At 60.8% G+C, this 57,671-nt stretch carries 47 protein-coding genes and 2 pseudogenes (1 of these 49 running past the window's edge); 21 read left to right on the forward strand and 28 right to left on the reverse strand.

Annotated elements, in window-relative coordinates; genetic code table 11:
- From Q7S58_RS15005 to Q7S58_RS15020, 4 genes are all read left to right on the forward strand, one after another.
- Positions 1-341 (forward strand): amidohydrolase family protein (locus Q7S58_RS15005; protein WP_304827370.1); only part of this gene is annotated, 341 nt, incomplete at its 5' end.
- Positions 342-415: 74 nt separating this feature from the next.
- Entirely contained in the window at positions 416-973 is a 558-nt protein-coding gene (locus Q7S58_RS15010; protein WP_304827373.1) for an amidohydrolase family protein, read from the forward strand.
- 7 nt (positions 974-980) lie between these two features.
- Positions 981-2,114 (forward strand): amidohydrolase family protein, encoded by a 1,134-nt coding sequence (locus Q7S58_RS15015; RefSeq protein WP_304827376.1) that lies wholly within the window; start codon positions 981-983, stop codon positions 2,112-2,114.
- 301 nt (positions 2,115-2,415) lie between these two features.
- Entirely contained in the window at positions 2,416-3,348 is a 933-nt protein-coding gene (locus Q7S58_RS15020; RefSeq protein WP_304827381.1) for an amidohydrolase family protein, read from the forward strand.
- 432 nt (positions 3,349-3,780) lie between these two features.
- On the opposite strand, the gene Q7S58_RS15025 is transcribed toward Q7S58_RS15020, so the two are convergent.
- From Q7S58_RS15025 to Q7S58_RS15065, 9 genes are all read right to left on the reverse strand, one after another.
- Entirely contained in the window at positions 3,781-3,990 is a 210-nt protein-coding gene (locus tag Q7S58_RS15025; RefSeq protein ID WP_304827385.1) for a hypothetical protein, read from the reverse strand.
- Between the two features lie 46 nt (positions 3,991-4,036).
- Positions 4,037-4,345 (reverse strand): hypothetical protein, encoded by a 309-nt coding sequence (locus Q7S58_RS15030; RefSeq protein WP_304827388.1) that lies wholly within the window; start codon positions 4,343-4,345, stop codon positions 4,037-4,039.
- Between the two features lie 214 nt (positions 4,346-4,559).
- On the reverse strand, positions 4,560-5,048 hold the full coding sequence (locus tag Q7S58_RS15035) for a hypothetical protein (protein WP_304827391.1): 489 nt from the start codon (positions 5,046-5,048) through the stop codon (positions 4,560-4,562).
- A 926-nt stretch (positions 5,049-5,974) separates the two neighbouring features.
- Positions 5,975-8,665 (reverse strand): cation-translocating P-type ATPase, encoded by a 2,691-nt coding sequence (locus Q7S58_RS15040; RefSeq protein WP_304827394.1) that lies wholly within the window; start codon positions 8,663-8,665, stop codon positions 5,975-5,977.
- 4 nt (positions 8,666-8,669) lie between these two features.
- Positions 8,670-11,876: an efflux RND transporter permease subunit gene (locus Q7S58_RS15045; protein ID WP_304827397.1), complete on the reverse strand. Its 3,207-nt coding sequence runs from the start codon at positions 11,874-11,876 to the stop codon at positions 8,670-8,672.
- Positions 11,877-11,878: 2 nt separating this feature from the next.
- Positions 11,879-13,036 (reverse strand): efflux RND transporter periplasmic adaptor subunit, encoded by a 1,158-nt coding sequence (locus tag Q7S58_RS15050; RefSeq protein ID WP_304827400.1) that lies wholly within the window; start codon positions 13,034-13,036, stop codon positions 11,879-11,881.
- On the reverse strand, positions 13,033-14,460 hold the full coding sequence (locus Q7S58_RS15055; protein WP_304827404.1) for a TolC family protein: 1,428 nt from the start codon (positions 14,458-14,460) through the stop codon (positions 13,033-13,035). The genes Q7S58_RS15050 and Q7S58_RS15055 overlap by 4 nt, the downstream gene beginning before the upstream one ends.
- 182 nt (positions 14,461-14,642) lie before the next feature.
- A complete protein-coding gene (locus Q7S58_RS15060) occupies positions 14,643-15,341 on the reverse strand; it encodes a recombinase family protein (protein WP_304827407.1) in 699 nt (232 codons plus the stop codon).
- The gene (locus tag Q7S58_RS15065) at positions 15,313-15,525 is read right to left on the reverse strand and encodes a recombinase family protein (protein WP_370655526.1); all 213 of its coding nucleotides are present in this window, start codon (positions 15,523-15,525) and stop codon (positions 15,313-15,315) included. Before Q7S58_RS15065 ends, Q7S58_RS15060 begins: the two co-directional genes overlap by 29 nt.
- A 312-nt stretch (positions 15,526-15,837) precedes the next feature.
- On the opposite strand from Q7S58_RS15065, the gene Q7S58_RS15070 reads away from it, so the two are divergent.
- A complete protein-coding gene (locus Q7S58_RS15070) occupies positions 15,838-24,657 on the forward strand; it encodes a GH36-type glycosyl hydrolase domain-containing protein (RefSeq protein ID WP_370655528.1) in 8,820 nt (2,939 codons plus the stop codon).
- Between the two features lie 247 nt (positions 24,658-24,904).
- Here Q7S58_RS15070 and Q7S58_RS15075 read toward each other — a convergent pair whose 3' ends face one another.
- Both Q7S58_RS15075 and Q7S58_RS15080 read right to left on the reverse strand, forming a co-directional pair.
- Positions 24,905-26,119: a DUF1329 domain-containing protein gene (locus Q7S58_RS15075; RefSeq protein WP_304827416.1), complete on the reverse strand. Its 1,215-nt coding sequence runs from the start codon at positions 26,117-26,119 to the stop codon at positions 24,905-24,907.
- A gap of 464 nt (positions 26,120-26,583) precedes the next feature.
- Positions 26,584-27,570: an alanine racemase gene (locus Q7S58_RS15080; protein WP_304827418.1), complete on the reverse strand. Its 987-nt coding sequence runs from the start codon at positions 27,568-27,570 to the stop codon at positions 26,584-26,586.
- A 595-nt stretch (positions 27,571-28,165) separates the two neighbouring features.
- Between Q7S58_RS15080 and Q7S58_RS15085 the strand changes: the two genes are divergently transcribed.
- The 3 genes from Q7S58_RS15085 to Q7S58_RS15095 are packed head-to-tail and all read left to right on the forward strand — an operon-like array spanning position 28,166 to position 30,813.
- Positions 28,166-29,389, forward strand: a complete 1,224-nt coding sequence (locus Q7S58_RS15085) for a CaiB/BaiF CoA-transferase family protein (protein WP_304827421.1) — start codon at positions 28,166-28,168, stop codon at positions 29,387-29,389.
- Positions 29,386-30,573, forward strand: a complete 1,188-nt coding sequence (locus Q7S58_RS15090) for an amidohydrolase family protein (protein ID WP_304827424.1) — start codon at positions 29,386-29,388, stop codon at positions 30,571-30,573. Before Q7S58_RS15085 ends, Q7S58_RS15090 begins: the two co-directional genes overlap by 4 nt.
- 60 nt (positions 30,574-30,633) lie before the next feature.
- Positions 30,634-30,813: a hypothetical protein gene (locus tag Q7S58_RS15095; RefSeq protein ID WP_304827427.1), complete on the forward strand. Its 180-nt coding sequence runs from the start codon at positions 30,634-30,636 to the stop codon at positions 30,811-30,813.
- A gap of 127 nt (positions 30,814-30,940) precedes the next feature.
- Here the strand turns inward: Q7S58_RS15095 and Q7S58_RS15100 are convergent, their stop codons facing one another.
- On the reverse strand, positions 30,941-31,261 hold the full coding sequence (locus tag Q7S58_RS15100) for a hypothetical protein (protein ID WP_304827749.1): 321 nt from the start codon (positions 31,259-31,261) through the stop codon (positions 30,941-30,943).
- Between Q7S58_RS15100 and Q7S58_RS15105 the strand changes: the two genes are divergently transcribed.
- From Q7S58_RS15105 to Q7S58_RS15130, 6 genes are all read left to right on the forward strand, one after another.
- Positions 31,145-32,263: an AAA family ATPase gene (locus tag Q7S58_RS15105; protein WP_370655529.1), complete on the forward strand. Its 1,119-nt coding sequence runs from the start codon at positions 31,145-31,147 to the stop codon at positions 32,261-32,263. The two genes, Q7S58_RS15100 and Q7S58_RS15105, sit on opposite strands and share 117 nt — an antisense overlap.
- Before the next feature lie 3 nt (positions 32,264-32,266).
- Positions 32,267-32,881 (forward strand): hypothetical protein, encoded by a 615-nt coding sequence (locus Q7S58_RS15110; protein WP_304827428.1) that lies wholly within the window; start codon positions 32,267-32,269, stop codon positions 32,879-32,881.
- Entirely contained in the window at positions 32,881-33,252 is a 372-nt protein-coding gene (locus tag Q7S58_RS15115) for a hypothetical protein (protein ID WP_304827432.1), read from the forward strand. Before Q7S58_RS15110 ends, Q7S58_RS15115 begins: the two co-directional genes overlap by 1 nt.
- Positions 33,253-33,759 (forward strand): cytochrome P450, encoded by a 507-nt coding sequence (locus Q7S58_RS15120; RefSeq protein WP_304827435.1) that lies wholly within the window; start codon positions 33,253-33,255, stop codon positions 33,757-33,759.
- A 240-nt stretch (positions 33,760-33,999) separates the two neighbouring features.
- On the forward strand, positions 34,000-35,676 hold the full coding sequence (locus tag Q7S58_RS15125) for an amidohydrolase family protein (RefSeq protein ID WP_304827438.1): 1,677 nt from the start codon (positions 34,000-34,002) through the stop codon (positions 35,674-35,676).
- 95 nt (positions 35,677-35,771) lie between these two features.
- A complete protein-coding gene (locus Q7S58_RS15130; RefSeq protein WP_304827441.1) occupies positions 35,772-36,773 on the forward strand; it encodes a D-2-hydroxyacid dehydrogenase family protein in 1,002 nt (333 codons plus the stop codon).
- 60 nt (positions 36,774-36,833) lie between these two features.
- On the opposite strand, the gene Q7S58_RS15135 is transcribed toward Q7S58_RS15130, so the two are convergent.
- The 11 genes and pseudogenes from Q7S58_RS15135 to Q7S58_RS15185 all read right to left on the reverse strand — a co-directional run bounded on the left by Q7S58_RS15135 (position 36,834) and on the right by Q7S58_RS15185 (position 47,729).
- On the reverse strand, positions 36,834-38,078 hold the full coding sequence (locus Q7S58_RS15135; protein ID WP_304827444.1) for an acyl-CoA dehydrogenase family protein: 1,245 nt from the start codon (positions 38,076-38,078) through the stop codon (positions 36,834-36,836).
- 3 nt (positions 38,079-38,081) lie between these two features.
- A complete protein-coding gene (locus Q7S58_RS15140) occupies positions 38,082-39,254 on the reverse strand; it encodes an acyl-CoA dehydrogenase family protein (RefSeq protein ID WP_304827447.1) in 1,173 nt (390 codons plus the stop codon).
- A gap of 114 nt (positions 39,255-39,368) precedes the next feature.
- On the reverse strand, positions 39,369-39,764 hold the full coding sequence (locus Q7S58_RS15145) for a VOC family protein (protein ID WP_304827450.1): 396 nt from the start codon (positions 39,762-39,764) through the stop codon (positions 39,369-39,371).
- Between the two features lie 62 nt (positions 39,765-39,826).
- Entirely contained in the window at positions 39,827-40,699 is an 873-nt protein-coding gene (locus Q7S58_RS15150) for an SDR family NAD(P)-dependent oxidoreductase (protein ID WP_304827452.1), read from the reverse strand.
- A gap of 91 nt (positions 40,700-40,790) precedes the next feature.
- Positions 40,791-41,348 (reverse strand): carboxymuconolactone decarboxylase family protein, encoded by a 558-nt coding sequence (locus tag Q7S58_RS15155; protein ID WP_304827455.1) that lies wholly within the window; start codon positions 41,346-41,348, stop codon positions 40,791-40,793.
- Positions 41,349-41,467: 119 nt separating this feature from the next.
- Positions 41,468-42,634 (reverse strand): phytanoyl-CoA dioxygenase family protein, encoded by a 1,167-nt coding sequence (locus Q7S58_RS15160; protein WP_304827458.1) that lies wholly within the window; start codon positions 42,632-42,634, stop codon positions 41,468-41,470.
- An 81-nt stretch (positions 42,635-42,715) separates the two neighbouring features.
- Entirely contained in the window at positions 42,716-43,615 is a 900-nt protein-coding gene (locus Q7S58_RS15165; RefSeq protein WP_370655527.1) for an amidohydrolase family protein, read from the reverse strand.
- 282 nt (positions 43,616-43,897) lie between these two features.
- Positions 43,898-44,068 (reverse strand): annotated as a pseudogene (locus Q7S58_RS15170) (SDR family oxidoreductase); the annotation flags it as partial.
- A gap of 304 nt (positions 44,069-44,372) precedes the next feature.
- Positions 44,373-45,977, reverse strand: a complete 1,605-nt coding sequence (locus tag Q7S58_RS15175) for a hypothetical protein (protein ID WP_304827462.1) — start codon at positions 45,975-45,977, stop codon at positions 44,373-44,375.
- 111 nt (positions 45,978-46,088) lie between these two features.
- Positions 46,089-46,487, reverse strand: a complete 399-nt coding sequence (locus Q7S58_RS15180; protein ID WP_304827465.1) for an LLM class flavin-dependent oxidoreductase — start codon at positions 46,485-46,487, stop codon at positions 46,089-46,091.
- A gap of 57 nt (positions 46,488-46,544) precedes the next feature.
- Positions 46,545-47,729 carry a redoxin domain-containing protein gene (locus Q7S58_RS15185; RefSeq protein WP_304827468.1) on the reverse strand — a complete coding sequence of 395 codons (1,185 nt, stop codon included), beginning with the start codon at positions 47,727-47,729 and terminating at the stop codon, positions 46,545-46,547.
- Between the two features lie 241 nt (positions 47,730-47,970).
- Between Q7S58_RS15185 and Q7S58_RS15190 the strand changes: the two genes are divergently transcribed.
- Positions 47,971-48,417 carry a VOC family protein gene (locus tag Q7S58_RS15190; protein WP_304827471.1) on the forward strand — a complete coding sequence of 149 codons (447 nt, stop codon included), beginning with the start codon at positions 47,971-47,973 and terminating at the stop codon, positions 48,415-48,417.
- A gap of 87 nt (positions 48,418-48,504) precedes the next feature.
- Positions 48,505-49,584, forward strand: a complete 1,080-nt coding sequence (locus tag Q7S58_RS15195; RefSeq protein WP_304827474.1) for a PHB depolymerase family esterase — start codon at positions 48,505-48,507, stop codon at positions 49,582-49,584.
- On the opposite strand, the gene Q7S58_RS15200 is transcribed toward Q7S58_RS15195, so the two are convergent.
- Together Q7S58_RS15200 and Q7S58_RS15205 are read right to left on the reverse strand one after the other, a co-directional pair.
- Positions 49,577-50,119, reverse strand: a complete 543-nt coding sequence (locus Q7S58_RS15200) for a LysR family transcriptional regulator (RefSeq protein ID WP_304827477.1) — start codon at positions 50,117-50,119, stop codon at positions 49,577-49,579. The genes Q7S58_RS15195 and Q7S58_RS15200 overlap by 8 nt on opposite strands.
- Before the next feature lie 121 nt (positions 50,120-50,240).
- Complete coding sequence (locus tag Q7S58_RS15205) at positions 50,241-50,609, reverse strand: DOPA 4,5-dioxygenase family protein (RefSeq protein WP_304827480.1); 369 nt, start codon at positions 50,607-50,609, stop codon at positions 50,241-50,243.
- A 93-nt stretch (positions 50,610-50,702) separates the two neighbouring features.
- Here Q7S58_RS15205 and Q7S58_RS15210 point away from each other — a divergent pair, with 93 nt between their 5' ends.
- The 3 genes from Q7S58_RS15210 (at position 50,703) to ilvD (ending at position 53,066) form a co-directional block, all read left to right on the forward strand.
- Complete coding sequence (locus Q7S58_RS15210; protein ID WP_304827483.1) at positions 50,703-50,951, forward strand: type II toxin-antitoxin system RelE/ParE family toxin; 249 nt, start codon at positions 50,703-50,705, stop codon at positions 50,949-50,951.
- Between the two features lie 21 nt (positions 50,952-50,972).
- Positions 50,973-51,293: a HigA family addiction module antitoxin gene (locus Q7S58_RS15215; RefSeq protein WP_304827487.1), complete on the forward strand. Its 321-nt coding sequence runs from the start codon at positions 50,973-50,975 to the stop codon at positions 51,291-51,293.
- A gap of 99 nt (positions 51,294-51,392) precedes the next feature.
- On the forward strand, positions 51,393-53,066 hold the full coding sequence (gene ilvD / locus Q7S58_RS15220; protein WP_304827492.1) for a dihydroxy-acid dehydratase: 1,674 nt from the start codon (positions 51,393-51,395) through the stop codon (positions 53,064-53,066).
- Between the two features lie 336 nt (positions 53,067-53,402).
- Here ilvD and Q7S58_RS15225 read toward each other — a convergent pair whose 3' ends face one another.
- Both Q7S58_RS15225 and Q7S58_RS15230 read right to left on the reverse strand, forming a co-directional pair.
- Entirely contained in the window at positions 53,403-54,098 is a 696-nt protein-coding gene (locus Q7S58_RS15225) for a hypothetical protein (protein WP_304827495.1), read from the reverse strand.
- 56 nt (positions 54,099-54,154) lie between these two features.
- Entirely contained in the window at positions 54,155-55,102 is a 948-nt protein-coding gene (locus Q7S58_RS15230) for a hypothetical protein (protein WP_304827498.1), read from the reverse strand.
- A gap of 387 nt (positions 55,103-55,489) precedes the next feature.
- On the opposite strand from Q7S58_RS15230, the gene Q7S58_RS15235 reads away from it, so the two are divergent.
- Entirely contained in the window at positions 55,490-56,239 is a 750-nt protein-coding gene (locus Q7S58_RS15235; protein ID WP_304827501.1) for a bifunctional 2-polyprenyl-6-hydroxyphenol methylase/3-demethylubiquinol 3-O-methyltransferase UbiG, read from the forward strand.
- Positions 56,240-56,462: 223 nt separating this feature from the next.
- Here the strand turns inward: Q7S58_RS15235 and Q7S58_RS15240 are convergent, their stop codons facing one another.
- Positions 56,463-57,407 (reverse strand): sulfotransferase domain-containing protein, encoded by a 945-nt coding sequence (locus Q7S58_RS15240; protein ID WP_304827504.1) that lies wholly within the window; start codon positions 57,405-57,407, stop codon positions 56,463-56,465.
- Positions 57,408-57,585: 178 nt separating this feature from the next.
- Between Q7S58_RS15240 and Q7S58_RS22245 the strand changes: the two are divergent.
- Positions 57,586-57,671, forward strand: a pseudogene (locus Q7S58_RS22245) (cupin domain-containing protein); its annotated part runs 208 nt beyond the window's last position; the annotation flags it as partial.

Consider the following 57,671-nt stretch of genomic DNA (forward strand, 5'->3'; position numbering starts at 1 on the left):
TATGCGTCGAGGCCGACGCCGGCTGGGTTCCGCATTACATGTACCGCATGGATCACGCCTACGACCGCCATCGCTACTGGCTGCCGGCGGGCACGCTCACCAAAAGGCCGAGCGAATATTTTCGCGAAAATGTGTACACGACTTTTCAGGACGACTACGTCGCTTTCCAGGTCAAGGATCTGTGCAACATCCATCGCCTGATGTGGGCCAATGACTTCCCGCACAGCGACTCGACCTGGCCGTGGTCGCAGGAGGTGCTGAAGAAGCAGACCGCCGGCCTGACCCAGGACGAGAAGAACCTGATACTGCACGACAACGTCGCGGAGCTCTACGGACTGTAAAGAGGCTGGTAAGTTCGCTGCAAGTGCAGTAGCGATTTGAACCTAACAGCCAAAAGCCGAATGGAGGTAACCCGATGGCCGACTACGATGTAGTGGTGAGAAACGGAATGGTGATCGATGGGACCAGGATGCCGCGGTACCGCGCCGATGTCGCGATCAAAGGCGGCCGCGTCGCAGCCATCGGGCGATTCCCCACGGACGCCGGCGCGAAGAACATCGACGCCAGCGGCATGATCGTCGCCCCCGGCTTCGTCGATCTTCACACCCACTATGACGCCCAGTTGTTCTGGGATCCGTACTGCTCGATTTCGAGTTGGCACGGCGTGACCTCGATTGTCATCGGCAACTGCGGCTTCGGCTTCGCTCCGGTGCGTCCCGCCGAACGCGAGCGCGCGATGCAGACCATGACCCGGGTCGAAGCGATTCCCTACGGCGCGATGAAAGCCGGGATGCCGTGGGACTGGACCACGTTCCCCGAATTCCTCGACAGCATCGACCGCAAGCCGAAGTCGATCAACATCCTGCCCTACATGGCAATCTCGCCGCTGCTGACGTGGGTGATGGGCCTGGAAGCGGCCAAAACGCGGCCGCCGACCGGAGCAGGAAGAGCGCGAAATCTGCCGCCTGCTTGACGAGGCGATGGACGCGGGCGCCTGTGGATGGTCGGCCCAGCGCCTGCCTCCCAGCGGTCCCGCCTGTGTGCAGCGCGACTTCGACGGCACGCCGATGGTCTCCGACCTGATGTCGGACGACACCTGTTACGCGCTGGCGCGCGTGCTCGGCCGGCGCAACGAAGGCTTCATCCAGATGACCCTTGCGACCGAAGACCAGAGCAAGGACATGGCGCACTACGAGAAGCTCGCCGAACTGAGCGGCCGTCCGGTGCTGTTCAATGTCGTACAGGCGCGCGACGGCCATCCGGAGGTCCATCGCGGCAGTATCGCGTGGCTCGACCGTTGCCGCCAGCGCGGACTGCGGGTGTACGGGCAAGCAATTACCACCGACACCAACGTGACGTTCTCGTTCGTCGATTGGAACTTGTTCGACGAGGTGCAGGAGTGGTGCGACGCGACCACCGGCACGACCGAGGAGCGGCTCGCGAAGCTCAGCGATCCGAAGCGGCGCGAGGCGCTCAAGAACGCCCGGACCCCGATGGTCATTACCGAGGAGTTCGACCAAATCATCGTGACCCAGGTCGATAGCGAAGCGCTCAAGAAGTTCGAGAACCTGACGCTGCGCGAGATTAGCAAGCAGACCGGCAAGCATCCGATCGACGTGATGCTCGACATCGCGTGCGCCGATAATCTGCGCGCCGAGTTCTACGCGCCGGGCCCCAACCAGAACATGAAATACATGAAAGAGATCATCGACGAGCCGTACCTGATTCCGGGCGTTTCCGATGGCGGCGCGCATACCAAGTTCTTGACCGCCGGCCGTTACCCGACCGACTTCATCACCAAACTGGTCCGCGAGCACAACATGTTGAGCCTCGAGGAAGCGCACTGGCGCTTGAGCGCATTGCCTGCAATGTGCGCGGGCTTCCGCGACCGCGGCACACTTCGTCCGGGAGCGCCGGCCGACGTCGTGGTTTATGACTACGAGGGTCTGGCGATGCGTCCGATGGAAATCGCCCACGACTTCCCGGGCGGCGAATGGCGGCGGGTGCAGAAGGCCGACGGCTACAAGGCGGTGCTGGTCAATGGCCAGGTGACGCTCGAGGACGGCGAGCCGACCGGCGCCTCGTCGGGCAGGCTGCTGCGTCATGGTGCCTGAGTTAACTATTTGATGGCGCGGATTTCCGAGCCCATCCGGTCCTTGTGAAGGTAGCTATCGCGGCCGCCGTCGGCTGATTTGGCGGCGGCCGCGGACCCTAACGAAATCAGCGAGGGCAAGCCCGATGGAAGAATCTTTTTTTTCCGCCGACGGCCATGTGATCGAACCTCCGGATCTGTGGACCAGCAGGATCGACCCGCAGTTTCGCGAACGCGCGCCGCGCCTCGAAACGCTGCCGGACGGCGACTACTACTTCCTCAACGGCCGCAAATCCACGCCGCTCATGGGCCTCGAAGGCTCCATGATGAACGAAAAAATTGAAGGGCACATCGATGCCCTCAGGCCTCATCGCTTTGAAGAAGCGCGGCGTGGCGCCTGGGAACCCTCGGCGCGGCTGGCCGATCAGGATCTCGACAACTTGCGCGCCGAGGTTATCTACCCCGGCGTCGGGCTCGGGTTTTTTGCGCTCAACGATGCGGCTTTCCAGCGTGCGGTGTTCCGCGCCTACAACGATTGGCTGATTGACTTTTGCCGCTTCTCACCTAATCGCCTGTTAGGCGCCGGTCTGCTCACGGTTAAAGGACCGATTGAATGGGCTATCGAAGAAGCCCGGCGCGTGGCCAAGTCCGGCCTCCGCTCCGTATCGATCCAGGCCACCGTGCCGGAGCGTCCGTATGGCAGGTCCGAGACTTACGAGCCGTTGTGGGCGGCGCTCCAGGATCTTGGCCTGCCGGTGGCCATCCACACCGGAACCGGAGTCGATTTGGGCAAGAGCATGGCCGAACTGGGTCCCGGCATGTTTGTTCTGGAAAACAAGATCATCGTGATGATGCGCGCGGTGGGCGAACTTATCTGGTCGGGTATTCCGCAACGCTATCCGAAGTTGCGCTTTGTGCTGGTCGAAGGCGGCATCGGATGGATCGCTTCGCTGCTTCGCTTCATGGACCACTGGTGGGAAGACCATCACCGATGGATGGAGCCTAAGCTCGATGAACCGCCGAGCGCATATTTCCACCGTCAATTCTGGGCCACGTTCGAGGATGACCGGCCCGGCCTTCTCACTCGCGAACTGCTCAATGTCGATCATCTGATGTGGGGCGCGGACTATCCGCACACCGAAGGAACCTTCCCGAACTCGCGAGCGCAAGTGGCGAAGGATTTCAAAGGCATTCCCGTTGCCGAAGTCTTAAAGATGGTGTCGGTCAACGGAGCAAAATTGTATGGCGTCGCGTAAAGCATGCCGATCGCACCACGCCGCAGGTCACCTCTAAACATGGAACATGATTAAGCATTGAACGGACGCTTCAGATCGAGTTCGGCCGGGAGATGCTCTCCGCGCTGCAAGCGCATCGCACTTCGTTGGCCGAAAGCATCTACCGAAACCCGGTCGGCGATTATGTTTCTGCCGACCAGGCCGCCCTTCAGCGACAGCTTTTTTCTGTGACAAACCGCTGATGATGGCGCAGACGGGCGACCTGCCCGAGCCCGGTGATCGCATCACCAATGCTCACTTCCAATTACTCAATCGATGAGTGTCCCTACTGAAAATCGCGATGAATCGTTGACATTCCTGCGCTGATGCAGGCGATCGTTTACTTGCTAGTGCGCCGGTTCCGAGGCGGGACCGAGGGTTCGGTACAGGCGGATCGGTGCAGCGGGCTCCTGATTATTCGAACGTAGTCTTCAGTCGCGCCGCCGCGTTTATGAAGTACTGAAAGCTTTGGTTGTACAAGTAGAACTTGTCCATGCCATTCGCGTCGCGATAGCGAAGCTTCAATCGTCCAGGATACACCAATGTATTGAGCGTGTGCTGCGCATCAGCAAACCCATTGGCGCCGACGTTCTCGATCAGCTCCTTCCAATCGCGCTTCGGCATTTCCAGGATGATATCCGACGCTTCCTCCGCCTGAGCCGGGCTGAGCTCACGTACATCGCGGTCTCGCGTAGCTCCCCAGACCGATCGATTCGAGGCGGGTAACATAGTCCCGCACCATCTTCCTCTTTACGCCCGCGACCATTTCGAGGCCCTGATCGTATCGCGCGATGCCGCCGCCCATCAGTATCGCAAGCGCTTCCCAAGTCTGCTGGCCAAAATACTCGTCGAGGATGAATCGCTCGCCGCCGAGCAAGTAGTTGGTCAGTTCATCGACGCGTTCCGGTTTCTGCGCCAGCATAAACTTGACGTGCCCTGCGCCATAGGCAAGGTGACGCGTGAGGAGCGCGAACGTCAAACCGCAAAGCCGTTTGTGCAAATGGATGCCGCTCATTGCCGCTCGGACATCAGCCGCCATCCCGGCATGCATAAGACCCGCACCATCAACCCCTCCGCCTTACGGTACGGACTGTCGCGGAGTAAAACGATACCAACCCAAGCGCGAGCGCGGCGGCGTGGCGGAGATTTATGCCTGACCAATAACGGTCAGGGTGCCGAACAGCAACTGTGTGTCAGCGCGAGAGATCGCGGTGAACGATGTTCAGAATGTTCAACCCGCCATGCGCTTCTAGTCGATCGATGCTCATCTTGTTTCGCAATTCGTAGCCGGGATGAATCAAGTTTCTGTACTGCCGTATGGCATCGGTTAACATCCCGGCGCTAGCTTCAACGATCTTCAATTCAATAGCCACCTTGATCAGGTCCGAGAGGTCCCACCTCGAAAGGTCAGAGTCTGATGGAGCGCATTTTGCGCTTCTTGCCTTCGCCTCGTCTTGGCTTAGGCGATCTAAGAGGATCGCTTCTATCGAGCCGCCCGCGAGGATGACTACCGACTTCCAGCATTCCGCGATGAACGCCTTCTGAATTTCTATATAGTCTCTTTCAAGGATTGTTCGCAGCGAAGTATCTCTAACAAACTTGAATTCAATACGCTCCCCGACTGGCGCGATGTTCTTGTCGGTGTCTAGCACAGCCTTCAAACGGGCGATGCATGCGGCCACAACGCCTCGAATTGGAGGGCGTTCAAAGTAATTCGGGTTTCCCTTGAAGGTAAAGTTCTTAGGTCGAACGGGGGTAAAAGATCGGTAAAGTCTGATCTGATTCTCGCGATTTCGTCCAGTGCGAATTTGCATGCGGCGACCTTTGCGAGGGTCTCCTTTTCGTGCGCGAGAATCTCCGCCTGCGAAACCAACGAGTCATAGTAGCCTTTTAGTTTCGTCTTTTGTTCATCGCTTAGAGCAGCCACTTTCTATCCCTCGTTTTTGAATTGCTTCTCGGACTTGTTTGCTCCGACTGACCATTAACAGTCAGCCGCGCGAGCGGCAACTGTGCGTGTTCGAGCGATCGTCGGGCCGAGCGCTCGAACCTAGTCAACGTCAGACCCTAGTAGACTAAATCAGCCGCGACCCCCTCACCGCGCAGCCCTACCGGGTCCTTGGCGCTCTGACGTCCATCAACGCTGCGGCGTCCCACCATACGTGCGCCGGATAGCCCCCTTCCAACATCGCGCGCCCAGGGCAGCGCTATCCAACGTCCGTTGTTCGGGAGCCGCTGGCCCCGCTGCATATCCGGAAAGGGTCGAAACCTGCCGTTCGGAAATGACGCAGATCAGGCGACGCAATTAGGCCGAGGTAGTCGCCGCCCGCAGGAGTCGTGACACGGTAGCGGGATGGACTCCGAATAGATGCGCCGCGTCTGCGGCCGCTCGCGAGCGTGGATGGGCGAGGGTTTCGATCGGTATCAGCCGGCCCGATAGGGTCGTTGGTTGGGCAATTGCCCGAATCGCAGGCATCGTTGCGGCGAGCAGAATCAACCGCGCTGCGAGCAACATCGTCACTCGCTTCATCTTTTTCTCCTCGCGGTTGGCGCCCGTCGCAAAATCTGCGCTGGTCTGGTCGTAAGCTAATCTATGCCAGTTCTTTTCCGATCATTTCCTTTTTGCAAGCTTCCTCAGCTCCAGCACCGCGAGCGGTATCAGGCCGAGAACTATCCACCAAACGCATTGGGCAAGCGTGACTGGCTCGATCCCAAAGAGCAGCTCCAGCAGCGAAAGATGATGGATAATGAGCTGCAATCCAAAGCTCGCGGCCACGACCGCAAACAGCCGGAGATTCGAGAGCAGGCCGATCTCCCATACCGTCCGGACGTTGCTGCGCGCCCCAAACGAGCGCATCAATTCCGCGATGACCAGCGCGGAGAACGCGGCATTGCGCGCATCCATCACGCTGCCGTCAACGTAGAGCTCCCAGGCGAAAGCCGTTATCGCGACTCCGGCCGTAAGACATCCCGTCAAAGCGATCAACCCGAAGAACCCGCGATCCATGATCTCGGACTTGGGATCGCGAGGGGGCCGCGCGAGAACGTCGGCGTCGATCGGGTCGGTCGCGAGGGCCAATGCCGGAAGCCCGTCGGTAACCAGGTTGATCCACAGCAGCTGAATTGGCAGAAGCGGCAAGGGCCAACCGATCACTGCGGCAATCAGCATTACCGCCAATTCCCCGGCGTTCCCGCCCATCAGGTAACTGAGTGTCTTCACGACATTGTCGTATATGCCGCGGCCTTCCTCGACGGCCGCGACAATCGATGCGAAGTTGTCGTCCGTCACTATGATGTCGGCGGTCTGCTTCGTCACTTCGGTGCCTGTAATTCCCATCGCAACACCGATGGACGATTCCTTGAGAGCTGGCGCATCGTTGACGCCGTCACCGGTCATCGCGACCACGACGCCACGCGCCTTCCACGCGCGAACGATGCGGAGTTTGTGTTCGGCCGTGGTCCGCGCGTACGCGCACACTCGCTCGACCCGATCCGCGAGTTCAGCATCCGTCATCATCTCGAGATCGCGTCCAACCAGAACCTGGTCCGCGTGTTCGATGATGCCCAGCTCGCGGCCAATCGCACGTGCCGTGTCGGGATGGTCACCGGTGATCATCACGACCTTGATTCCCGCGATTTTGCACTTGCGGATTGCTTCCCGAGCCTCCGCGCGAGGAGGATCCTGCATCCCGACAAGGCCAAGGAGTGTCAGGTCTAGCTCGATGTCTTCGGGTGAGCCATCTAGCGAAGAGGTGATCGGCGAAAACGAATCGAGTCTCCGCTGCGCGAAAGCGAGCACGCGCAGGGCTTCACTGCCCATCAGCGCACTCGCCTCAAGCATCCGGGCGCGGTCAGCGTCGCCAAGTTTCGTGACACCGCTCGCGGTGCGAACCTGAGCGCAGCGTTCGAGGATCACCTCGGGTGCGCCCTTGACGAACGCCCACGGGTTTTCATCGCGGCGACGAATCACCGTCATTCGTTTCCGATCGGAGCTGAACGGGACCGAGCCCAGCTTCGGCATCGCCGTATCGATTGCTTCGCGGGAAAAACCCGCCTTCGCGCCCGCGACCAGCAGAGCACCTTCCGTTGGGTCGCCAATCACGGTTTCTCTACCGTCACGCCGCGCAAGCTGCGCATCGTTGCAAGCGACAGCCGCGGTAAGGAGGTCGGCAAGCAACGGATCGTTACTAGTCCTCGCTTCGGCGCCATCCGAGAAAATCGAGCCGACGGTTGAGTAGCCCTCGCCGGTGACGTTGTAATTGCGCGCGCTTGTGATGATCCTGCGCGCAGTCATCTCGCCAACCGTGAGAGTCCCCGTCTTGTCGGTGCAGATGACCTGGACGCATCCGAGGGTTTCGACCGCCGGCAGTCTGCGCACCAGCGCGTTGCGTCGCGACATCCGCTGTACGCCAAGCGCGAGCGCGATCGTTACGACCGCGGGCAGGCCCTCGGGGATTGCAGCGACCGCTAGACTCACCGCCCCGAGAAACATCTCGAATGCCGCAACTCCTCGCAGAATTCCCAGGAGGAAGACCACGAGGACGATCGCGAAGCAGGCCCACAACAGCCGCTTGCCCACCCCGTCGAGTTTCTGTTGGAGCGGCGTTTCCCCGCTGGAGGCGGTTTCAAGCAGTGTCGCGATGTGCCCGACCTCGGTGTTCATCCCGGTTGCAATCACCAGCGCGGCGCCCGTGCCGGTGGCGACACTGGTCCCGAGAAAGGCCATGTTGGTCCGTTCGGCGAGGGGAGCGTCGGCTGAACATTCTCCGGTTCGCTTTTGAACCGGCTCAGACTCGCCGGTAAGAGGAGCCTCGTTGGTCCGGAGCATCGAAGTCTCGACCAGGCGCGCGTCAGCGGCGATCAGATCGCCCTCGCCGAGAACGAGGAGATCGCCGCGCACGATTTGTGCCGCCGGCACGATTTCGGATTTGCCATCCCGAATCACGCGAGCGCGCGGCGCCGTAAGGCGCGCCAACGCGGCGACTGCCTGCTCGGCGCGGTACTCCTGAAAAAAACCGATCCCGGCATTCAAGATGACGATCGCGATAATTACGGCGCCATCGACGCGTTCGCCGAGCGCCGCGGACACTACCGCGGCTCCGATCAACACCCAAATGACGAGACTCTCGAATTGCCACAGGAATATCGTCAATCGCGAGGCATGCTCGGCTTTTCGAATTTCGTTGCGCCCATCGCGCGCAAGTCGGGCGGCGGCTTCGTCGGACGATAGACCGTGCGCCAAGTCGCTGCGGAGTTCCGAGACGACTTGCGCAACCGTGAGCTCGTGCCAGTGTTGATTCATGAGTTTACGTTTGCCGGGATTGCGCGCTGGCAAGCCCGTGCTCACGCCAGATTACATAGATCGCTGGAATCACCATCAGCGTCAGCACGGTCAGCGACACGAGTCCACCCCAAAGCGGCGCCGCGATTCGCTTTGCCACGTCCGATCCGATTCCCGTAGCGAACATAATCGGGATGAGCCCGAAGATGTTCATTCCGACTGCCATTAGGAGTGGTCTCACGCGGGCGACTGCCGTTTCGTGCGTCATCTGAACTAAATCCTGACGACTGCGAAGACGGCCTTCAGCCAGCCACTGCCGATAGCCCTCATCGAGATAGATCACCATGATCGATGCGGTCTCGGCCGCTACACCGAGCAGCGCGATCAGTCCGACCCAGACGGCGATCGAAGTGTTGTACCCGAGCGCATACATCAGCCAGATCGATCCCATCGCAGCGCACGGCACGGAGAACAGCACAAGCAGCGCCTGAATCCATCCACCGAAGTTCACGTAGAGGATCATCAGGATGATTCCGACCGTGAGCGGAATCACGATTTGCATTCGCGCTCGCGCGCGCTCCAGAAACTCGTACTGTCCGGTCCACTTGAGAAAGTAGCCGGGCTTGAGTTTCAATTCGCGCGCGACCACCCGCTTCGCGTTATCGACGTACCCGCCAATGTCTCTGCTGGTGGTATCGACGTAAACCCATCCGCTGAGCGAGCCGCCTTCGTCCTTGATCATCGGCGGGCCCATCGTCGCGACGATTCGCCCGAGCTGGCCCAGCCGGACGTGCGCGACGCGCTCGCCCGGTGACATCGCGCCATCAGGCCCGCCCTGCTTCATTTGATCTGCTGGCATACCTGGTTGATTCGCGCGCTGCCTGGGAATCGGCACCAGCACGCGGGCAAGCGCCTCGGGGCTGTCGCGCAACTCTCGCGGATAGCGGACGTTGATCCGGTATCGCTCGCGTCCCTCAACTGTTGTGTCGAGGTCGAGCCCGCCGATCGCCGTCTCAACCACATTCATCACATCCATCAGCCGCAGTCCGTAGCGGGCGATCGCGTCGCGATCAGGTATGAAGTCGACGTAAAAGCCGCCCATTTCACGCTCCGCGTATACGGACCGCGTACCCGGGACGCTGCGCAAAATGCTTTCGAGCGATTCACCGATTTTCGCGATTTCGCCGAGATCGGGGCCGAAGATCTTCACGCCGATGGGTGTGCGGATGCCCGTCGTCAGCATATCGACCCGCGCCTTGATTGGCATCGTCCAGGCGTTCTGGAGACCCGGCATCGTAACCGCATCGCTCATTTCGCCAGTCAGCCGATCCAGCGTCATTCCAGGCCGCCATTCGGATTTCGCCTTCAACGCTATCACCGTTTCGATCATCGAGAGCGGCGCGGGATCGGTAGGCGTCTCGGCACGGCCAGCCTTGCCAAACACGGATGCGACCTCGGGAAACTGTTTCAGCCGGCGGTCTTGTTCCTGAACCAGTTGCTTTGCCGCCTCGATTGAGATCCCGGGAACCGTGATAGGCATGTAAAGGAGCGTGCCTTCGTAAAGCGGCGGCATAAACTCTGAGCCGAGCCGCGAAAAAGGCACGATCGTGAGAACGAGCACCACGACGGTCCCGATCGCCAGCAGCCATCGATACTTAAGACAGACGCGCAGGACCGGCCGGTACACAGCCATACATGCGCGATTCACTGGATTCGACGCCTCGGGCCGAATCTTTCCTCGCACGAACAGAACCATGAGCGGCGGTACCAGCGTGACCGAAAGAATGGACGCAAAAAGCATCGCGAAGGTCTTCGTGAACGCGAGTGGCTTGAAGAGTCGCCCCTCCTGGGCCTCGAGTGTAAACACCGGCAGAAACGAGATTGCGATCACCAGCAACGATCCAAAGATCGCAGGTCCCAACTCCTTTGCGGCCTGGATCACGAGTTCCGATCGATCCGCATCGGGTCCCGCATGCTCCAGCTTCTTGTGAGCGTTTTCGATCAGCACCACGGCCGAATCGACCACGTCGCCGATCGCGATGATTATTCCCGCGAGCGACATGATGTTGGTCGTGAGGTGCATGTACGCCATCGGGATGAACGAGATGATGACCGCAATCGGCATCACGATCGCGGGCACCAACGCCGACCGCACGTGGAAGAGGAACAGGATGATCACCAGGCTGACGATGATCATCTCCTCCGCGAGGTTCTCGGTTAGCGTATTGACGGAGGCGCCGATCAGACCGGATCGGTCGTAGGTCGTGACTACGCGGACGCCAGACGGCATTGCGGATTGCATTTCCGCGAGCTTGGCCTTCACTCGCTCGATGACTGCCAGCGCGTTCTCGCCGAAGCGCATTACGACGATTCCGCCGACTGTCTCACCCTTGCCGTCGAGTTCCGCGAAGCCGCGCCGGATGTTCCCGCCGACCTGGATTCGCGCGATATCACCCAGCCTGACGGGAGTGCCGGCCGCGTTCGTCGCAACGACAATTTTCGCGATGTCATCGCGACTCTTGATGTATCCGCGGCCGCGAACGGCGTACTCATGTCCCGCGAGTTCGATCACGCGGCCGCCGACGTCGCCATTGGACATTCGCACTGCCTCTCCGATTTCGCTGATCGAGAGGTTGTAGGCCTGCAGACGGACCGGATCGAGTTCGATCTGGTACTCCTTCTCGTAGCCACCGATACTTGCCACCTCGGCAACTCCGGGAACCGACGATAGCCAATACCGAAGCTGCCAATCCTGGAAGCTGCGAAGCTGCTGGAGGTCGTGCTGGCCGGTGTCGTCCACCAGCGCATACTCGAAGATCCATCCGACGCCGGTGGCGTCGGGTCCGATCTGCGGTGAAACACCGGGCGGCAGCTTTCCTTGCAACTTCGCGAGGTATTCGATTACGCGGCTGCGCGCCCAGTAGATGTCGGTGCCGTCCTGAAAGACGATGTAGACGAAAGACATCCCGAACATGGTGAAGCCGCGGACGAGTTTGACCTTCGGCGCTGCGAGAAAGGCCGTGACGATCGGGTAGCTAATTTGATCCTCGACGAGGTCTGCACTGCGTCCCATCCATTCGGTGAATACGATCACCTGCGTGTCGGACAGGTCGGGCAGCGCATCGATCGGCGTGGTGCGAATTGCCCAGATCCCCCATGCGACAAAGAATCCAGTCGCGATGAAGACCATCGTCTTGTTGCGCGCGCAGATGTCGATGAGCCGTTCGATCATCGCTAGTGAGATCCGTGGCGCGCGCCACCGCCAGTCGCGCCACGCAGCCGGCTCTCGGAATCGAGCAGGAACTGCGCGCTGGTTACGATGCGTTCGCCATCGCTCAATCCGCTCAGGACTTCGTAGTAACCGCCGGCGCGCCTCCCAAGGCGAACCTCGCGCGGCTGGTAGCTTGTGTTCCCGACCTGCACGAAGACGATCTTCCGTTCCCCTGTGTCGATCACCGCGTCGTCGGGCAGCGCAAGAACGTCACCCAGCGGAGATTCGATGTCGACCGTCGCGTACATTCCAGGCTTCAGCCGGCCATCCGGATTAGGCACATCAAAGCGGATCTTTACGGTGCGAGTCGCCACGTCCATCGTGGGGCTCACATAGCTGACCGCGGAGGTAAGTTTGGTTCCGAGCGCTGAGGCCAGCGAAATTTCAGCTCGCTGGCCGACACGGACGAGACCGATTTCATCTTCATACACATCTGCCCACACCCAGACATTTTTCAGGTCGGCGACGGTGTAGAGTTCCATGTCGGGCGTAATGTACATGCCCTGGTAAACGGGCTTCATCGTGACGTAGCCGGCGATCGGCGAGTGCAGATCGATCGTCCGGCGAGGGGTGTCACTGCTCTCCAGCTCGCGGATTTGTGCGTCGGTGATATCCCACAAGCGCAACCGGTTCCGCGCCGAATCCACAAGCAGCTTTTTCTCGGCATCGCCAATTCCGGCGCCATCTTTGCCTTGGGCGCGGTTGGCCTCGAGCGCGAGCAGGTATTCGTGCTCAGTGGCGACCAGCTCGGGGCTGTAGATCGAGAGAATCGGCTGCCCGGCCCTGACATACTGTCCCGTAAAGTTCACAAACAATCGGTCAACCCAGCCGGAAATCTTAGTTTGTACTTTCCGCACCTGGCGTTCGTCCGCAACCACCACGCCGACGGTGCGAATTTTCGCCGCAAGCTGCCGGCGCTCGATTACCGCCGTGCGAACTCCGATCGCCTGTCGCCGCTCGTACGGTAGTTCGACCTCCGCCATCCCGGGAACTTGCCCTTGCACTGTCCGCTGAACCTGCGCCTGGACGTGCGCGTGAGGATCGTCGCCGGGCGCGTCCCCCCGGGTGCATCCCGCCACCACAAGCGCCAAGGCGAGCGAGATCGTGATGGCGCGGTTCACGGAGACGCTCCCTGATCGAGTTCGGGCGGCGGTTCTCCAACCAGCGGGCCGATTTCTGCCACTGCCCGGCGATACTGTCCGATTTGCTCCGTGTAGCGCATTCGATACTCAAACAACGCGTTGAACGCATTGAGCGTTGTGAGGAAATCGACTTTTCCTACTGAGTATGAGGCGCGCGCGGACTTGAGCGTGAGCGAAGCCTCGGGGATCAGGTTCTCGCTGTAGAGGTTGATAAGTCGCATCGATGTTTCCGCCATCGCGTGGGCTTGGCGTAGGCGACTCTCCAGCGTCACGCGACTGTTCTGGCGGGCGTGCTCCGCGGCACGCCTGTTGTATTCCGCCTCGGCAATGGCCGGTCGCTGCTTGCGCCAGAAGTAGAGCGGCACCGTGACGCGCAGCCCCACCTCCCATTCCGCGTACAGGCCGTTCTTGTCCGCGTAAGCTCCCATAGCAGTGAAGTCGGGAAGGTATCCTCGTTTCGCCAGAAGCAACGCGTCAGAGGTCTTCAGCACGTCTTCTTCGGCAGCGCGAAGTTCAGGCGCCTGAGCCTCAAGTCGGCGGGTCAAACTATCGAGCGGCTCAAGAATCGAAACCTTATCGATCCATGCGGATTTCGCAAGCACCTCGGTCGCCTGTCGATTCAACAGTGCGTCTATCTCTGCCTCAGCGGTGGTTCGCTGGAGTGCGAGCATCGCGATCCTCTCGCGGAGCGCGTCCCGTTCCAGCGTTGCCCGCAAGATATCCTGCTGCACGGCAGTTCCCACGCTGTAAGCTTGTGCCGTCTGTTTGATCACCGTGTCGAGCACATCGGCGCTTTCGTCAAGGATTGCGGTCGAGCGATCTGCCACGCTCAGGTCAGTGTATGCCAATACCACTCTGGCCAGGACGGAGAGTATCATCGAATCGCGCATCGCGCGCTCCCGTTCGGCTTCGCGACTCGCGATGCTCTCCTTGAGCCCCAGTTTTCCCGGGAAGGGGACTTCCTGCTCGGCGGAAAATTCGAGGTATGAAAAATCCGAGGAGCCGAAGGTGATTCGCCCGAACTGCTCGTTGTGGTAACGCACGCCTACAGACGGATCGGGCAGCGTGCCTTCCTGCGACGGCCGCTGGCGCATCGCCTGGTATTTTTCGTCCACAGCGCGGATTTCCGGATTGTCCGCGCGCGCCGCCCTTAATAGATAACCGAGCGTTAAAGGCCCCGGTGGCGGTGTCTCACCGGCGGCCGCGATTGCCGGCGCGCACAGTATCGCCAAGAAGATAATGGCGATGGTAAAGCATGCCGACCCCCGATATTGGCGCGGGAGCGACCTATAGGCCGAATATTCTTTGAGCATCGCCCGAGTCTGCACCATGGCGCCTGCCAGCTCAAAGAACACCTGGAGGTCGCTGAAAGGGACACGCATAGCTGGCGAATCGCTAAACATGTGGTCAGCCGCGCGGCCCGCTGGGTCTATCCTCGCGTGCGCGGGGGAACCATGATCCGTGTCTCGACGCCGCGCCGTTTCACCTTGATCGGCAGGAGCCTTGAGAGATGAAGGACGCTGGCAATCGGCACTTCGGGATGGCTGATTGAGGCGACGGGGAGTCTGATGGAAACCCGGATGCCCTACTCGAGGAGTTCCACCCGCTCGACCAGATCGGCCATGCACGCTTCCACGTCGATCGAGGCCATTAGGCGGCGGCCGTAATCCGCCGCTGCCTCAAGCATCGCCCGCACGTCCGGAGAATCGATTTCGGACTGCTCCAGCGCCTCGAGCAGACCGGGACGGTCGTCCAGAATGGCTCGTGCGGCGATCGCCACCGCCCGCTCGATCTCAGTGGCCGACAATCGCCAGCCGCGTTGCGCATCGTTGGCAGAGGCTGTAATCAAGCCTCGCGATACGTAATAACGGTATCTCCGCGCGCCCTTTGCGGTGCATTGCGCGTAGAGCGGCTCACCGCTTTGATCGAATAGCAGGCCGCGCAACTGGTGCTGAGCCTTTTCCCACAGCTCGCGCTCGAGGATTGCCTCGTGCAGTCCCAGATGACGTTCCCGCTTGTGGCGAATCTCGCCGATGTAGATCGGGTTGGCGAGCAGCTCATAAAGGGCGCCGCGCGAGAACGATCGACCGCCGGATTTATTGCCCTTCATCGAGACTCGAAGTTTCGAGCTGACGCCGCGGCGATCCAGATCCTGCTTAAGCAGCCTCACGCTGCCGAGTTCCAGGTACCATTCATAAATCTGCTTCACGGTCGCCGCTTCCGCCCGATTGATCACGAGGTGGCGATCGCGAACGTCATAGCCGAGCGGTACGGTGCCTCCCATCCAGAAGTCCCTTGCGCCCGGAGGCGGCGATCTTGTCCCGAATTCGCTCCCCCGTCACTTCCCGCTCGAACTGCGCGAAGGAGAGCAGCACATTCAGCGTGAGCCGACCCATCGACGTGGTGGTGTTGAACTGCTGGGTGACGGACACAAACGAGACGCCCTGGGCGTCGAACACCTCGACCATCTTCGCGAAGTCTGCCAGCGACCGTGGTCGGGACCGCTGTTCTTTGGCTTGAAGGGCACCAGCGCAAGCCGGTCTCATGCGCTTAAAAAGATCGGATTAAGCGCAACCGCAGATGCGCTCGGGTCGCGCGCAGTTCATCTGCTAATATCGTGAAGCGAACGTCGCTTAACGTCGCGTGTCTGCGGACTTGACGCGCCGGGCGGGAATTTGTCCGCCGACTCAGATGAACGGATCAATCAACGATTTTGCGCCACGCCCGCGCGGACCCCGCCGACCAACGAGGCAAGTTTGAATCTGGTATTCCTGCGGGCCATGAAGGGCCCGGCCGCATCGTTCGCGCGAGATGCCGAGGAACCGATCCGTGCGGAACTGTTCAGTATCGAGCGTCTCGAAGAGCACGGCGAGACGCTGGCAGTTGCCCAGCGCGTTACGGACCGCCCCGGCGCAGGACGCCCGATGGCGTCGAGGGTACGCGCCAATGCACGGGTGCTGCTCGAAGTGTATCGCGGCACCGCCGCCGCGATTCGTGAGGAACGCGCTATCACTCCTGCGGCCGAATGGCTGGTGGACAACTTTCACGTCGTAGAGCAGCAGATTCGCGAAATTCGCGACGACCTTCCGCGCGGCTTCTATCGCCAACTGCCCAAGCTTGCGGACGGTCCGCTGGAGGGCTATCCGCGCGTGTTCGGCATCGCGTGGGCCTTCGTCGCGCACACCGACAGCCATTTCGATCCGCAGACGCTCAGCCGGTTCGTGCAAGCCTACCAGCGAGTTCAACCGCTGACGATCGGTGAGCTATGGGCGGTCGCGATTACGCTCAGGATCGTGCTGGTGGAAAACCTCCGGCGTTTGGCCGCGCGCATCGCCGCCGAACGGACGGCGCGCCAGCAAGCCGACGCGCTGGCCGATCGATTGCTCGGAGACGGCGGCCGCGAGCCCGAGCCCGCCGCAACCGCCCTCAGGGCGTTGGCACGATCGCCGCTGTCGGCGGCCTTCGCGGTGCAGTTGGTGCAACGCTTGCGCGATCAGGATCCCAAGGTGACGCCAGCGCTGCGCTGGCTCGATCAAAGGCTGCGGGAGCAGGGAACCACGGCTGACGAAATAGTCCGCACCGTGCATCACGGGCAGGGCGCGACCAACGTCACCGTGCGCAATGTGATCACCAGCATGCGCCTGATGTCGGCCGTCGATTGGGCGGAATTCTTCGAGAGCGTGAGCGTGGTCGATGCGGTGCTGCGGGCCGACAGCGACTTCGCCGCGATGGATTTCCCGACCCGGGATCGTTACCGGCATGCGATCGAGGAACTCGCGCGCGGTTCGGGGCATACCGAGATCGAGGTCGCTGAGCACGCGATCGCGGCGGCCAAACGCGCAGCGCCGGAAGGCCCCAATCGCGATGCGGCGACCGCTCGCCGCGAGCATGACCCCGGCTATTACTTGATCTCGCGCGGGCTTCATGCGGTTGAGAAAGAACTCGGATTTCGAGCCCCGATTCGCGATTGGATAGAGCGCGCCAACGCGGCGGCGGGAATCAAAGGCTATCTCGGAACGATCGCGGTCGTCAGCGCTCTTATCCTCGCGACGGCGCTATTCGCTATCGCCGAGGCTCACGTCCCCGAATGGACGCTGTTCATCCTCGCGATCGTCGGAGTAATCCCGGCAATGGACACTGCGGTGACGATCGTCAATCGCGCCGTCACGATTTGTATCGGCCCAGCATCGATTCCCGCGCTCGAGCTTCATGATGGAGTGCCGTCGAGCCTGCGCACGATGGTCGTGATGCCCACCTTGCTGACCACACCGGCGGAACTCGAAGAGCAGGTCGAGCGTCTGGAGGTTCATTATCTCGCGAGTCCCGACGGCGAGCTGCGCTTTGCGCTGCTCTCGGACTGGTGCGACTGCGCGACTGAGAGTGCAGCCGGTGACGACGAGCTGCTCGGCGCAGCCGCGGGCGGGATAGCTCGTTTGAACCTGCGTCACGGACCCGCCCCGGACGGCGAGCGATTTATCCTGCTCCATCGGCGCAGAGTCTGGGACGAAGCAGAAGGAAAGTGGATGGGATGGGAACGCAAGCGCGGGAAATTGCATGAGCTGAACCGATTGCTTCGCGGTGCGACCGATACCAACTTCATCGGCGTGGATGGCCGTCCGCCGCTCGTGCCGGCCGGTGTCCGCTACGTGATCACCCTCGACGCCGACACCCGGCTGCCGCGCGGCGCAGCCAAGCGGCTGGTCGGCAAGATGGCTCATCCGCTCAACGCTCCGCGCTTCGACCCGCAATGCGGCCGCGTGGTCGAAGGGTACGGGGTGCTCCAGCCGCGAGTCACGCCGTCGCTGCCGACCGGGCGCGAGGGGTCAGTTTTCCAGCGCGTATTTTCGAGCGCGAGCGGCATCGACCCGTACGCGTTCGCGGTTTCCGACGTGTACCAGGATCTACTCGGCGAAGGCTCCTACAGTGGCAAGGGAATTTATGACGTCGACGTCTTTGAGGCGGCGCTCCGAGGGCGCGTTCCCGACAACACGCTGCTGAGCCACGATCTCTTCGAGGGCACCTTTGCACGCTCGGGATTGGCCTCCGACGTCGAGGTGGTGGAGGAATTTCCGTCCCGTTACGACGTTGCCGCAGCAAGGCAGCATCGATGGGCGCGCGGCGACTGGCAACTGCTGCCGTGGATTTTGGGGCGCGGTCACGCCGTCGGCGAGGATCGCCGCCGCATGGGCGGTGACGGTACTAGCTCAGCGATTCCCGCCCTCGGGCGCTGGAAGATGATCGACAACCTGCGCCGGACGTTATCTGCGCCGACCGCATTCATCGCGTTGATCGTGGGATGGATGCTGCCTTTTTCCGCCGCCCTGATTTGGACCGGATTCGTCATCGCAACGATCGCGACCGCGCCGATGCTCCCGTTCATCACCGGAATCGTGCCGCGCCGCCTCGGGATCTCCAAGCGCAGCCACGTGCTAGCGGTCGGCGCCGATCTCGCCAGTGGATTGGCGCAGATCGCGATGCTGCTTACCCTGCTCGCGCATCAGGCATGGCTGATGACGGACGCGATTGCGCGGACCCTCAATCGGCTGTTGGTAAGTCATCGACGATTGCTCGAATGGGTGACCGGGGCGCAGGCAAAGTTGACGACCCGTCTCGATCTCCGCGGATTTTACCAGAGGATGGCCGGCGGCGTCGCGCTGGGGGCCGCGGCCGCGATTTTTGTAGCGTTTGAACACCATCGCGCCGGGTTGCTCGCGGTTCCATTCGTGCTCCTGTGGCTATTGGCGCCGGTGATCGCGCGCTGGGCCAGTCTTCCGCCGCCGATCGGCGGCGCCAAGCCGGTCTCGATTGCCGATGCGCGAGCACTCCGGCTAACCGCACGCCGCACCTGGCGTTTCTTCGAGAAGTTTGTGACTGCGGAAGACAACCTGCTGCCGCCCGACAACTTTCAGGAAGTTCCGATTCCGGTTGTGGCCCATCGGACCTCGCCCACCAATCTCGGACTCTATCTTCTGTCGGTGATTGCGGCTCACGATTTCGGCTGGGCTGGTACGCACGAAACCATTGAGCGACTGGATGCAACGCTCGCAACGATGAATCGGCTCGAGCTTTTTCGCGGCCACTTCTACAATTGGTACGGAACCAGCGATCTGCGGCCGCTGGAACCCAGATACGTTTCCTCGGTGGACAGCGGAAATCTCGCGGGACATCTGATCGCGCTCGGTAACGCCTGCCGCGAGATGATTACCCGTCCGGTGCTGGCCCCGCAGCGGACCGCGGGAATCGAAGACCTGGTTGCGCTCACCCGTGAATCGCTCGGCATGCTCACCGCCGACCGCCGAACTCATATCGTCACGCCGAAGCAATTGGAGGAGGCGCTCGACAGCCTTTGCGCAGCGCTTCGATCGGAACCGCTAACTCCCGTGGCTGCTGCCGCGCAGATGGCGGAACTCTTGTCGCAGGCCGACTCCGTCAGCGACATCGCGCGAGCGCTAACCCAGGATCGCGCCGATTCGGAGAGTACCGAGCTCCTGGCCTGGGCGGAGTCGCTGCGCGGATGCATCTGGAGTCACCAGCGTGAGATCGAACTGCTGATACCCTGGGCGACTCTCGTCGCGCGCGACGGCGATGCTGCGTTCCGCGCGAAGGATTCGGGACCAATCTGCGCGGACGATGGGCTCGGAATTCTATTCGACTCGGTGCCGACCCTGGCTACGCTGGCGGATCGGTGCGACCAGGCGACCGGCATACTGATGCATCGCAAGACGGAACTCGCGGCCACCCCGGGCGCGTCCGGAGGCTCGGTCGTACGAATCGACGCGATGCTCACGGCGCTTAAGAGTTCCGCGCACGCAGCAATATCGCTCGAACGGCGTTTGACCGAGATCGGCGCAACGGCGGGCAGGATGTTCGACGCGATGAAGTTCGACTTTCTTTTCGACCCCGCGCGCCAGTTACTTTCGATTGGATATCGCGTCACCGACGGCATTCTGGACCCGAACTGTTACGACTTGCTCGCATCGGAAGCGCGGCTTGCGAGTTTTGTCGCAATCGCGAAGGGCGACGTGCCGGTCCGTCACTGGTTCCGGCTGGGGCGCGGCCTGACTCCAGTGGTTCGAGGTTCTGCGCTGATTTCATGGTCGGGATCGATGTTCGAGTACCTGATGCCGTCGCTGGTGATGCGCGCTCCGCTCGGGAGCCTGCTCGAACAGACCAACCGGTTAGTGGTTCGCCGGCAGATTAAATATGGCGCGGAGCTTGGAATGCCGTGGGGCGTTTCGGAATCCGCATTCAACGCGCGCGATCTCGAACTCACCTATCAGTACTCGAACTTCGGGGTGCCCGGGCTCGGGCTTAAGCGGGGCCTAAGTGAGAACGCGGTGATTGCTCCCTACGCGACGGCATTGGCGGCGATGGTCGATGCGGAAGCGGCAGTGCTGAATTTCGCTCGGCTATTGCTGGCCGGCGGTCTCGGCCGCTTCGGCTGGTATGAAGCGCTCGACTACACGCCCTCGCGGGTGCCGGAAGGTGAGACGGTCGCGATCGTGCGCGCCTATATGGCGCATCATCAGGGCATGACCCTGGTCGCGATCGCTGATGCGCTGCTCGATGGCGCGATGCGCGCGCGCTTTCACTCCGAGCCGATTATTCAAGCAACCGAGCTGTTGCTCCAGGAACGGACGCCGCGCGACGTCGCGGTTGCTCGCCCGCGTGCCGAAGAGGTCAAAGCCGAAGGCAACGTTCGCGAGATCACGGTGCCGACGATTCGCCGCTTCCATTCGCCGCACGACCTGATCCCGCGCACCCATCTGCTGTCTAACGGCAATTACACGGTGATGATCACCGCGGCCGGCTCGGGGTTCAGCCGATGGCGGGAGATGGCGGTGACGCGCTGGCGCGAAGACGTTACCTGCGATTCGTGGGGTTCGTACATTTTCCTGCGCGACGTGGGCAGCGGCAAAGTTTGGTCGGCGGGTTACCAGCCGAGCGGCGTCGAGGCGGACAGCTACGAAGTCGAGTTCTCCGAGGATCGGGCGGAAATCGTGCGCCGCGACGGCGCCCTGACCACCACGCTCGAAGTAGCGGTCTCGGCGGAGGATGACGCGGAGGTTCGGCGCGTATCGATCTCGAATCTCGGCAACCGGGTTCGCGAGATCGAGCTGACCTCGTACGCGGAAGTGGTACTGGCGCCCGACGCGGCCGACGCCGCGCATCCGGCCTTCTCCAAGATGTTCGTGCAGACCGAGTTTGACGCCGACATCGGCGCGTTGCTGGCGACCCGGCGGCTGCGCTCGCCCACCGACGCACCGATCTGGGCGGCACATCTGGCGGTGGTGGAAGGCGAGTCAATCGGCGAGGTCCAATTCGAAACCGACCGCGCGCGCTTCCTTGGCCGCGGTCGCGACGCTCATATGGCGATTTCGGCAACCGACGGACGGCCGCTTTCCGATACGGTCGGCACAGTACTCGATCCGATCTTCAGTCTTCGCCGCCGAGTTCGAATACCGGCGGGCGCCACGGCGCGGGTGGCCTTCTGGACGATGGTCGCGCCGACCCGTGCGGAAGTGCTCGACCAGGCTGACAAACATCACGATTCCAACGCGTTCGAGCGCGTGTTGACGCTCGCGTGGACGCAGGCGCAAGTGCAGTTGCATCACCTGAGAGTGGGTGCCGATGAGGCGCATCTATTTCAGCGTCTGGCAAATCGCGTGCTCTATTCGGATCCGACCCTGCGCCCTTCGCCCGACGTGCTGAAGCGAGGTGAGGGCGGCCCATCGAAGCTGTGGGGGAGTGGAATCTCGGGCGATCTGCCAATCGTGCTGGTGCGCATCGATGAAGCCGAAGATTTGGAGATCGTCCGCGAGCTGGTGCGCGCCCACGAATATTGGCGGATGAAACGGCTCGCCGTTGATCTAGTGATTCTGAACGAGCGCCCGCCGTCCTACGATCAGGATCTGCAAGCCGCGCTGGAGGCGTTGGTCCGGACCAACCTGGCGCGCCCGAAATTCGACGGTGAAGGCACGCGCGGGAGCGTGTTTGTCTTGCGCTCCGAGTTGGTTTCGGTCGAGGTGCGAAGCCTGCTTCAGAGCGTCGCAAGAGCGGTGCTGCTAAGCCGGCGCGGGACGCTCTCCGAGCAGGTCAAACGCCTCGAGATGTTCGAGCCGGCTGCCGCCCCGCCGCCGCGGCGGGCACCGATGAACGGCCAGATCCAGAGCGCACCCGCGCGCCGCGAGATCGAGTTCTTCAATGGGCTCGGCGGATTCGCAAAAGACGGTAGCGAATATGTCACGACTCTCGGCGAGGGTCAGTGGACGCCGGCGCCGTGGATCAATGTGATCGCCAATTCCTCGTTCGGCTTCCAGGTCTCGGTCGAAGGCGCGGGTTACACCTGGTCGGTCAACAGCCGCGAGAATCAGATCACACAGTGGTCCAACGACCCGGTCGGCGACCGCCCAAGTGAGGTGATTTACGTCCGCGATGAGGATAGTGACGAGCTGTGGGGCCCGAGCGCGCTGCCGATTCGCGAGGATGGCGCGCCGTACGTGGTTCGCCACGGTCAGGGCTACAGCGTTTTCGAGCACAGCTCGCACGGGGTCTCACTTGAGCTGCAGCAATATGTGCCGCTCGACGACTCGATCAAGATTTCGCGCCTCAAGATTCGCAACCTCTCCACCCGAGTCCGGCATCTCTCGGTCACGGCTTATGCGGAGTGGGTGCTTGGCACTGCGCGCGGCGCCTCGGCGCCATTCGTGGTAACCGAGCTCGACGCCGAGACTCGCGCGATGTTCGCACGCAATCCATTCAGCAATGAATATGGAAGCAGGGTGGCATTCGCGGACTTGAACGGCCGTCAACTGTCATGGACCGCCGACCGCACGGAGTTTCTAGGGCGCAACGGCACACTCGACAATCCGGCCGCACTCGCGGACGGGAGGCCGCTCTCGAACCGCGTCGGCGCCGCGCTCGATCCATGTTGCGCGATGCAAACTCCCTTGCATCTCAGGCCGAATGGCGAAGCCGAAATCGTTTTCTTTCTCGGCGAGGCGGCGACCAGGGCCGACGCAGTTTCCTTGATAGCAAAGTACCGAAGCATCGATCTCGACGCAGTGCTGGCCGACGTCACGCGGCGCTGGAACGACGTGCTTGGCGCCGTCCAGGTGAAAACACCCGATCGCTCCATGGACATCATGCTCAACCGATGGCTGCTCTATCAGACCCTCGCCTGCCGCGTATGGGCGCGATCTGCGTTCTACCAGGCGAGCGGAGCTTTCGGCTTTCGCGATCAGCTCCAGGACGTCATGGCCTTGACCGTGGCGCAGCCGGCGCTCGCGCGGGAGCATCTGATCCGCGCCGCCGCGCGCCAGTTCGCAGACGGAGATGTGCAGCACTGGTGGCTTCCGCCGCTTGGTCAGGGGGTTCGCACGCGGGTCTCCGACGATCGCATATGGCTGCCGTTCGCGGCGGCGCATTACGTCGAGGTCACCGGCGATCTCGCGATCCTGGATGAGACGGCGGCGTTTCTCGATGGCCCCGCTCTGCGCGATGACCAGCAGGAATCGTACTTTCAGCCGATGGTCTCCGAGCAACGCGCAACGCTGTTCGAGCATTGCGCTCGCGCGCTCGATTTGAGTCTCTCGGTCGGCGCCCACGGGCTGCCGCTGATGGGTTCCGGAGACTGGAACGATGGCATGAACCGGGTCGGTGAGAAGGGCAAGGGCGAAAGCGTCTGGCTCGGATGGTTCCTTTATACCACGCTCCTGACGTTCGCTGCGTTCGCGGAACGTCGCGGCGAGGAAGTGCGCACCGCGGCCTGGCGGAACCACGCAGCCGAACTTCGCGACTCGCTTAAGCGCTCAGGATGGGACGGCAATTGGTATCGGCGCGGATACTTCGATGACGGAACGCCGCTCGGTTCGGCCGGAAGCATCGAATGCCGAATCGATTCGATCGCGCAGTCGTGGGGAGTAATTTCCGGCGGCGCGGATCCCGCTCATGGGGCCGCCGCGATGGCGGCTGTCGACGAATACCTGGTGCGCAAAGAGGACGGCCTGGTACTGCTTTTCACTCCGCCATTCGACAAGACTCCGCTCGACCCCGGATACATCAAGGGGTATCCGCCCGGGATCCGCGAGAATGGCGGTCAATATACACATGGCGCAATCTGGTCAGTGATAGCGTTTGCAATGCTCGGTGACGGCGATCAGGCCGGCGAACTGTTCTCGATTTTGAATCCAATCAATCACGCAAACACGCGCGCCGGTATGCAGCGCTATAAAGTCGAGCCCTACGTAGCCTCCGCCGACGTGTACTCGATGCCACCGCATGTCGGGCGTGGCGGATGGACCTGGTACACCGGCTCGGCCGGCTGGATGTATCGAGCGGGCCTCGAGTGGATACTCGGATTTCGTCTGCGGGACAAAGCGCTAGTCATCGAGCCGTGCATACCGAAGGCCTGGAAGGGTTTCGAGATGAGTTTCAAGTACCACTCCGCGCGCTACGATATCGCCGTCGAGAATCCACGTGGCGTAAGCCGCGGAGTCACCCGGGCGGAACTCGACGGCGAGTTGCTGACGGCGGGCATGGCGCGGATCGATCTTTGCGACGACGCCGTCATCCATCGCGTCCGCATCGTCCTTGGCTGATGGCGCTGAGGCTACCCGACGATAGGATCGGTATGGAGATCAAGTTCATTAGTATGTGGTTTCTCCCGAGCACCGCATCAACCTCGAATTCTGAAACGGCCTCCGGTGGCATTGTGGCTTACTCGCTCGCTTTTGGGAGGGTGTATCGCTCATCTCGAGTGGACGGGTCGAAGCTGGCTCAGGCGAAAAAACTGGCGTGATCTTTCGACCACGCCAGTCCGGTTAGCAGGCAGTTTTGCCTAGCTGATTAGAACGATGCCGCGCGGAACATCGCGTCGGTGGTGAAGAACGAACGATCCACCGCGCCCATGTTGATGTACCAGCACTCTTTCTCAGGCGTTTCGATGCCGGGCAGATAGCACATCGTGGCAAGCCCGCTCTGCACGTCGGTCGAAACCGCACCGACGACGAACGAACGCTTGAACGGATAGATCGCCACGCGTGCATCGGGCACCGGGCGATCGCGGGTCGCGAGCCAGTAGATGTGCGCACGGAACAAATTGCCCTTGCGATCATAGGTATCGATATACGGCTCGAACCACATTTCGCTGTCCATGTAGATCAGGGTCCGTGAGTCGAGCGCGTCGATTCGGCTGCGATCCGGCTTGGCCTCGACCACATACATATGGCGCATTTCCCAAGCTTCGGGGCAGGCGCTGGCGCCGCCGTCAGTCGGACAGCGGAGTTCTGGCGAATGCTCGGCATGAACGGTCGCGAGCATGTTCTTCTCGCCAAGGAACTTGTAGAAATACTGCTCAGTCTTGGGATTGAAGCCTGAGTAGTGATCCGGATCCCACGCGTGCGCGGAGGTTCCGCTCGCGGTCGATGAACTCATGATCGACTCGTTGATTCGGCGGATTCGCCGCGAGCCGGCATTGAGGCTCCAGATATCGTCCGAACGCTTCGGATCGGAGTAACGCCAGCGGATGAAACCGGTGCCACGAATTTCTTGCGGAGCGAGCACGGGATAGAGGGCAAATAGCCAGTTGCGACCGCTGTTCTTGAAATCCGGATCGGTCGGGAGCGGTTCGACTTCGGTGCGTCCGACCAGGTTATAGCCAGCATAGTGGCCGATCTGGAAGTACTCGACCTGTCCAGTCTGCGGACCTTTCTTCTGATATTCGGAGTCGCAGTCATAGAAGCGAAGGTCGTAGTCGTCGGTCAAGAGCGGACGGAACGCGTTGTTCCAGATGATCTTGACGGCGACGTCCTGATCGTTCGCGTCAATCAGCGGGAAAGGCTGGCCGGCGACATATCCGACGATCGACTTTTTATCTTGCGAAAGCCGGACCTGCGCAGAGTACTTTTCGGTCGCATCCTTATAAGGAGGTGGCCAATCCACGCGTTGAGACGGGACGATCTTCATCGTCATCCCGCGCTCGACTTTGTAATAAACGCCCGGGCTGACCAGATCCTTAACCTTGAGGGCATTTTCGGGCGTAATAAAGTTGCCCGGTTTCACCTGCGCAAAACTTGTCGCCGGCCAAAATGAAGCCAACAGCGCCAAGGCTGCGACAGCCGCAGTGGCAGAGACTCGCAACAAATTTCTCATAAAAAACGCGGCCTCCTATTAGTTTTACTGCATTCGTCACTCTGACGAACTAATTTGATCATTAGATCAGACAGGCATCGGAGTCAATTAACTTTATGGATTTGTCGACTGCCCTGCCTGGCGGATGAAGCAGTCTGATGCGAACGCGCTCAAGCGTCGTTCGAGCATCGATTCTCGAGCGGAATCATAACCAGGTCGCCGTCACGCTTAGGGTGCCGGGCGACGGCCGAAGCAGAGTCGTTAGGGAAGATAAACAGTTCGCCCGGCTTGAGTTGCGAACACCGGGTCGGTCTGGGTGCAGGCCCCATCATTTGCACGCAAGCGGGACCCGAGAAAATCACCTTCCGGGGGATGCCGCGCTCAAGCCGGGCGCTCTACCATCCGCGCAGGTCGATCGGCCAGGTTTCGAGGATCTCGTCGGCGCGGACCAGATGGATCCGCTCGTGATAGGCGATCGTCGGATCGATGTGCGCCGGCATCACCCGAATGCGATCCCCTACCTTCACCGGTGAAGCCGGCCTGAAAGTGATGTGCTCGTCGGATACAAACCATACCTGATGACCGCCCTCGATCGACGGGTTGCCGTGATCCATTCCCATCGCCTTCAACCCGGAGTCTCCAACCGCGTGCGACGATGACACCGAGATGACGGTCGCCAGCACGGTGAGTCCCTGACGAAACGGCAGACCTAGCTTGGCGTAAGCGGTATCCATCAGTACGTAGGACCCAGCCTGGATTTCGGTCGCCCAGGTGTTGATGTCGTAGGTGCCGGTGCCGCCCGCCGATACTAGGTCGCCGCCGACGGCCCGATGCGCTTGCAGTAGCAGTTCCATTGCTTGAGCGGTCAGCTTCTCACGACTGGCACGGTCTTCAAGGCCTACGACGTGTCCTTCGTAGCCCATCACACCACGTACGATGAGACCCTTGCTGCGCGCGAGATCGGCGAGTCGCGCCGCATCGTCGGGAGCACAACCGCATCGCGGCAGCCCCACGTTCACGTCGATCAGAACTTCTCTTAGCCCGGCCTCAGCAGCGGCGAGAATAGTGGACGCGGAATCGACAGCAACGGTGACGCGCGCGTTGACGGAAGCCAGGCGGCGCGCATCGAGCACTTCGTTGGCGAGCAATAGATCGTCGCCGAGTCCGGCCGCGGCCATTCCTTCGACCTCGCGGATCGTTGCGCAAGTGAAGCTATGATGACCGGCTCGAGCCTGCATTTTGGCGAGTGCGGTGCATTTGTGGGCTTTGACATGCGGGCGGAGCCGCGGACCCGGCAGAGCTGCGGCCATCGTCGCGAGGTTATATTCAAGCGCGTCGGCATCGGCGAGCAGCGCCGGAGTGCGTAGGTCGTGGAGTTTCATCTGATTCGACTCGAGGTGCGGCAAATTGAAAAATCAGGGCTACTTTATACACCACGGGCGGCGAGTTTCGACCTGCACGGAAGCAGAGACGTCGCCACGCACGATGGAAATCGCCTCAAAGAGGAATGGGCCTCGCGCGCTCGCGCAGCGACGGAACAGAGTTGACCCGCTCCGAATAAAGTTCTCCGACCGGTCGAAGGCTGCACGAAAACCCGCAAGCACTCGGGCTATTTCCGGCAAAAAGGGGTCGTGGAAGTTCAAGTCTGGCTCTTCCCGCAACCGAGTCCTCGATCTTGAGCATTCTCCGCGGGGTGCGCGCAATTGGTTTCCATGCGGCGCCAAAAGCCTGCTGGACGATCGCGACATCGCTGGAATACATGGTTTTCTCACACGAACAGGAGAAAATGATCCAACGGTTCCATACTAACCTTGAACGCTTCATGAGGTCATGACGAGTTTCCATGTGGCCGTCGGACATGGCGTCCCTGACGCGACCGTGGTCGCGCGCAGGGGCCGATTCCGCCCCAGCGATGGATTGCGTTTGGCGCGGTGCGGTGTGAAGAGTTGTGGCGCGGATAAGGAGGCGCAGACTTGGATGGCACAAACATCGAAGCACATGCTGGAGGGCTACCGCGTACTCGATTTTACGCAGGTGCTGGCCGGACCGACGACGACGCGATACATGGCCGAGATGGGCGCCGAGGTAATCAAGGTCGAATTCGCGCCGAACGGGGATATAGCGCGCGGCGTGCCATATATTCGCGACGGACGGAGCGCATACTACGTGCAGCAGAACCGGGGCAAGAAAGGTTTGTGCCTCGACCTTAAGAATCCGGCGGCGGCGGCGATTATCCGGGAACTGATCCCGAAGGTTGATGTGCTGGTAGAGAACTACGCGCCCGGGGTGATCGGGCGGCTGGGATTCGGCTACGAGGCGGTAAGGGCGCTCAATCCGAAGGTCATCATGTGCTCGATTTCGACGTTCGGGCAGGGCGGGCCGCTGGCGAACCGTCCCGGCTATGATTTTATCGGGTGCGCGTATTCAGGCGTGCTCAGCATGATCGGCGAACGGGACGGCGCACCGTCGCTGCCGGGGGTGGGACTGGGCGATATTACGACGGGGGTGCATGCGCTGTCTGCGATCACGGCGGCGCTGCTCCATCGCGAGCGCACGGGCGAGGGGCAGTACGTCGAGACGTCGCTGCTGGATTGTTACTTCAGCTACAACGACATGCCGGTGCATGCGGCGAGTTTAAGCGGGGGCGCCATTTCGCCGCGGCGCAACGGCGCGCACCATTTCGCGATGGCGCCACTGGGCGTGTTCAACGGCAAGCGGCATCCGATTCTGATCATGGCGGCCACCGAACATCAATTCGTGTATCTCTGCCGCGCGATGGGGCGGCCGGAGATGCCGAGCGATCCGCGCTATTGCAACAACACTCAGCGGATGGCGAATGTCGAGGAGTTGAAGCGGCTGATCCAGGACTGGTTCGACGCGATGCCGAGCGATGATGAAGTGTACCGGCTGTTCAACGAGCATCGGGTGCCGTACGCGCAGGTGCTGTCGATTGAAGAGGCGATGGCGCATCCGCATCTGCGCGAGCGCGAGGTGGTGCGGACGGTGAACGATCGATATTTAGGGGAGTTCGAGGTACCGGGATTTCCGCTGCGGTTTTCGAGCTACGAACGGCATCGGGAGATGGAAGCGCCGACCCTGGGGGAGCATAACGAGGCGGTGCTGCGCGAGTATTTGGGATATTCGCCTGAACGGATCGCGGCGCTGGAGCGCGAGGGCGTGTTGCATCGCGGCGAGCGATGACGAATCGAGGCAACGACATGGCGCGGATCGAAGAAACCTTTCACAAACTCAAGTATCCGGGCGCGGTTGACGCCGACGGCCATATCGTCGAGGACGTCGGCCTGTGGGACCGCCACCTCGAGGCAAAGTACAAAGCCAACGGGATCCGCCTCAAGACCGATAGCGGCGGCGTCGAGTATATCGAGCTCAACGGCAAGCCATCGAAAATCTTACGCGGTCCGATGTTGGGCATGTTCGCCGCGATGGGCCAGATCGATCGCAAGCGCTCGATGACGCGCGTGCCCAAGTTTGGCGAGGACGTGCCGCTGGGCGCGATGGACGCTAGGGAGCGCCTCGCACGCCTCGACGCGGAAGGCCTCGACGCCGCCTTCATCTACCCGACGCTCAGCCTGATGTACGAGAGCGAGATGACCGACCCGGAACTCATGCAGGCCTGCACCCGCGCTTACAACCGCTGGATCGTCGATTGGTGTTCCGACAGCGGCGGGCGGCTGCTGCCGGTGGCGCACCTCTCGTTGGGCGATCCGGTCGCCGCCGCCCAGGAACTCGAGCGTGCGGTCAAGGCCGGATGCAAGGGCGGATGGGTCGCGCAATTCACCATGACGCGCAAGCCCCACGCCCATCCGGACCACGACGTGGTGTTCGCCAAGGCTCAAGAACTCGGCGTGCCGCTCGGCCTGCATCCGTCGCTCGAACCACCGTGGGCGCTGCCCGGACGCTACGACCTTCAGCACATCCGCAATCAAGGTTTCTTCCTGAACGTAACGGCCGCCGACGCGATTCGCCAGGGCTTCACCAGCTTCTTCCAGTGCGGCACCTTCGACAAATTTCCCGAGCTTAAACTGGTGCTCCTCGAAGTCGGCTCCGGCTGGATCAGCTACTGGCTGGACCGGATGGACGCCGTTTACGACAGCACGATCGGGCGCACGGTGCCGCTCAAGGAGAGGCCGAGTCACTACTTCAAACGCAATGTTTGGATTTCGGCCGATCCCGACGAACATTCGCTGCCGGCGATGGTGCAACTATGCGGCGAGGACAAGTTCTTCTGGGCCACGGACTTCCCGCATCCGGACCACACCGGCGATTACATCAAGGAACTCGAAGAGCTGGCCGGCAAGCTCCCAGCCGGCGCGCGGGCAAAGGTGCTCGGCGAGAATGTGATGCGCGTGTACCGCTGCAAGTAATCGATGTTCATGTAGCGCAATCGCGTGCGGCGGCATCAGGAGCAGCTAACGGAGGATTCGATGGATTTTCATGGCATCGACCAAAGCACCACGCGGTCTCCGCGCCTGATGCTGCAAGCGCTCCTCAAACGGACCAGGCAAATCGAGTTGAATGGCAAGGTCGAGCGGCTGCGGTCAAACTTTCTCGCCGGTATCAAGCACATGCCGGTGCGCTTCACGGAGTCGCGCGCGGCGGCCTGAGTAAGAGTCCGGTATCACCGCGTATTTGGCTGAGTTTCTCTCCGCCCGCCGGTTCACCCGGTGCCCATTCCGCTTTACGGCAGCGTTTTTGAGATGGCTCGAACCAGAAGAATCGAGATGACCGGCCTCAGCCATAAGCGAGCATCCGCATTTCGGCGATCAGCGCCGCTTTGTCATCGCCTCCCTGCTTCATGGTGTAGCCTAAGAACCTTGCCGTCTCGCGTTGCCGCCCGTTCCCAAATCGTTCGCGGAATTGGGTTCCAACAGCTAGCATGGAGCAACAAATCGGTAGGCGGTCTTGGAAACCGGAATCAGATTCACTCATATCGCACTGAGTAATTGGCGGAACTTCTCGCGAGCAGACGTTGGTCTGCGCAAGAGAGTCTTTCTCGCGGGTCCGAACGCGTCGGGGAAATCCAACTTTCTCGACGTGTTTCGGTTCCTTCATGACCTAGTGGCCGTCGGAGGTGGCTTTCAGGAAGCAGTGCTCAAGAGGCGAGGAGTGTCCTCACTTCGCTGCTACGCTGCTCGCCGGTATCCCGACATCAGCATCCAAGCTGACATTGGAACGGACGAAAATCTTGAGATTTGGAAGTACGAACTGGACTTCAGCCAAGACAACAATCGACGGCCTTTCATAAAGAGAGAGGCCGTCTACCGGGCCGGAACCAAGATCCTAGACCGGCCTAACGAAGAAGATACCCGAGACCCGGCCCGTCTTAGGCAAACCTATCTGGAACAGGTGAATGTGAACCGAGAGTTTCGGGACATTTCCGATTTTTTCTTATCGGTTCGCTATCTGCACCTAGTGCCACAGTTGGTTCGCGACCCCGACCGCTCAGTCGGTCGCCACGGAGACCCTTATGGTGGAGATTTCCTCGAGCAGATAGCAAGCACCTCTGATAAAACTAGGGTCGCCCGACTTCGACGCATACTTGATGCTATGCGCGTGGCGGTTCCTCAGCTTAAAACACTAGAATTGTGGCGCGATGTGCGCGGCACTCCCCATCTTCGCGGGAGATATCAGCACTGGCGTGCGCATGGCGCATGGCAAACCGAGGATCAGTTCTCTGACGGAACGCTGCGGCTAATGGGTCTCTTATGGGCGGTTATGGGTGGGCCGGGAGTTTTGCTGCTGGAAGAACCCGAACTATCACTCCATCCTGAAGTAGTTCAGCACATTCCTCAGATGCTTGTCCGAGTGCAGCGCCGCTCGGGGGCTCAGGTGATGATCAGCACGCATTCCGGTGATCTGCTCCGGGACGAGGGCATTGGACTCGACGAAGCGCTCCTGCTAATCCCAGGCGCCGAAGGGACTACGGTTAAACCAGCCGCCGAATTTCAGCAGATCAAAGCATTGCTTGAGGGCGGCTCAAACCTCGCTGATGCCGTGCTCCCACAGACCCGGCCAGCCAACGCTCAGCAACTCATATTCAAAATGGGCGACTAGCGCGTGGCGAACGGTGAGATCGTCATTACGGCTGCCGTCGAAGGTTCTCTTGACCAGGCCGTCGTTCAGCGGGTGGTCGAAGACGCAGGCGGAGCGCTCGGACCGGTCCACGGTCGGAAAGGAAAACATTATCTAAGGGACAAGCTCAGCGGCTTCAACAACGCAGCGAGGTTTTCTCCCTGGATTGTTCTGGTCGACCTGGACGAGGATGCGGAATGTGCTCCGGAGTTACGGCAGGATTGGCTTCCGCAACCTGCCGACTACATGCTCTTTCGCGTTGCGGTCAGAGAAGTCGAGGCGTGGATTTTCGGTGACCCCGAACGTCTCTCTCGGTTCCTCCGAGTGCAGCGCGGCAGAATCCCGAGTAATCCTGAAGCTCTGATGGACGGGAAGCGCGCGATGGTGGACTTGGGGCGCCTGTCGAAAAGTCGTGACATTCAGGAGGACATGGTTCCCAGTCCCGGGAGCGGAAGGGCCGTCGGCTCTGGATACACCTCTCGGCTGAGCGAGTTCGTCCTCGACCGAACCCATGGCTGGAGGCCGCAAGTTTCAGCCGACGCGTGCAACAGCCTGCAGCGCTTGCTCGCCCGCCTGAGTGCTCTCGCTGAAGGACGGTAATGGAACATCGCAAAAGGCTGATTGAAGTGGCGCTGGCGCGCGGCGAATGCGATTTTGTGATCGACGTCGCGGCGCGGATGCCGATGGCGTTCATCTGCGAGATCATGGGCATCCCGCGGATTGACTGGCCGGACATGTTCAAGTGGGGCAACATGATCGCCGGCTACGACGACGACGAGTATCAAGTCGAATCGGGATCGCCGGTCGATACCCGTCAGCAAGGCACGGTTAACCTGGGCAGGTATTGCATCAAGGCGGCGCTCGAGCGGCGGGGCGGAGACGGGGAAGACCTGTTGAGCGTGCTGGGCAACGCACGAATCAATGGCCGCCTGCTGACAGAAAGAGAACTCGCGCACAACGGCACGCTCTAGGTGGGAGCGGGGCTCGAAACCACGCGCAATGCTATCTCGGCCGGGCTGCTCGCGTTGATCGAGCATCCGGCGGAGTTGGACCTGCTGCTGAAAGACGAAACGCTGATGCCGAGCGCGGTCGAGGAGATTCTCCGATGGTCCAGCCCGGTCACCCATTTTGCACGGGTGGCAATGAAAGATACGGAGCTGGGTGGCAAGCAGATTCATCAGGGAGACCGCGTGGTGCTCTGGTTTCCCTCCGCCAATCGCGATGAAGAGGTCTTCGCAAATCCTTACACCTTCGATATTCGGCGGACTCCTAACGAGCATCTCGCTTTCAGCAAAGGCGAACATTTTTGCGCCGGCGCGCATCTGGCGCGGCTCGAATTGCGCCTGATGCTGCAAGCGCTTCTCAAATGGACCAGACAAATCGAGTTGAATGGCAAGGTCGAGCGGCTGCGGTCGAACTTTCTCGCCGGTATCAAGCATATGCCGGTGCGCTTCACGGAGTCGCGCGCGGCGGCCTGAGTAAGAGTCGCGGGCAGGACTCGATGGCCTGAATCAAGACAAGGGCGCTGGACAAAACAGTCATTTATTGAGTATGGGATCGTCAAGGTGATCGAGCAGGATTTGGTCGGCGTGCCAGCGGATGTGAAGCGCTGAGATCGTGTTCGAAAATGCTGCGAAGATTTACGACATCGAGTTGAACTAGCCAAGGACGTCGGACGGAAGTTCCGAAGGATCCCGTCGTCGAAGAGGAGTAGATCCATGGCATATGACCTATTGATAAAGAACGGCACGGTCGTCGACGGCACTGGCGCACCGCGGATGCGCGCCGACATCGCCGTGGCTGGCGATCGCATCGCAGAAATCGGCAACATCAGGGAGGGCGCGAAGCGCGTGATCGACGCCTCCGACCTGATCGTGTCGCCTGGCTTCGTCGATCCGCATACGCATTACGACGCGCAGATTTGCTGGGATCCCCTGATTAGCTGCACGTCGTGGCATGGGATCACGTCGGTCGTGATGGGCAACTGCGGCGTCGGCGTTGCGCCATGCAAGCCTGAGTCGCGCGAAATCGCGGCGTGGGACCTGACCAACGTCGAGGCAATCCCGTTCGAATCGCTGAAGAAGGGAATCACCTGGGACTGGGAAACCTTCCCCGAGTACCTCGACGCCGCGGAGCGGCGCGGCTCCGCGATCAATCTCGGCTTCCTCGCCCCGCTTACGCCGTTTCGTCATTACGTGATGGGCATCGAGTCGATGGATCGCGCCGCCACACCCGAGGAGACCCGGCAGATCGCGGCCCTGCTGAGTGAAGCGATGGCGGCCGGCGCGATGGGTTTTTCGACCACTACGCTGAAGCAGCATATCGGCTACCAGGGCTCGCCGCTGGCCTGCCGGCTGGCCAGCAAGGACGAGCTGAAGGCATACGCCAACGTACTGAAGCAGCATCGCAAGGGCGCTATCGAGGTCGCGCTGACGAAGAAGATCGCAGTGGTGCAGGAGGATGAGTACGAATTGCTCGACATGCTGCTCACCGAGAGTGAACGGCCAGTGACGTGGCTCGCGATGGCGTCGTCGCCGCGGCGCCCCGAGCGCGCGCTCGAGACGTTGACGCGCCTCGAACCACTGATAAGCCGGGGCGGTATCCCGCAGGTGCTGTGCAAGCCGTTCGTCGCTCAGCTCGATCTGCGGAGTCCATTCACCTTCGCCGATAACGATTCGTGGAGCCAGGTGTTCAACCAGCCGGTCGAGGTGCAGAAGAAGATCTACGCCGACCCGAACTTCCGCGATAACTTCCGCGCGAGCCTCAGCCAGCCGCATCTCTTCCCCGGCAAATGGAATCGCGTGGAGATACTCGAGGCGATCAACCCGGCTCTCAAGCAGTATGAGGGCAAGACGGTAGCCGAGGTCGCAGAGATGCGCGGCGCCGACGGGCTGGATACGTTCCTCGACCTCACGCTGGAGGACGACCTTCAGCTCCAGTACACGATGCAGCAGTACCATGAGGGGGGAATCCAGCAGTTGATCTCGGACCCGCGCACCATGATTGGGCTGAGCGACGGCGGCGCGCACGTCGATATGCTATGCGACGCGGGCTACGCGACTTATCTGCTCGGCAACTGGGTCCGCAAGAATCAAGCGATGACGCTCGAATTTGCGATCAAGCGAATCACGTCGGAGCCGGCGAACTTTTTCGGCATCCGGGAGCGCGGGCAGCTCAAGAAGGGTTGGAAGGCCGACATCACGGTCTTCGACTACAACACCGTGAATTCGGCGCGGCGGGCGACGATGCAGCATGACCTGCCGGGCGGAGGACGCCGCTTGGTGATGCCGGCCGAGGGAATCGAGTACACGGTCGTGAACGGCCGCGTCTCGTACGTGCACGGACGTCAGAGCGGCGAGCTTGCCGGCCAGGTAATCCGGTCGGTCGCGGCATAGCGCCCAGTTACTTTCCAAATCGGTTGCAAACCGCGAGGGTCGAAGACTTAGGCTTCGGCCCTCGCGATGGATCGACTCAGCGCACTGATTGCTCGATGCTCAAGATTGCCATCCTCGACGATTACGCGAAAGTCGCTCTTCAATCGGCCGATTGGTCTGTGCTGCAGGGCAAGGCGGAAATCACGGTCTTCGATCGGCATCTGTCGGAGGACGAGGCCGCATCGTTGCTGCAGCCATTCGATATTCTTTGCACGGTCCGCGAGCGGATGAGTCTGCCGCGCAGCTTGTTCGAGCGATTGCCCAACCTGAGGCTCGTCACCATCATCGGCATGTCCCTGCCTAATCTGGACATGGCGGCGGCGACCGATCATGGCGTGATAGTAGCTCATTCCGACTTCGGCAACCCCATCTATACGGGCGTCTTCAATGCGACTCCGGAACTCACGTGGGGACTGATGATCGCCGTCGTTCGCCACTTTGACCTTGAGAGTCGGCGGATGCGCGCCGGCCAATGGCAGAGCACAGTGGGAACGATACTGGCCGGTCGCACGCTCGCGCTCCTGGGGCTGGGTCGCATTGGCAAGCGGATGGCCGCATACGGCCGTACTTTCGAGATGCCGGTGATCGCATGGAGTCAGAATCTAACTGAGGAGGCCGCCACGGCCGTCGGTGCACGGCGGGTCGAGAAGGACGACCTGTTCCGTCTTGCCGACGTTCTCTCGATCCACGTTCAGCTAAGCGATCGCACCCGCGGCTTGGTCACGGCGCGTGAACTCGCTCTGATGAAGCCCGGGGCTTACCTGATCAACACTTCGCGCGGGCCGATCGTGGTCGAAGCGGATCTGATTGCGGCGCTACGGTCGGGAGGCATTGCCGGCGCCGGAATCGATGTTTTCGATGTCGAGCCGCCGCCCGCCGATCATCCTTTCCGCACCATGCCTAACGTCACCGTCACTCCGCACCTCGGCTACGTCACTTACGAAACGCTGACGGCCTTCTATACCGATACGCTGGAAGCAGTGGTCGCGTTCGCCGATGGCAAACCAATCCGGATAGCTAACCCCGAGGCCTTGGTGCACGCAAATCAGCGACGCTGATCACGCAAGCTGGATCGATCACAATCGACGGCGCAGAGGTTCTCGAATGACGCGCGCCTGCTAGTTCTTTCGCACGTTCCGGAACGGGCCGGTGTCGAAACGTGGCTCCTTCGGTAAGCCAAGCACGCGCTCGCTGATGATGTTGCGCTGAATCTCGTCGGTGCCCCCGGCGATAGAGGTGGCGGGCACTGACACTAGAATCTCGGCTATGATTCCGTCACGCGGACTGCCGGGACCGGCGAGCATTGCTTCTGCGCCCGTAATCAAAGTGTGCACGTGGGCACAGGATCGAGCAACGTTGCTGGCTGCGAGCTTTCCGAGCGAGCCTTCCGGACCCTGCGGTCGCCCATGTTGCTGGGCAGCGCGCGCTCGGCGCGCGGTCCACTCGGCCGACTTCGCCATGATCATCAGCTTGGCGATCTCCTGACGCACATAAGGATCCTTGTTCGCGCCGGTCTCCTTGGCGCGCTCGAATACGAGATCGACCCGACCCGCGCGCTGCGGATACCATTTGTACGGCTGGTTAGCCGTTTCGAGCTCGGACCGCTCCTCGGCGTGGATACGTCCCAAGCGCGCCCCTCGCTTTGATGGTGGGTTCAGCCCGTCGGCGCCGCGGCGTTCGTGGGCCAGCGTCGTCATCGCCACCTTCCAGCCATCGCCGACGCCGGCGACCAGATTCTCGGCCGGGACGATCGCGTCGGTGAAGAACACCTGGTTAAATGACGCGTGGCCGTTCATTTGCTTGAGCGGCTGCACGTCGACACCCGGCTGTTTGACGTCGATCACGAAAAACGACATCCCCTCGTGCTTGGGCGCATCCCAATCGGTGCGGGCTAGCAATAGGCCGTGGTCGGCATGATGCGCGCTCGTCGTCCATACCTTCTGCCCGTTGATGATCCAATGGTCGCCGACCAAATCCGCGCGAGTGGTGGCGCCGGCGAGGTCCGAGCCGCTGCCGGGCTCGCTGAAGAACTGGCACCAAGTGTCTTCGCCGGTGAGGATGCGGCGCAGGAATTTCTTTTTTTGTAGATCCGACCCATGCTCGAGCAGCGTGGCCGCCGCCAGTAGTCGCACTCCCGATTTCGCAACGCTCACCGCGCCCACATTGGCGAATTCCTCCTCGACCACGCGCGCGAGGCCCACTGGCAGACCGCGCCCGTACCAGGCCTCAGGCCATTGCGGCATCCCCCAGCCGGAGTCGGCGAGCTTGTTTCGCCACGTCACCAGGGACATCTCCGGATCCCAGTTAGCCGCGAGCCACGCACGTACCTCGGCTCGCACCTGCTCATCGCTGATCCTGCTCATCGCTCAGACTCCCCACCGCTGCATCAAGAGTTCCCGATGGTAGCTCGGTTGGCCGAGAAACACCTCGGAGCTCTTGGCGCGCTTGAACCAGAGATGCGTATCGTTGTCCCAAGTGAAGCCGATGCCGCCGTGAATCTGAATACATTCGGCCGCGGTGCGCAGGTAAGTTTCTGACGCCGCGGCCTTGGCTAGGCACGCCAGCGCCGGCCACTCGGGGTCCTCCACCGCACAGGCTTGAGCCGCGCAGTAGGCGGCTGACTTGGCTAGCTCCACATCCAGCAGCATGTCGGCCAACTTGTGCTTGATCGCTTGAAACGAACCGATTGTCCGTCCGAACTGAACTCGCAGCTTGGCGTAATCCACCGCCGAATCGAGCAACGCCTGCGCGCCACCCATCATTTCGTTGGCGAGTGCGATGGCCGCCTGGTCGAGCGTACGGATAAGTGGCTTTGCGCCGTCATCGACGCTGCCGAGTAGGTCCGCATGCGCGCCGTGAAAATCGATCCGCGCCAGCTTGCGAGTAGGATCCATGGATTCCAGAAGTCGTCGTTGAACGCCTTCGGAATTGGCGCTGAGCGTGAATAGCGCCAAGCCCTCATGGCCAACACTCGCGGGCACGCGTCCCGCGACGATCAGCAGGTTCGCGATATGGCCGTCCACGACGTAACTTTTGACTCCGTCAAGAAGATAACCATTCACGACGGGGGTGGCGACGAGCTCGATCTCGCGCGGGTCCCAATGGCCACTTAGCTCGGTGACCGCAAGCGTCGCGAGCCGCGCGCCACTGGCAAGATCGGGCAACAAGCTCGATTTCTGCGCTTCGGTGCCGGCGTTCAGTATCGCATTGGCGGCGAGTACCGTCGTCGAGAAATAAGGCGCGCAAAGTAAGGCGCGACCAAGCTCCTCGGTAACGATACAAAGCTCGACCATGCCGAATCCCGCGCCGCCGTATTGCTCCGGGATGGGAATCCCCGGCAGCGCGAGCTCCTCGCTCAACTGGCGCCACACCTCGGGATTGTAGCCCTCGGCCGTGGCCATGAGCCGCCGCACCTCAGTCGTGGGCGATTTATCCTTCAGAAATCGCCGCAGCGCCGAGCGGAACTGCTCCTGCTCGTCGGTGAACGCGAACTGGATGCGGCGCGCTGGCTCGACTCTCGATTCGTCTGATGCGCTCATCGCTATTGAAATGCGCTCCGCCGCGAACTCTTAAGAATGATCGTCTAATGGCACAAACACGTTGCGCGCATCAATAATCAGCTTGCACTTCCGACCGCTCCCGATTTGCAGGCGCTACGTGTTCTGCAGGAACTCGACCGTGTTGCCGTCTGGATCGGTCACCATCGCGATCGTGACGCCCGGACGGAACTCAGTGACGGGCATTGTCGGGCGGATGCCTTTCGCCTCGAGCTGCGTCATCAGTCCGCGGATATCGGGCACCGAGATCGTGAAGTAGCGGTAGCCAAGTCCGCCCATCGGTCCGCCCGGTGCGGGTTTCGCCGCCGGAGTCCGGTCGAGCTTCAGCAGTTTGATGACGGTGGTTCCGCACTTGAGGCGATACATCCGGCCTCCCGGCAACGGCAGCTCGCCCTCGACCTCCAAACCGAGCCCGTCGCGGTAGAAGCCGAGGGCCGCCTTCTCGTCAGTCACGATGATTCCCAAATCGATAGAGTCTTTGCTTACCTGCACGCCTTTCTCCTTCTCGGTGTTGAGTTTCAGTCATGACAACTGTTGGCTCGATATGCCAGCGCTTAAATCTTGCGGACCGGACGACGGGTGCTTGGCGCTCCCGTGCTGCCCCGGTTTACGCCCACCTGCGATAGCTGTGCTTCGCGCGACGTTCCAAACCTCCGCCAGATGTCCGGACCGGCGGCGGTTAACCCTCCATCCACCACCAGTGCCTCGCCGGTGACGAATGCGGAGTCATCACTGGCCAGGAACAATGCGGCGCCAGCGATGTGCTCGGGTTTACCATGCTCTGGCCACGGTTGTAACTGTTCCATCCGCTTGGCGGCGGCAACGGGGTCGCCGCGGTCGGTGAGCGGCGTAAGAACTCCTCCGGGACAGATCGCATTGACCCTGATGCGGTCGGAAGCGAGTTGCAGCGCCGCCGCTTGCGTGAGATTGATCACCGCCGCTTTGGCGGCCGAATAAACCAGCGGTCCGCCTCCGCCGCTCAGACCGGCGATCGACGCAGTGTTGATAATCGAGCCGCCTCGACCAAGGCGCTTCATGGCGCGGGCCGCGTGCTTGATGCCCAGGAAGACACCCTTCGCGAGCACGTCGAAGGTGTAGTCCCATTCTTCTACTTCCACGTCCCAGATCGGGCCGAGCGCGCCGCCGACACCGGCGTTGTTGAACACGATATCGAGCCGGCCGAATTCGGCAACCGCCAAATCGATCATCGCGGCAACCGCGGGCTCTTTGGCCACGTCAGTTCGAATGAAGCGGACCTGCTCGCGAAATCCACGATCGGATGCGATCGCCAGAGTCTGCATGCCGGTATCTTCGTTGTAGTCGGCGATGACCACTGACGCCCCCTCCTCTAGGAAACGCATCGTGGTCGCGCGGCCCATCCCGCTCGCGCCTCCGGTGATCACCGCCACTTTGTTCTCAAGTCTCATAGTTGGAACCTCGCTACACAGTCCATTGGCGTTTTAGTTCGGGAAGGGTTCGTTCGCAAGAAGAATTTCTTCTCGATTGTTCGAACAGTGACTACTTTCGCTGCGTCATGCCCTCCAGTATGTCCACTTTGCCCGCGAAGTCCTCGAGTTCGACTTCCGTCGTTTCGAGGATACTGGCGGTCTGGCGCCAATGACCGATTATAACCAGCAATTCAATTATCTCTCCCGGACTGAGATGCTGCTTGATCGCTTCCAAGGTTGCGCGGCTGGCCTTGACGTTCGCGTTCACCTCATCCGTGAATTGCAATACCAGGCGCTCCACTTCGCTGAAGCACCTGGCGTTCTGCCAATTCTCTATCGCCGCGATCTGTTCATCTTTGACGCCGACGTGCTTCGCCGCGGGCACATGCTGGGTCCATTCGTACACCGAATGGCAATCCTTGGCGGTGCGCAAGATTGCGATTTCCCGCAGCTTTGGATCTATCGCACTCTGCGTGAAGAGCGCATTGCTCAAACGGCTGCGGTGAAGGAATATGTTCTGCGCATTAGCGGTCATCCTTTGCACATTGAGTACGATGGGTCTGGACTTGAGAATCTTGAGAACTTCAGGCGAAGCGTCCTTTTCGTCGAGATAGGGTAACAAGGCCATTGGTGCATTCCTCCAAAAATTGTTCATCCAATGAACGCCGGCGCTGGCGCGCCGAAAAGCTGGGAGCGCTCCTAAGACGTAACCTGGTCCTTCGAGGCTGCAGGCTAGCCGGGTGACAACTAGATTCCGAGGTCCAGCAGGTTGTAATCTCGTAGGCCCGGTTTCACTTCCGGCGTCCAGCAATACCGGTCTTCCAGTCCGGCGAACGGCTTGTATCGGTAAGGCTTCTCGTTCGGAAAGCGCTGCTGCCGCGCATCGATCGCATACATGATCACCCGTGAGCGCTCACGAATGCGATCCTCGTCGTAAACCGCGACCGGGTTATGCACGCCCCCGCTGACTACTCCCAGCACTGACTTGCGGCGATGAAAACCGAAGTTGAGCGTGACGCGAACATCTTCGCTGGTGTTGGCAAACGAGCCATGAACCGCTTGCCGGTTGCAGATCACGACATCGCCGGGCGCGCAGATGAGCGGCACCGCGTCAGGCAATCGATCCGAACCCGCCGCCTCGACCATTGCTTTGATGTCCACCTTGCGGCGCCGATGGGAACCCGGCACGACCCACAGGCCGTTCGCCGCGTTACACCCATACAGTTGTGCCATGAAGTTGAAGCCGTGAGTGCCTTCGTCGAGGTCCGGACTGTCCCAGTGGGTCCAGCCATCCTGGTGCCAGGCCACGGAGCCGCCCAGGCCAGGCTGCTTGATCCACACCGCCTCGTTGAATGGCGTGAAGTCTTCGCCATTGATGGTTTCCGCAACTGCCAATAGCTGTGGATGGCCGTAGAGCCGCAGGCAGGCATCGGAAAACTGCAGCGAACCAAGGACGAGTTGCAGGACGTACTCGGGCGCCCCTATAGGAGGTGTGGGTTCGATCATCTTCACCGGATGCCGGCCGTTGGCGAAACCGGTGCCGCCGAAAGGATCGGAAAGCGGCCTGACCCAACTGATGTTCTGGGCTTTGCAATCCGCCCCGAGGGCCGGGCGGCCCTGGCTGTCGACCTTGGCCTGCTTGTTCACTGGAGCGCGCGCGAGGATTTCGGCCACGTCGCGTTCGATGTCTTCAAGTTCTTCTTCTCGCAGTAACCGTTCGAAGATATAGAACCCACAGCGCGAGTAGGCGTCGAGAATCGCCGGATCGAGCTTACCGTCTCGGTCAAAGCGCAGCGGGCCTCGATTGCCGAGCCTCAGCGCGCGCTCCTCGCCTTCTCTACGATAACGCTCCATCGCAGCCTGATCGCGTCCGTAATCGACGATGGGGACCTTGATGAGGGGTAGGTTAGCCATGCTCAATCTCTCCTACGAAAACCGCCGGCGGTAAGACTCACTATGCAGAAACATTCTCCTACGACTAGCCTCGGCTGTTAGCTAATTGAGCCCATACAATTTCACCGCGGTATCGCGCACGATTTTGCGCCGGTCGGTCTCGGACAGCTTGCTCAGATGTTTGGCGACATAATCCTGAGACCTCGGGAAGGTAGCCTGCCGGTGGGGATAGTCGGACGACCACATGATGTTATCGGCAGGGAACCAGTCGAGCAGATTCACGAAAACCGGATCGTCGATGAAGGTCGCGTAAACCTGGCGCTTTATATACTCGCTCGGCTTGAGCGGCAGTTTGAAGCCACGAGACCCGTATTTGTCTATCCGAAAGAGATAGAAGGGTATCCAGGCCACATCGTTTTCGGCCGACACTATTTTCAGACGAGGAAATCTCTCAAAGACCTTGCCAAACACCATCGAGGTTAGCGAACGTTCGATAGGATGAACCATCGAGATGAGGCCCGACATAAATTCGATGCCGCGCATGTCGGCATTGACGACGTTGCTAGCGTGACCGGCGGTGCCTTTGGCGCCGGTCAAAATATGCAGTGAGAGCGACATATCGAGGTCCTGAGCAGCAGCCCAAAACGGATCGTAATCTGGATGTGAGTAAGGTCTTTCCGCCGGCGCATCGCCCCAAATCATCGCGCCGACCATACCGCGGCGCTTGATTCTCGTAAGCTCGGCGATTGCGGCCGGAATATCTTCCAGCGTGATGAGTCCGAGCGGAATCAAGCCCTTGAGGTCGTAGCTGCAATAGTCGGTGGCCCAGTCATTGAAGGCGCGGAAACAGGCCGAGCGGAACTCGGCGTCGCCGAGGCCGAACAGCGGCATCCCCATCGAGGTGTAGATGACTTCCGCCGATACACCGTCGCGCTCCTGATCCTTGATGCGCTCGGCCGGGTCGTGGACGGCTTTGGGCGCCTGATCAAAACCGCGCTTCATAAATTCCCGGATTTCCTCGGGCGGCACTCCGGCACTGAAGAACGGCGCGATTGGCGCCGGCGCCAGATCCTCGCAGACAAAATACTCGCCCGGTTTGCCTTCGAGCTTGACCGCGCGCGGAGCTCGGTCGCGGAATCGTCGATCGAGTCTTTCCGCCCACATTTTAGGCGGTTCAACGAAATGAGAATCTGCTGAGATCAGTCTGCTCTCTGACATGACTCTTCCCTCCGCGCTGGCGATGCAGTCAAATGGGCTTTCGAAGGTTGGTTTGCTTTGTCACTCCTAGCGCAAACTGCCCTCTCCGCCTAGCTTGCGAAAATTGAGATCTGTGCCGCCGCTCACCGGAAGGGTCGCTCCAGTAATGAAGCTGGCGGCGTCGGAGGCCAGGAAGACAACCGCCTCACCGATGTCCTCGGGTTGGCCCATTCGGCCCAGCAGAAATCTTGCCCTTACCTTGTTGCTTCATGACCGGGATGACGGCCCTACAACAGAGGCAGGTACCTTTGACTTTGACTTTTGCGTCGCCAATGGATGCATATTCGCATTACACTCTCGGTTCGGCTTGCGATCCATCAGAAATGTGTGACATCCAGCAATGAACCTCTACCGCCTGTGAGGGGCGGTTCAGAGCGATAGATACGAGCCACGTTTCCGCTACTCCCCGAGGGCTCGGCAAACCTTCTTTCGGCGATGGGCTTACTGACGGCATTCCCCTCACCGCATGATCAACCAGATGCTGTCGTTTAGGGGCCGGGGTTCAGGAATGCCGCAGAGCGAGAATGCTCCCATCGCCGTCGGCCGAAAGGTAAATCCGGCCATCGCTGGCGATAGTCACTCCGGCAAAAGGCCGGAGCGGCCCCGGTATCAATCCCGGTATTCCCATAAGCAACTTCGGCACGACGCCCGGCGGGGCGCCGACGGGTAGATTTGACGCGACGGTCTCGCGCTCACGAGTCTTAAGCGAATATGAGATCAATTCGCGTGCGCCCGCGTCAACGACGTAGAGAGTATCGCCGGTAGTTGCGACCCCTTGCGGTTCCTTGAGGCCTTCGATCACCGCCGTCACTACGCCGTTATCGACCTGCACGACGCGTCCCTTGTCGCTCTCGGAAACAAAGCAACTGCCGTCGGGAGCAATCGCAATCCCAGTTGGTCGCGCGAGACCGCGCGCCTTGACCTTGAGTTCGCCGGAAGCGAATTCGAGCACACGCCCTTCGCCTCCATCCGCAATGAAGATGCTACCCCCGGCGCCGACGGCGACGCCGTAAAGTTCATGCAGACCGGTCGCAAGGACTTCCATTGCGTGCGTCACCGGATGGTAGGAGGTGACGTTGCCGCCGGAGGTGGTCACGATCAATACGCCATTCGCGCCCTTGGCGACACCGCGAACGAAGCCGGGGAAATGCCCATCGAAGAGCAGTCCTACACGATGGCAAGAGCCGTCGGAAGCTACCTCGGCCATACTGATGCCGTCGGCGGCATAGAGCTTACCATCGTCGCCGAACGCAAGGCCCATCGGCCCGAGGAATCCTGGCGCGACCAGCACACGTTCTTTGCCGTCACCCATGATCTCCGCGACTCCGCCATCGACGAAATGCGAAACGAAGAGACGGTCGTTGTCGGATAGCGCGAAATTGTCGATACCGGGACGCATCTTCGCGATCACGCGTCGGTCGCCGCTTTGCAAATCGATGCGCAACACCTCGCCGCTGCGGCCTTGAGTGGAAAGCAGGAAGCCTTTGCTGTCGAACTTGACCGCCGTTGGGACGGCGAGTTCGGTCGCAAATACCTCGGGCTTACCGCCTTCCAGGGGGACGCGCCAAATCTCGTTAACGCCGATCGCGGGGAAGTAGATTTTGGCGTCGGGCCCGACCGCGAGAGCATTGGGCAGGGGCAGATTACCGGCGATTAGGCGCGGCGCTCGACCGTCCGGGAAAAGCTCGAAGAGTCTTCCGTCGGGGCGGCATTCGTCCATGAACAGACGATCGTGCCACGCTGTGATGCCATTGGCGGCGGGAACCTTGTCGGCGATGACGCGGACCTCGCCATTGGGCGCGCGCGCACAGACTCGTTCGCTCATGACCTCGGTCGCGTACAGAATGCCGTTCGAGTCGAAGGCGAGATCGTCGGGCGCGACGATTGGTCCGCCGATAGGACTAAGAGTCGAGACCGCGCCACTGGTGACGTCTATAGCGCTGACCTGGCTGCCAAACGCCTGCGCGACGTAGAGGCGACCGTCGGGTCCGACGCGCATGCCGTTGGCGCCAAAAAGCGTGCTCGGATCGGTGACACGGCTGACGCTCCATCCCTGGGCAGTGACGACTGTCGATGCGGCGCCAAAGCGGTTCGAAGAACTTTCCATCCGGCGATCCTCCCGCGCTTATCGATCCGCGATGCGAATCCGCGCCGAATCGGCGATTGCAGACTTGGCAGCCAACAGCCCCGATGGGTTTTTTCTTCTACTCAAGACTCATCACGCCTGGCGAGCCGAATCGTAGAGAATATTCTTTGACCGAGCTTGGATTGCGGCACCTGACATATAAGCGAGGAACTGCAACACGTCCGGGCAAATCGCGTAGTCGTCGAAGTGGTGCTCGACCGACCAGACCGAATCAAAGCCGAGCGGCTCTGCCATCTCGCACAGCCTCAGTTCGTTGCGATAGACCTCGGCGTCAGAGATAGCGTTGTGGGGATTCTGAAAAGCGACTGCATAGCCTACGCGCATGGTAGTACTCTCTCGTTGAGCCTTACATTTGGGCGTGTGCGATGAGCGATCCTGCTGCCGGATATCTTGGCACACTGCATTCCGTACTGCCAACGGCCGTGGCATCGCCGCACCTCCAGCCGCGAGGACGATCGTTCGATTGCGCATCGCTACATTCCTCCCGAAGAGGAGTGCGGCGATCGCGCAGCATCCAAGAACCCGTCGTTACTTGGCCGACGGCTTCAACTCCAGCGGCGTATAGTAGTGGCGGTCGCCGAGCGCCTGCACCATAGCGAAAAATTCCGGTCCCGACGCCTTGCCCGGTTGCTCGAGTTCCCAGGTTTGACGAATGAAGCACCAACTATCAGGCCGCAAGCGGCGCGCTTCGGCAAAATACTTTAGCGCCTCGTCGCGATGACCGCGCTCGAACAGATGTTCGCCCAATCTGAAATTTGCCATGGCAAGCGCGTCGGTGTCGTCAGGCACCTGGGTCCGTCGCCGGGCTTCCTCGGCCGACAATACGTATTCGCTGCGCTCGCCTTTCTCGACCCAATCACGAATCGCATCCACATATGAAGTGCGCAGACGCTTGGCCTCCGCGGCGACGTCCGCCGGCATTGTGAACGTCTGCGGATCCAACGAACGGACTCCGTCGTTAACTCCTGCCGACTCGGCTGGCCGCACGATTCGACCTTGCTCGTCGATCCACACCGCCATCGGCACGTTGATGATGTCGTAGAGTTCTCCGACGATGTGCTTCTGATCGATCAAGCACGGGTACTCGGGAATTCCTGCTCGAGCGAGCAATCGATCGTCCCAACCCATGATGTCTTTGAGCAAGTCCGGCATTTCGGTCGAAGACGGCCGAATGAAGTCGCGGACGGCGGCCGCGCCTCCGCTATCGAACGCGACCGCGATGACGGTGAAGCCCTGGTCTTTCAGTTCTTCGTAAAGGCCCTGCCAAACTGGCAGGTCATAACGGCATCCTCACCAGGAGGCCCACGCGGCGATTAACACCTTCTTGCCGCGGTAGTCGGACAGCCGATGCATCTTGCCGTCGAGGTCCGGCAGTTCGAAATCCGGAGCCTCGAGCGACTTCAATGCGGCGCGGCGGGTTCCCGCGTTCTCACCGAAATACCAGACGCCATTTTTGTCGTCGTGCAGCGTCGGCTGGCCCATCAATCGCGCGAACGATGCGAGGTTGAAGCTCTGCCGATTGTCGCGAACAAAGTCCGCCTCGCGTCCGACCGGAATTGGCACGCAGACGCCGCCCTTGCAGACGCCTTCGGGTTTCAATTCCCATCCGCTTACTTTGGCTAGCTCCGCGGCGCTCAGCCACAGATTGTCGCGCTCGGCTTTGGCGGTGATGGCCTGTGAAGGGCGGTCCGCATAAATTACTTCTATCGGCATGACGCGAATCCTCCTGCGGTCCCAGTAGCAATATCGGAAGCTTAGTTGCAGGCCTGGTCGTCTCGAAAGTTATTTCGCTTCTATCATTTGTACGGGCGATTGCACACAGCGGATGCGCTGTTTACGGTGTGCGGTTCAGATTGCATCCCGTTTCACTTCATCGCTGCAATTCGATAGCTATTCCTTACGATAGGTGAATTTCTAGTTCCCGGTGGATCTTTTAGCAGGGACAGGTGAAGTCATGATCGAAAGCATCTTTCACGTAAACGTCAATTGCACTGATTTTGCGCGCTCGATGGAGTTCTACGCCAAGCTGGGATTCAAGGTTGTTCGCGATCTCGAGGTGGTCGGCAATCCGGAATTGAGCGCAGGACTGCGAATCCCCGACGGCCGCGGCCGCGCCGTGCTCCTGATGCTGGGGAACAACCGGCGCGCAACCAGGCTTGATCTGATCGAGTGGCTGCATCCGAAAACGGCGGGAACTTCGTATCCGAATCTCTGGAATGCCGGCATCTGCAGAATCGCGCTCCGCACGCGCGATCTCCGCAAAGACTATGCAGCGTTGAAGGCTCAAGGAATCGAGTTCTGGACCGAGCCGAGTTTTTTCAACGTCCGCGAAGGCCGCGAGGAGGGCTTCGTCTGCTGTTCCGATCCGGACGGCGCCGTGATCGAGCTAATCCAGGTATGATCTAGTCGATTACACAACACGCGGCATCCACTTTTAGCTGTTCTGGCAGCCGTCGCTTCGGCTATTGTCGCGTCCGAGGAAGCAGTAATGGCGAACGAAGATCTCACCTATGCGGATCGGCTGACGGCTCTCCAGAACAAAGTCCTGGAATTCCTGCGCACTTTCGAATCCATCCAGGAAGAACTGCGGCCCGGCGTGCTGGCCGAGAGCCAGGCGCGACTGGTTAGCGTCGTGCGTGATACCTTTCGCCGCTTCGAGTCGAGCTTTGTTCCACTGACGCCGCCCGCGGCGACGAAGGAACTGCATCAGCCGCTGTGCGCTGCGATCCGCGAACTGGGCAAGGCATACGAAATTTTCATGAGCAAGCCGGGACCCGAATGGACGCTCGCCTTCCTCCACAGTCGCGCTGCATTTTGCCGCGGCCTGTACCAACTCTACGAATTGCGCGACCAGTTGCCGCTCGTCGCCCCGCATTTTTTGACCGTCGGAGCCAAGGCGCCCGCCCCCGGCGCGCCGGGCGGCCCATCGACTGGTTTCATCCAGCGCCAGCGCAACACGGATCGTTCTGATTACACGCTCTACGTTCCGGAAGATTATTTGCAGGAGAAGCCGATTCCGCTGATCGTCGCGTTGCACGGCGGCTATGGTCAGGGCTACGAGTACGTCTGGACGTGGCTGCGGGCGGCGCGCAGTCGCGGTTACGCCGTTCTCGCGCCTAAGTCGTTAGGCGATACCTGGGACATGATGGTGCCGAGTTCCGACACGCGGTCGGTCGTGCGGATGATCAGCGAAGTTGTGAGCGAATATTCGATCGATCCCGCGCGCGTTTACCTGACCGGCCTCTCGGACGGCGGCATCTTCACCTACATTTTAGGGCTCGAACAACCACAACTGTTCCGCGGTCTCGCTCCGATAGCCGGCGCGCTTCATCTGACGGTGGATCCGATGCTGCGCCAGGGACGCGGCAAGGACACCCCGATGCTGGTAGTCCATGGGGTCCACGACTTCATCTTTCCGGTCGCCTATACCCGCCAGACCTGCAACTTGCTCAAAAGTATCGGCTACAACGTGACCTATGAGGAGCTACCTGAGTGGGGACACGCGTATCCTTACTCGATCAATGAGCGGCTAGTGCTGCCGTGGTTCGAGTCGCTACCGGCTAAGTAGTGCACGAAGGACTATGGCGGAATTGCAGCGCTCCCGGCACGAGCAAACCGGGTTGCGAGACGATGCGATAGGCGTTCTCCACCCACTCGCACACCCAACCCCGTGTGTCGCGCGGGTCGATCATCTCCTCCATCTGGAACCTGCTCAGCGGGCCGATGGGTCCGCGCGCGCTTTCGATGCGCGCATTGATTTCGGCGTGGAGCGCTTTGGGGTCGGCACTCTCGGCAAGCTGGCTACCGATAGCGAGGATGATCGTATCGGCAGTCGCGACGATAAGCTCGCGCTCGACGTGCTTCAGGTCGAACTCGTGCAGTTTGAAAACCGTTTGCAACTGAGCGAGCGCCTGCTCGATGTGGGGCCAGAACTCCGCGAATCGGGTCGCGACCATGCCCCGTCCGACTCGCACCAGGATTGCGTCCTCAAACTGAGCCCGCAGCCGGCCGAGTGCCTCGCTCACCGCCGGCTGGCTCATATGCAACGCGGCTGCCGCCTGCGTCACGCTTCGGGTGCGCAGCAGCTCGCGCAAAATCGGCAACAGGTTTAAGTCAGTGGCGTTCAGTCGGACGGCGGCAGTGGAGTCCCGGTATCTGACGGCCGGGACCGATGGCCGATACGCGGGACGAATGCCCCTGTTCGAATCTGGCAAATCGGGTCGCTCAGGTTGATTTCTCCGGCAGGCGTTTCAGGATGTCGAGGCGCAACGCCAGCTTTTCTCCCAGCCATAGCGCATTGATCGCGTGATCGACGTAGTCGTCGCCAGTCTCGGGATGCACCAGGATCGTGAGGCCCGCGCGATTGAGCATCAGCCACGGCACGATTCGCGCAAATTCATCGGGCTGAAATTTGACTTGGTACATCGCCTGCGGATGCGGTCCGACCGGCTCGTCGCGCCATCGGCCCATCTCGACTGTGAACCTGTGCTGGATTTTCTTGCGCAAGCTGGCGGCGACTTCGCGCGACTTCGCATCATAATAGACATGGGCGTGGTAGCCGCGGATTTTTTTCGGGTCGATCGCTCGCGTCATCTGCGATTTCTCCAACTTGCGCGCGCAAAGAGGGACGCGGCAGATTTTCTCATCGCCGCGCCGCGGTGGATAGCTATCCGCGTTCGGCAGTATATGTCGATCGTCAACCTCGAAGGAGAGTGCTCAAAGGTGCCACCGGCGCTCCGCCAGCGGTGCAGCGATCGCCTCGAAATCATCGATGCTGCAGCCGAACTGATTCAACTGAATTTGCCGGGCTACGATCTGCATCCTTTGCACACGCAACCGGTGCGACACAGCATCCACGTGAATGGGCCGTGGTGCATCACATTCGAATGGCACGCTCCGAGGGCTGCAAAGATCGATCTTGAGCAATATCACTAAAGAGCGCACAGGCTTTCAGTTATGAGCGAGGAATTTACAGTCAATCGGAAGAACATCAAGCGCCCGCCGACTCATCCGGGCGTGTTGTTCGAGCGCGACATCCTGCCAGCGCTCGGGCGCCGCACGGTCGGCGAAATTGCGACGCTGATGGGAGTGAGCCGCCAAACGCTTCATCGCGTGATGGCGGGCGATACCGCGATCAGCCCCGAAATGGCGGTTCGGCTCGGCAAGCTATGCGGCAACGGTCCCGAGTTGTGGCTTACTCTGCAAGCGCGATACGACGCGTGGCACGCAACGCGCCGTCTTCGACGATCGATCGACAAGATTCCGACGCTGACCTGAACCGGTGGATGTTTCGCGCGGCAGCTATATAATGAACCCCTCAATTTGAAGGCATCGTCGCGGCGCGACGCGCTAATCGCGGACACGACAGGAGCAGACATGAGCGCGAATCCGAAAAGCCAGATCATAACCCAGGGGGCGCAGCGATCGCCGAATCGCGCGATGCTGCGCGCAGTGGGATTCACCGATACCGATTTCGACAAGCCAATCGTCGGCATTGCAAATAGCTACAGCACGATTACCCCGTGCAACCTCGGTTTGAACGTGCTGGCGAATCGCGCGGAGGCGGCAATCAAGGCGGCGGGCGCGATGCCGCAAGTCTTCGGCACCATCACAGTCAGCGACGGAATCGCGATGGGCACCGAAGGCATGAAGTACTCGCTGGTCTCGCGCGAGGTGATCGCCGATTCGATCGAGACCGCGTGCACCGGGGAATCGATGGACGGCGTGCTCGCGATCGGCGGCTGCGACAAAAACATGCCGGGCGCGATGATCGCGCTCGCGCGGATGAATATACCCGCGATCTTCGTTTACGGTGGAACGATCAAGCCGGGCCGCTATGGCGATCGCGACTTGACGATTGTGAGCGCGTTCGAGGCCGTCGGCGAATTCAGTGCGCATAAGATCGACCAGGCCGAACTGCTCGAAGTCGAGCGGCGCGCCTGTCCGGGCGCCGGTTCGTGCGGCGGGATGTACACCGCGAACACGATGTCCTCGGCGATCGAGGCGATGGGCATGAGCGCGCCCTACTCTTCGACCATGGCGGCCGTCGATTCGGAAAAAGCCGACAGTGCCGCGAAATCGGGCGAGATGCTGGTGGCGGCGATTCGGAGCGGACTCACGCCGCGCAAAATCATGACGCGCAACGCCTTCGAAAACGCGATCGCAGTCGTGATGGCGGTCGGCGGCTCGACCAACGCCGTGTTGCATCTGCTCGCGATCGCGCATGCTGCCGAGGTGCCGCTCAAGCTCGACGACTTCGAGGCGATTCGCCAGCGCGTGCCCGTGCTCTGCGATCTCAAACCGTCGGGCCCATACGTGACGACTCAACTGCACCAGGCCGGCGGTATCCCGCAAGTCATGAAGATGCTGCTGAAGCATGGCGTGCTGCACGGCGGCGAGATGACGATCACCGGCAAGACTATCGCCGAGAACCTGGCCGAGGTGCCCGACGCGCCGCGCAAGGATCAGCCGGTCATTCATCAGTGGGAAAGCCCGGTGTACGCCAAGGGGCATCTCGCGATCATGCGCGGCAACCTCGCGACCGAGGGCGCGGTGGCGAAGATCACCGGCATCAAGCATCAGGACATCACGGGACCGGCGCGAGTGTTCGATCGCGAGGAGGACAGCCTGACCGCGATTCTCGAGGGCAAGATCAAGGCCGGCGACGTGCTGGTGATTCGCTACGAAGGACCGCGCGGCGGCCCCGGGATGCGCGAGATGCTGTCGCCGACGTCGGCGATAATCGGCGCCGGGCTGGGCGATTCGGTCGGACTCATCACCGACGGCAGATTCTCCGGCGGCACCTACGGACTCGTCGTGGGGCACGTCGCGCCGGAAGCGCAGGTCGGTGGATTGATCGCGCTGGTGCACGAGGGCGATTCGATCACGATCGACGCGAAGCGGCAATTGCTGCAACTGAATGTGCCGGAGGACGAAATCGCGCGGCGCCGCGCACTGTGGAAGGCGCCCAAGCCGCGCTACACGCGTGGCGTGCTGGCGAAGTACGCGGCGCAGGTATCGTCGGGCAGTCTGGGCGCAGTGACCGACTAGAGGTCACGAACATGACTACGAAGGCAGACGTTCGGACGTTCTTCGCGGTGTTGCTTTCTTTCTCATCGGGTTGCATCCCAATGCATTCGACCGCCACGGTCAATGGAACGCTGTGCACCTCGAATGGTTGGGCGACGCCCGTTGGAGCATCGTTAAAATCCGAATGCGTATCTCCTGATGGCAAACCAGTGAGTAACTCTGAAGTGCACACCGGACTCTTGTGAAGATGACAATGGAGTCTTTTGCGGTAGCAGAGTGGCGTAGCCGACGCGCGGCAAGCTCGAGCACATTGCGACGGGACTACACCCGGGACCGGCACAACACGCTGATTCGGCGTCATTGATTAAAGTTCTTGCTGCCCTCTATGGTTCCTTGCGATACGGCGCCTTCTCGAATCAACTCTGAATGCAGTTCAACGTCTTCTTCGTTGCTGAGTATGTGGAGTACCCCATGGAAGTTCGCTGAGTGAGCGGGCCGGTCGTAAGGACTTGACGAACCGTCGCTATTGATCTGAACGGTTTCGAGACAATCGATTACTTTCTTATCTTTCAATAATAAGCTGTATTTCTGGGTCACACGTAGAACGCGCGAATCTGCTGATACCAAATGCTCCTCAGTGATCTTGATTCTGTTTGGAGTGAGAACTTGTGCCGTCGCGCTCAAAATTCGCGCATCCGTCTTTCCCCAGATCCCGGTTCGAACGTAGATCGTGCCGTCTCCGCGCTGTCCAAACAGCAGACTGGTCGGCGATGAGTGCGATGACGATCCATTGGATGACATTTCGTACAAGTGGCCTCCCCATAGCCCGATGATCTCTGGAGTTACTTGCGGAAGTACTAATTCGTTTTCTTGCTCATCAGGTGGCGCGCTCGGTTTCGCGATAGAAGGAGGTTCAGGGAGTGCAGGGCTTTGCCGGTGCATGATGGTTCCGCGCTGCTGGGCTGAAATCGGCGACGATAGAACGCCCATGAAGCAAACAAACAAAATAACAACTCTTATCGTGTCGTTCTTGAAAGTCTTTTGAATACGCACAAGGGCACACGCCGCAACTGTACACTTTAGGACTGTGGAGTTGATTCCGACACCCTCTATTCAGTATGAGTCTGCCGTCTTTCTTCCTCTAGCTGCTGCTGCGACAGTGGCTGACCCGCCGGTTTAGCCTGAGATCCGGCGGGCGGGGACGATGCGCTCGGTTGAGCAGCGACGGAACCTCCCGCTTCGCTCAAGCTAGCCGGTGCTCTTGTCGCCTCCGACGTGGTCCCAGGCGCGGCGCTCGCTTGAATCCCGTTCTCACGCCCTACCGCCGCCGCCGTAATCTCGCCATCTTCCCAAGGTGTTGTGTGTGTTTCAGATTGATGTGTCTCTTCGTTCATCAAGTTCATCTGAATCGAGGTGTATTCACCCTTTGGATAAAAGACGTAGCCATTGATCGAGAAGTTCGGATTCGCTTCGCGAGGCTGCAAGGAAAGTGCGTTGACTTGAGTCTCAGCATCTTGACGGGCTGCAACTTGTCCTTGAACACCGCCCGCCACGCCCCCTTGGGCTAGGCCAATGCCTCCACCCATCGCGGCACCGTATGCGGCCCCTGTAGCCGGCGCACCAAGCATCGCACCGACGGCAACACCGAGTGCAGCACCAAGCACCGCCCCGGCTATAGCCCCAACCGCGGCGTTTTTGGCAGCGCCCGTTAGGCCCGCTTTCAAAGCATTCGCGTCACCAGCTTCCTGAATAGCCTCGCCTGGAGGAACAGGGAGTATCTTTTGACCTTGCTGATTGATAGCGAATACCTGACTTGGCTCTACCATGTAAGGCTCATCGGTTCCGTTTGCGATCGCTATATCAACTGGGACGATTTCGCCGATCGGCTTCCCCGGTCGAGCCTGCATCGTAACTGCGCCTTTGCTTGGTGTCAGGGCAACTCGCGGGGTAATGGGAATCGGACGGGCGCTGGTGGCGCAACCGAAGACACCCGATGTGCTCAGAATCGCCATCCACGAAATCGCGGCCAATCGCCATCCAAAGCTCTTCTTCAGCATACTGCACCTCGACGGCTGACAGTTGAAGGAGAGCCGCAACTTTCGAGCATCCCCTGAGTGCCTGGCAGTTGTCAACGAGCAGTTAATGGGCGCTTTTTCTGGATAGCCGGATCCGACGTCCGCTCGACGCTGCGAACCAATGACGATACATTACGGCCGTCTTTTCACGGCGACGCCGGGCGCTGCCGATCGAGCGTTGAGTACAGCACGCCGAAGAGCCGGCGACTCGTCGCTAAACGCTCGAAATCAATCTGGAAAAGTGGAGTGGGGGAGCGGTTTCGAACCGACGGCCTCACGCTTGCCAAGCACGCGCTCTAGCAACTGGATCTCTGCCGGCGCGCGCTTCCCCCAATTGCGGCGGTCGAAGCTCGCAGCTTAGACTGCACGATGATGCGAAACTCCGATCGAGCATGGCAGCTATTCGGCGCCTCGGAGCCTTACGGCACCGTCGCCGGCTCGAGCCGATACGACCGGGCGGAACTCGACGCGGAGCGCCTGCGAGAATTTTTCGAGGCGGGCGCCCACGAGATCGCGGACGTCTTTCGCGTGATCGCCGAACGGCTGGATTCCGGCTTCCGGCCGCGGCGGGCGCTCGATTTCGGCTGCGGCGTCGGCCGGATGCTGATTCCGCTGGCCGCGCGATGCGACGAAGTCGTCGGCGTCGATGTGGCCGATTCGATGCTCGCCGAGGCGGCCCGCAACTGCGCCTCGCTCGACAACGTGAAACTGCTGAGCGGCGACGACTTGCTCTCGCGCGTCGAGGGCAAGTTCGATCTGATCTATTCATCGTGGGTGCTGGGTCATATGCCGGCCGCGAAGGGCGAGGCGCTGGTCGCGCGGATGGCCGAGCGGCTCAACGCCGGCGGCGTGGCCGTGCTGCAGTTCCCGTACGCATGGCGCGTCGCGAGATCGCGCAAATTGATGAACTGGGCGCGCAACACGATTCCCGCCGTCAACGGCCTGATCAACCTGGCGTCGCGGAGATCGTTCGGTTATCCGCTGATGCAGACCAACTTTTACTCGATAAGCCGCCTGCTCGACATCATGGACGAACACGGCTGCACGACCGCCTTCATGCGCTCCGAGCCCGATCACAAGTCAGTGCTGAGCGCCACCGCCTTCTTCTATCGCGGCTGAGCGCCGCGGCAAACGAGCAAGCGGACTGCGCGCGCCGCTTCCAGATAGATCGAGCATCCCGGCGCGGCGCTCGCCAGTATCAGCAACCCGAACAAGGCTGTGAAGATTTTCAAGCTATCCCCGGCGTCCCCGCAACCACCAATGCGTCGATCAGCCGGCGCGATAACTACTAGTTAGTCTCGCTCGACGCAAGCGATAATGCGACGCGCGCTCGAACAGAGCTTTAATCCGGGGCGGAACCAGGATCGCCCGCCGACAGCCTGCCCTCCTTCAGCCATCGATTCAGCGCCGGCGACAATTCCGCTTTGACTCTCGCCTCATAGTTCGCGAGATCATCTTCAGTCAGCACGCCTTTCCAGCGATTGTTGGTGCCGCTATGCAGAAAAGTCTCGTGACCGTTCTTGAATGCGCGCTCGAGGCCCGCCATGATCGCGCCGCCGTTGCGCTTCATCGAGTCGAACGTCGCCGCCTCGACCAATTGCGGCCACAGATCTTCAGGCGTCTCGATCCCGATGAAATCCGCGATCCGTTTCATCTCGCCCGACAGGTCGGCTTTCAAATCGTTGTAATGAACCATCAGCAGATTCGGCCGCTTCCTTTCCTGCCAGAACGAGCGCTCGAGATGAAAGAACGCCTTCGACATCATCGAAATCTTCGAATAGTCATCGGCCATCCAGTAGAGAAAAAACTCGCGGGCACTCTTCGGCGGGCGAAAGTACGGCATCCCGATCGCGTCGTCGGCGATTCCGATTGCGTCGAGTTGCTCCCACATCGCGGGCAGGACGCTGTTGAAGTGATTGAGGAACGACATGCACGCGTCGCGGCCGTCGCGCGCGACGTGGATATACTTGACCTCATCGTAGATCGGCAGCGCGTCGAGCGGCAGATGAGATTTGAGAAACCGCCGATGCGTCTGCGCCTCGATCATCGGCAGCGACACCTCGATCGGCATCTGGAACCTGGCATCGATCCACGGCGACAGATCCCACAACGGATGCGGCTCGGGCGATTGAAAAACCAGCAGGCTGACGATCTGCTGGGTCCAGGTGGTGCCGACTTTGGGCGCGGTCGCGATAATCACGTCGCCGTCGCGCGGTTGGTAGCCGGCCCATTGGCGGCTATCCATGATCCAGTTGCGAACGACGCTTTGCGGCGCGCGGCTCAGCATAGCAATTCCTCCAGTTGTCCCGCAGTCAAGAACGCGTTTCGCAGCCTACGCTTGACTGCCCGTTCCAGGCAACGGTTCGACGAGGCCGCATCGCGCGAGATTTGACATCGAGCCGCCCGGCGGACTAGCACCATCTCAATAGAACGGCGCAGCGAAAAATTCCGCACGGAGAAAAATCATGGCCGACACAGCTTCGAATCCATCGCAGATAATCCAGGTGAGCGAACTCGAATGGCAGTCTGTGACACCGGCTATCAAGGCTAA

Source organism: Candidatus Binatus sp. (assembly GCF_030646925.1).
In the GTDB taxonomy this organism is placed as follows: Bacteria; Desulfobacterota; Binatia; order Binatales; family Binataceae; genus Binatus.

Excerpts from the sequence above, each read along its gene's own strand:
- Q7S58_RS15205 (WP_304827480.1), bottom strand. The coding sequence starts at position 50,609 with ATGACGCGAGCGATCGACCCGAAAAAAATCCGCGGCTACCACGCCCAT.
- Q7S58_RS15040 (WP_304827394.1), bottom strand. The coding sequence starts at position 8,665 with ATGAATCAACACTGGCACGAGCTCACGGTTGCGCAAGTCGTCTCGGAA.
- Q7S58_RS15210 (WP_304827483.1), top strand. The coding sequence starts at position 50,703 with ATGTCGATCGTCAACCTCGAAGGAGAGTGCTCAAAGGTGCCACCGGCG.
- Q7S58_RS15140 (WP_304827447.1), bottom strand. The coding sequence starts at position 39,254 with ATGAGCGCATCAGACGAATCGAGAGTCGAGCCAGCGCGCCGCATCCAG.
- Q7S58_RS15090 (WP_304827424.1), top strand. The coding sequence starts at position 29,386 with ATGACGAATCGAGGCAACGACATGGCGCGGATCGAAGAAACCTTTCAC.
- Q7S58_RS15015 (WP_304827376.1), top strand. The coding sequence starts at position 981 with ATGGACGCGGGCGCCTGTGGATGGTCGGCCCAGCGCCTGCCTCCCAGC.
- Q7S58_RS15085 (WP_304827421.1), top strand. The coding sequence starts at position 28,166 with ATGGCACAAACATCGAAGCACATGCTGGAGGGCTACCGCGTACTCGAT.
- Q7S58_RS15010 (WP_304827373.1), top strand. The coding sequence starts at position 416 with ATGGCCGACTACGATGTAGTGGTGAGAAACGGAATGGTGATCGATGGG.
- Q7S58_RS15180 (WP_304827465.1), bottom strand. The coding sequence starts at position 46,487 with ATGCGCAATCGAACGATCGTCCTCGCGGCTGGAGGTGCGGCGATGCCA.
- ilvD (WP_304827492.1), top strand. The coding sequence starts at position 51,393 with ATGAGCGCGAATCCGAAAAGCCAGATCATAACCCAGGGGGCGCAGCGA.
- Q7S58_RS15055 (WP_304827404.1), bottom strand. The coding sequence starts at position 14,460 with ATGTTTAGCGATTCGCCAGCTATGCGTGTCCCTTTCAGCGACCTCCAG.
- Q7S58_RS15065 (WP_370655526.1), bottom strand. The coding sequence starts at position 15,525 with ATGGTCGAGGTGTTCGACGCCCAGGGCGTCTCGTTTGTGTCCGTCACC.
- Q7S58_RS15080 (WP_304827418.1), bottom strand. The coding sequence starts at position 27,570 with ATGAAACTCCACGACCTACGCACTCCGGCGCTGCTCGCCGATGCCGAC.
- Q7S58_RS15230 (WP_304827498.1), bottom strand. The coding sequence starts at position 55,102 with ATGCTGAAGAAGAGCTTTGGATGGCGATTGGCCGCGATTTCGTGGATG.
- Q7S58_RS15175 (WP_304827462.1), bottom strand. The coding sequence starts at position 45,977 with ATGGAAAGTTCTTCGAACCGCTTTGGCGCCGCATCGACAGTCGTCACT.
- Q7S58_RS15020 (WP_304827381.1), top strand. The coding sequence starts at position 2,416 with ATGATGAACGAAAAAATTGAAGGGCACATCGATGCCCTCAGGCCTCAT.
- Q7S58_RS15125 (WP_304827438.1), top strand. The coding sequence starts at position 34,000 with ATGGCATATGACCTATTGATAAAGAACGGCACGGTCGTCGACGGCACT.
- Q7S58_RS15150 (WP_304827452.1), bottom strand. The coding sequence starts at position 40,699 with ATGAGACTTGAGAACAAAGTGGCGGTGATCACCGGAGGCGCGAGCGGG.
- Q7S58_RS15160 (WP_304827458.1), bottom strand. The coding sequence starts at position 42,634 with ATGGCTAACCTACCCCTCATCAAGGTCCCCATCGTCGATTACGGACGC.
- Q7S58_RS15190 (WP_304827471.1), top strand. The coding sequence starts at position 47,971 with ATGATCGAAAGCATCTTTCACGTAAACGTCAATTGCACTGATTTTGCG.
- Q7S58_RS15025 (WP_304827385.1), bottom strand. The coding sequence starts at position 3,990 with ATGCCGAAGCGCGATTGGAAGGAGCTGATCGAGAACGTCGGCGCCAAT.
- Q7S58_RS15130 (WP_304827441.1), top strand. The coding sequence starts at position 35,772 with ATGCTCAAGATTGCCATCCTCGACGATTACGCGAAAGTCGCTCTTCAA.
- Q7S58_RS15135 (WP_304827444.1), bottom strand. The coding sequence starts at position 38,078 with ATGAGCAGGATCAGCGATGAGCAGGTGCGAGCCGAGGTACGTGCGTGG.
- Q7S58_RS15240 (WP_304827504.1), bottom strand. The coding sequence starts at position 57,407 with ATGCTGAGCCGCGCGCCGCAAAGCGTCGTTCGCAACTGGATCATGGAT.
- Q7S58_RS15235 (WP_304827501.1), top strand. The coding sequence starts at position 55,490 with ATGATGCGAAACTCCGATCGAGCATGGCAGCTATTCGGCGCCTCGGAG.
- Q7S58_RS15070 (WP_370655528.1), top strand. The coding sequence starts at position 15,838 with ATGAAGGGCCCGGCCGCATCGTTCGCGCGAGATGCCGAGGAACCGATC.
- Q7S58_RS15115 (WP_304827432.1), top strand. The coding sequence starts at position 32,881 with ATGGAACATCGCAAAAGGCTGATTGAAGTGGCGCTGGCGCGCGGCGAA.
- Q7S58_RS15195 (WP_304827474.1), top strand. The coding sequence starts at position 48,505 with ATGGCGAACGAAGATCTCACCTATGCGGATCGGCTGACGGCTCTCCAG.
- Q7S58_RS15095 (WP_304827427.1), top strand. The coding sequence starts at position 30,634 with ATGGATTTTCATGGCATCGACCAAAGCACCACGCGGTCTCCGCGCCTG.
- Q7S58_RS15155 (WP_304827455.1), bottom strand. The coding sequence starts at position 41,348 with ATGGCCTTGTTACCCTATCTCGACGAAAAGGACGCTTCGCCTGAAGTT.
- Q7S58_RS15045 (WP_304827397.1), bottom strand. The coding sequence starts at position 11,876 with ATGATCGAACGGCTCATCGACATCTGCGCGCGCAACAAGACGATGGTC.
- Q7S58_RS15060 (WP_304827407.1), bottom strand. The coding sequence starts at position 15,341 with ATGGGAGGCACCGTACCGCTCGGCTATGACGTTCGCGATCGCCACCTC.
- Q7S58_RS15215 (WP_304827487.1), top strand. The coding sequence starts at position 50,973 with ATGAGCGAGGAATTTACAGTCAATCGGAAGAACATCAAGCGCCCGCCG.
- Q7S58_RS15165 (WP_370655527.1), bottom strand. The coding sequence starts at position 43,615 with ATGAAGCGCGGTTTTGATCAGGCGCCCAAAGCCGTCCACGACCCGGCC.
- Q7S58_RS15100 (WP_304827749.1), bottom strand. The coding sequence starts at position 31,261 with ATGAAGGAACCGAAACACGTCGAGAAAGTTGGATTTCCCCGACGCGTT.